Here is a 56,516-nt window from a genome sequence, read left to right as displayed (position 1 = left end):
AGGCGGGTGCCCGACCCGCCGGCCAAGATGATTCCGCGCATGGGTGGCTCCTACTGCCTTGATCGGCCCTAGTCGACGGCGTCGTCCTCGGTCAGTTCGGTGGCCGCCAGCGCCGAGGCCAGGCTGTCGTGCCGGAACACCGACGTGACCCGGTCGTGCACGACGCGGAACGCCGAGGCGGCCGTGCTGACGGCGCCCGGGTCGTCGGGGCTGGTGACCTTCTGTTCGACGACCACGACACCATCGTGCACGTACATCCGGCCGAGCTCCGCGGTTCCCCGACGGGCGGCGGCCCAGTTGCGCAGCGCCTCATGGCCTTGTGCGGCCCCGTGCGCGTCGCCGATCTCGATGTCGTCGCTGGACAGGGCGATCAGGGTGTCCAGGTCCGACGCGTTGAGCGCGTCGTGCCAGGCCAGAACGGTGGCGATCTCCGATGTGGTCATGGTGTGCAAGTTACCGTGTGGTCGCGCGGCTAGAGAGGCGTACGGTCCAACCAGCGCTGCCACACGGCGTCGTCGCCGAACAGTTCGGCGCCGGTGTCGGCCAGTGGGCGGCGGCGCAGGATCGCCAGCAGCAGATCGGTTGCGCCACCGCGCAGCGCGACGCTGCCCTTGCCGTGCTCGTGCGACCAGGCGATGCGGCCCTGCTCGACCGCGACGGTCCACTCGCCGGCCTCGCCGAGGCCGGGATCGGTGGCGTGCAGGTGCAGGATGTCGGCGTTGTCGAGCGGCAGCGGCGCGCCCTGGCCGCCCGCCTGAACCGCGACCCGCTCCAGCCATTCGGTGATCGCATCGGCCGCCAGCTCGGGCCGCAGGGTGAACTCGCGGCCCAGGGCGATGGCCGCGTCGGCGCGATGTACGGCTGTCTCGTGCAGCCGGCGCCGGACCCACCAATTGGCCGGGCGCGGCCCGAGGAACGTCCAGACCGGCGTTTGGACGCCGGTCAGCTCGACGGCGTCGACCAGCCGCTGCGCCCCGCCGTGCAGCCAGGAGATCGCGTCGGCGGGATCGGGCGGCGGCTTGCCGCCCTCGACCATCCGCGGGTCGAGGTAGCTGTCGAGCCTGTCGCGCACGATCTGCGCCGCCCAGCGGTCACCCCGGCCGACGTGGCGGAACAGTTGCCGCAGGGTCCAGTCCGGGCAGGTGGGCACCGGCGTCGACTCGTCGGCATCCCGGAAAAGCTCCGCGAACCCGCGGTTTTCGTCGAGGAACGCTCCCGCATAGTCCACGCCGGTCAGGCTACGCTCCCGTTCGGCGCCGAGCGTCACGCCAGCGTGGCGCTCGCGGGCCGGCGCCACGCTGGCGTGACGCTCGGCCGGCGCGCTCAGGGTCGCGGCGCGCCCAGGCGGTAGACCCGCCAGCCGGCCCGCTGCCAGCGGGTGACGTCCAGGCAGTTGCGGCCGTCGACGACGACGCGGGCCCGGACCCGGTCGGCCAGGTCGTCGGGGTCCATCTCGACGAACTGGCGCCACTCGGTGAGCACCAACACCGCGTCCGCGCGCTCGCAGGCCTCCTCGACCGAGACGGCGTAGTTCAGCGTGGGGAACAGCCGCTGCGCGTTGTCCAGGGCCTTCGGGTCGTACACGTTGACCGCGGCGCCGTTGAGCTGCAGCTGGCCGGCGACATTGAGCGCCGGCGAGTCGCGCACGTCGTCGGATTCGGGCTTGAACGCCGCCCCGAGCACCGCGACGTTGGCGCCCAGCAGCGAGCCGCCGCAGGCCGCGCTGGCCAGTTCCACCATCCGGGTGCGGCGGCGCATGTTGATGCTGTCCACCTCGCGCAGGAACGTCAGCGCCTGATCGGCGCCCAGCTCGCCGGCGCGCGCCATGAACGCCCGGATGTCCTTGGGCAGGCAGCCCCCGCCGAAACCCAAACCGGCGTTGAGGAATTGGCGCCCGATCCGCGGGTCGTAGCCCAGCGCATCGGCCAGCAGGCTGACGTCGGCGCCGGCGGCCTCGCACACCTCGGAGATCGCGTTGATGAACGAAATCTTGGTCGCCAGAAAGGCATTGGCGGACACCTTGACCAACTCCGCGGTCTGCAGATCCGTCACCAGGAACGGCACCCCGGCGTCCAACAGCGGCCCGTACAGCTCCCGGACGGCGGCCTCGGCGCGCGGTGAATCCTGTTTGATGCCAAGCACAATCCGGTCCGGCCGCAGGGTGTCCTGCACGGCATAGCCCTCGCGCAGAAACTCCGGGTTCCACGCGATTTCGACGTCGACGCCGCGCGGCGCCAGCGCCGCCGCCCGCTGGTTCAGCTCGGCCGCGGTGCCCACCGGGACGGTCGATTTGCCGACCAGCACCGCCGACGTCGTCAACCGGGGCACCAATTCGTCGATGACGGCGTACACGTGGCGCAGATCGGCGCCGTATTCGCCCTTCTTCTGCGGGGTGCCCACACCCAGGAAGTGCACGTCGGCGAAGCCGGCCGCCATGTCGTAGTCGGTGGTGAAGCGCAGCCGGCCCGCGGCCAGGTTCTCGTTCAACAGCTTTCGCAGGCCGGGCTCGTAGAAGGGGATGTCACCCCCGGCGAGCTTGGCCACCTTGCCCGGGTCGATGTCGACCCCGAGCACGTCGTGTCCCAGCTCCGCCATTCCCACCGCGTGGGTGGCGCCCAGGTAACCCGTGCCGAACACGGTGCATCGCATACAACCGGTGTAGGTGGCCCCGATGAGCTGATTGCATCGCTGGGCTAAGCGTCAGGCAAACGGCGGATGACAGCTGGCCGATGCCGCCGACACTGCCCGGTACTAGTGGTGGGCCCGGTACTAGTGGTGGCCGAAGCCGCCGTGACCGCCGCCGAAGCCCGGGAAGCCGCCACCGCCGTGGCCGCCGCCGCCCGGGAAGCCGGGGAAGCCACCGCCGCCGTGCCCGCCGCCGTCACCGCCGCCGTGGCCGGGCGGTCCGCCGAATCCGGGACCACCCAGGCCGGGATCGGCAACGGGATCGGCACCGGGATGGGCGCGACCGCCGGCGGCGGGGTGGCGGGCCGCCGGAGCCGGCGCGGGTGCCTCCGGACGGGCACGGCGCCACCTGAACAGGGGCCGGGCCGGGCCGCCGGGCGGGTGCCGGGCCTCCGGCGCGGCGCGGGGCCTGAGGCGCGGCAGCGGCGCGGACGCGGCGCCTCGGGGCGGCGCCGGGCCGGAGCCGCCGGCGCGGGTCGGGTGGGTGCGACGACGACGTTCTGGTTCGGGCTGGGCCGCACGTTGGCCGTCGGCCGGATGGCGATCGCCAGCGAGACCACCAGGGCCACCACACCGATGACAAAGATCGCCGCCACCGCGCTGCCCACCAGCTTGAACGAGCTGCGGTCCGCGTAGTCGGCGTCGACCAGCTCGGTGGCCGCGGCCTGGGTGCCGGTGAAGAACTCGTCCGGGTCGTCGGGGACCGCGCTGTAGGCCAGGCCGTCGGCGCCGGCGTCGGCGGGGGTCTCGAAGTAGCCGGGCGCCACCGCGAGCGGATTGATGGCACCGGTGCCCGGGTCTTGGGCGTAGGCCAGCGCCGCGGTGGACGACGCGAACAGCGGAGCGTGCGCCGAGGCCAGGGCCGCGCCACGGGCCAGCGCGGTGTCCGGCTCCTCGGGCGCGGTCAGCGGAAGCGTGGTCGCCGCCTCCAGGGCCGGCTTGATCAGCGGGATGTCGATGCCCGAGCCGACGACGAACACGGCGTCGGGGCGGGTCTCCAGGTTCTCGGCGTTGGAGACCATCGAGGCCAGCTCGGCCACCGCCGCCTCGTCGTCTTCGGGGAGGGGCTGGCGCCGCACGTCGGCGATGGAGCCGTCCGCGCTGTCGACGACCGCCAGCGTCGCGGTGTCGGGCTCGATGTACAGCAGCGCGGTGTGCGCGTAGTTGGTCCGGTGGCCGACCGCTTGGGCCAGCGCGGCCGCGGCCAGGAAGGCCGAGACCAGCATCACATTTTCGACCTTGTGGGCGGCCAGCTTGTCGCGCAGCGCGGCGGCCTCGACCGGGTCGGTGAACGTCACGCCGGTCGAGGCGAGCTGGTAGCCGCCTTCGGCCGCCCCCTGCCGCGTTCCCAGGATCGCCGAAAGCACCTGGTCGGAGGCGGTGACAGTTGCTGCATCCTCGCTTGTGGCGACGTCGAAGTTGTCTTCGTCGACGGTGGCGCCATCGCCGTTCTCGCCTTCGACCAGCACCATTCGGACTGCCGTCGGCGCCATCGACACGCCCAGTACGGTGTCCAAAGCTCCTCCAATAGTCGGTTGCTAGTCCTTCGCGGTGAGGGCGTGCTCGTCGCACGACATGATGGCGCAAGACATCGCTGAGTCCCCACCCGATATTCCCCTAATGCCCCGATTTTACGCGCCATCGATGGCCGGGGGGGCCGGCACCGGTCCGCAGGGCCGGTCTAGGGGACCGGGACTCCCGGGCCCAGGTGGCGATGCAGCCAGTCGTCCCAGTGCTCGTGGTCGCCGGAGTGCGGCGAGGGGGCCGGAGACACCGGAGCGTGGGGCGGGGGCGCCGCCGGTACGGGCGCTGCCGGTGGCGGCGGTGGGGCGGCGCTGGGCGGCGGCGGGTTGTCGGGGGCGACGACCTGGGTGCCCACCTCGGGGCGCTGGTCGGCGTGTGGCCGGATGAACGCCAGCGCCCACGCCAGGGCGACGATGCCGCCGACGAAGATCACCGCCACCGCGGCGATCGTGGCCACCGACTTGGGGCTGCGCCCTTCACGGGTGGGCTCGGACGCCGGATCGTCGTGCGTGTCGGCGCTGTAGGCGAGTTCGGCCGCCGGCGGCGCGGTCGCGGTCGACGAGAGGTGCGTCGGCACCATCTCGACCGTCCGCGGCGCGCCCAACCGCGCGTTGGCCGCGGCCAGCGAGGCACCCCGGGCCAGGGCCATCTCCGGTTCCTCGGGCGTCGTCACCGATAACGACGTCGCGGCCTCGAGGGTGGGCTTGATCGCCGGGATGTCCACATCCGACCCGACCAAAAAGAGCCCGTCGGGTCGCGATCGCATCGATTCGGCACCCGACACCATCGCGGTGAGCTTTGCCAGCGCGGCGTCGTCATGGCCCGGCAGCGGGTGGCGGTGCACGTCGGTGACCGTTCCGTTGCGGGTGTCGACGACGGCCAGGGTCGCGCTGGTCGGCTCGACGAGCAGGAGTGCGGTGCGGGCCCAGTTGGTGGCGCTGCCCATGGCCTGGGCCAGGGCCGCGGCGGCCATGACCGCCGAGACCAGCATCACGTTCTCGATCTTGCGGGCCGCCAACGCGTCGCGGAGTGCGGCCGCCTTGACCGGGTCGGTCCAGCTCACCCCGCTCGATTTGAGCCGGTAACCGCCCTGGGTCGCGCTGTCCCGGGTTTCCAGGATGGCCGCGACGACGTGGTGGGCGGCGGCCGCGGGGGTTGCGTCGGCGGTGACGTCGAAGCCGGCCTGATCGACGGTCAGCCCGCCGGCCGATTCCCCTTCGACGAGCACCATGCGGACTGTCTCAGGCGCCATCGACACGCCGAGTACGACGTCCACCGCTCCTCCAAATCGTCCGAAAGTCGGTTGCTGTGCCGGGTGGCTGCGTAGCCGCGTCGGGGCTCGCGATTTGAGGGTCAGCCGGGACTTGCTGAGAGTTCTGGCCGCGGCCATACCCTAGTCCGCCACCCTAGCGCGCCGGGTCAGACACGCAGGCGAGCCGGAATCCGCGCTACCGGTGGCCGTGGCCGCCACCGAACCCGTGGCCGCCACCGAACCCGTGCCCGCCGCCGAACCCGTGGCCGCCGCCGAAGGGACCATGCCCGCCGAACGGGCCGTGACCCCCGCCGAAGGGACCGTGACCCCCGCCGAAGGGACCGTGCCGCCGAAGGGACCGTGGCCCCCACCGAACGGGCCGTGGCCGCCGAAGGGGCCGTGACCGGGCGCGGGTGGGCGGGCGAGCGGCACGCGCGGCGGCGGAACGAACACCGGGGGCGGAAGGACGGGAACGGGGACGGCGATGGGCGGCGGGGCCGGGGGCGGTGGTGCGATCGGGTGCGGCGCGGCCAGCGGCCGCGGCGGCGTGATCTTCGGCTGCGCCTGGACCGGCGGCGCGGGCGGGGGCGGCGCCGGAGCGGGGGCGATGATGTTCTCGTTGGGGCTGGGCCGCAACGCGACGGTGGGCCGGATGCTGATCGCCAGGGCGATCTCCAGCGCCACCACGGCGGCGATGAAAATCACCGCCAGGGTGCTGCTGACCAGCAGCAGCGACTTGCGCCGCCGGGCGCGTTCGTCGAGGTCGATCAGTGTCTTGGCCTCGGCGTCATCGTCGGGCACCGCGCTGTAGGCGACGTTGGCCTTGCCCTCGCCGGCATCGGCGGCCTGCGCCGCGATGCGGCTGTGGTACTCGGGCTGATAGCCGGGCAGCAGGCCAGGGGACTGCCCGGCCAGGGCGAGCGGGTCGACCTCTCCGGTGCCGGGATCCAGCGCGTAAGCCAGCGCGGCGGTGGACGACGCGAACAGCGGCGCGTTCGCCGACGCCAGTGCGGCGCCCCTGGCCAGGGCCATCTCCGGCTCGTCCGGCACCGACAGCTCCAGCGACGTCGCGGCTTCCAGCGCCGGCTTGATCAGCGGGACGTCGACGCCGGAGCCGACCAGGACCAGGCCCTCCGGACGGGTTGGCAGCGACTCGGCGCTGGCGGCCATGTCGACGAGTTCGGCCACCGCCTGGTCCTCGTCCTCCGGCAGGGGCCGACGGCGGACCTCCGAGACCGAACCGTCGGCGGTGTCGACCACCGCCATCGTCGCGCTGTAGGGCTCGACGAACAGCATCGCGGTCCGCGCGTAGTTGGTGGCGTCGCCGACGGCCTGGGTCAGTGCTGCGGCGGCCATGAAGGCCGAGACCAGCATGACGTTTTCCACCTTGTGCGCGATCAAGGCGTCGCGCAGCATAGCCGCCTCGACGTGATCGGTCCAGGTAACGCCGGTCGACAGCAGCTGGTAGCCGCTGTCGGCGGCACCCTCCCGGGTGCCCAGGATCGCCGAAATGACCTGGTCGGGGGCGGTGCCGGGGAGGGCGGTTCGTCGGGTGTCGACGTCGAAGTCGTCCTCGTCGACAGTGACGCCGTCGGCGCTTTCGCCTTCGACCAGAACCATGCGCACCTTGGTCGGCGTCATCGCGACGCCAAGCACGATGCCCGCCACTGCTTCTAGCCCCCTGCCCCATTTGCTGCGCTGCCCGACACGCCCTCCGGGCAACATCCCTATTGCGCGTGCGCCACGAATTTCCTTGCCGTAGCTGAGCCCGGCTCACAACCCAAGCCGTTTGCCGGGTTGATGAAATTCTGGCGGACGAGGCGGCGTCTTTTCGCCAGCCTCAATACCGCAACCCTACTCGTGTGAGCTCGACCGGCGTCGTGGCGCGGGTCGACGGAGTGGTCGGCGCGGGGCTATTTGTGCCCGCCGCCGAGTCCGCCCAGGCCGCCGCCGCTGTGACCGCCGCCGAAGCCACCCAGGCCACCGCCGGGCGCCGGAGCGTGGCCCCGCCGAACCCGCCAGGCCGCCCCGGCGCCGGGCGTGGCCACCCCGAACCGCCAAGCCGCCCGGCGCCGGGCGTGGCCACCGCCCAAGCCACCGCCGGGCGCCGGGCGTGGCCACCGCCGAACCCCCCAAGCCGCCGCCGGGCGTACCGGCACCTGGAGTGGGAAGGTGACCGCCACCCGAGCCGCCCGGAGTGCTGCCCGCGCCCGGGATGGGAAGGTGACCGCCACCGGAGCCGCCCGGGGTACCGGCCCCGGGCGTCGGAACGTGCCCGCCACCCGATCCACCGGTGCCGCCCGGGCCACCGGCACCGGGCGTGGGAACGTGCCCGCCACCGGAACCCGCGGTGCCGCCCGAGCCGGGGGTGGGAACGTGACCGCCGCCTGAGCCACCCGAACCACCGGCGCCGGGGGTGGGCGCGTGACCGCCGCCGTAGTTGCCGGGGCCGTCCGGCTTGGGCGGCGTGCCTTCGCCGGGCGGGGTCTGGTGCTGCGGCGGTGACTGCGGAACAGTGCCGCCGACCTGCGGAGGCGACGGCGGCTGCGGGACGCGCACCGGCGGTTGCACCGGTTGCGGAACCGACAGCCGCGGCGGCGCCAGCAGCTGCGGCGGGCTCACCGGATCGGGCACCGGGATGCGCACCGGCACCGGAACCGGGACCGGCGGGACCACCACCGGGACCGGCACCACCGGCGGGCCGCGGGGATCGGCGGCGCCTCCGGAAGCGGCGGCGCAGCCGGCGGCGGGCGGCCGGCAACGGCGCGGCGACCGGCGGGCTCAACGGCTTGGGCGCCGCCACCGGCTCGGGCACGCTGATCTTGGGCTGCGGTGCCGACGCCTGCACCGGCGGCGGTGCCGGCGCCTGCTCGGTGGGAACGATCAGATGTTGATTCGGGGTAGGTTGCAACGCCACGGTTCCGGTGGTGCGGATGCCGATTGCCAGCGCGATCTCCAGCGCCAGCACCGCGCTGATGCCGACCACCGCCAGCCCGCTGCCCACCAGCAGGACCGGCCGTCGACGCGGCTCACTGTCCTCGGGAAGGAACAGCTTCTCGATGACGACGGTCGGCGACTCGGCGTCCTCGTCCCCCACCGCGCTGTAGGCGAGTTCGTCGTCGCCGGGCTCGGGACCGACGGGGACATAGAGGTAGTCGGGCAGCGAGTACTGGTCGACAGCGCCGGTGCCGGGGTCTTGTGCGTAGGCCAGCGCCGCCGTCGACGACGCGAACAGCGGCGCGTTCGCCGCGGCCAGCGCGGCCCCGCGGGCCAGCGCGGTCTCCGGCTCCTCGGCCACACTCACGTCGAGGAAGGTCGTGGTCTGCAGCACCTGCTTGAGCGGAGCGACGTCGACGCCCGAGCCGACGAGCAACAGCCCGCCCGGCAGGGACTCCAGCTTCTCCAGCCCGGCGACCATCGCGCTGAGCTGCCCGGCCGCGTCGCCGTAGGACTCGGCGCGAATCTGCTGCTTGTAGACATCGGGGATGGAGCCGTCGGAGGTCTCGACGACCGCCAGGGTCGCGGTATCGGGTTCCACCAGCAGCACCGCGGTGCGCTCGTAACCCATTGCGCCGCCGACGTTTTGCGCCAGCGCCGCAGCCGCCAGAAACGCCGAGACCAGCATGACATTGTCGATCCGGCGAGCCGCCAACGCGTCGCGCAGGGCCGCGGCTTCGAGTTGATCGGTCCACGTCACCCCGATGGAGGAGAGCTGCAGGCCGGCGTCGGCGGCGCCCTCCCGGGTGCCCAGAATGGCCGAGATCACCCGATCCGGGGCGCTCGCGGTGGCCGCGTCATCGGCGCCGGTGACATCGATCGCGTCCTCTTCCACCGTCGCGCCATCGGCGTATTCGCCTTCCAGAACGACCATTTGGATCGAAGACGGTGCCATCGACACCCCGAGCACGATATTCAAGACAAACCCCTCCAAAGGTGTTGCGCGATCGCCACGGCCAGGCGGAGGAAAAAACCACGGCTAACTAAGTATCGCGCAGAACGGTGGCGTGAGAGCCCCGCAGAACCTATGTAGACGTTATGAAGTTCTGGTACGAGCGCGACGGTGTCGGTCCTCGCTGGCCCTGGTACTTCGAACCTACGCGAGTGCTGCCGTACGGGTGTTCGGCCGGACTGGTCAACCGCAGAATGCACAGCTGACCGATCTTCATGCCCGGCCACAGCGTGATCGGCAGGTTGGCGACGTTGGACAGCTCGAGCGTGATGTGGCCGCTGAAGCCGGGATCGATGAAGCCGGCGGTCGAGTGCGTCAGCAGCCCCAGGCGGCCCAGGGACGATTTGCCCTCCAAACGTCCGGCGAGGTCGTCGGGCAGGGTGATGAGCTCGAGCGTCGAGCCGAGCACGAACTCGCCGGGGTGCAGCACGAACGGCTCACCGTCTTGCGGTTCGACCAGCGAGGTGAGCTCGTCCTGCTGCTTGGCCGGGTCGATGTGGGTGTAGCGAGTGTTGTTGAAAACCCGGAACATGCAGTCGAGGCGGACGTCGATGCTGGACGGCTGCACCAGCGCGTCATCGAACGGCTCGATGCCCAACCGCCCGGCGGTGATTTCGGCCCTGAGGTCGCGATCGGAGAGCAGCACCAAGCGAGCCTAACTGCTGCGCAGCGCGTTCAGCGGAGATAGACCTCGTCGCCGGTGGGGTATCCGCCGCCGATGGTCGTGACGTGGACGTGGTCGTAGTGGCCGAGCCGGCTCGTTTGGGCGCCGTTGGGGGTGTAGTAGACGCCGCGCCAGATCGCGTCCTGGATTCCGAACCGGTCGGCGTTCTGCAGCACGTAGGCCACGATCGCGTTCCCCAGCGCGATGCCCTGGGCGCTTTCCGGGTCGGGAATCATCACGTCGATCGCCATGCCGAGGGGGTGCCAGGGCAGCGGATCCGGTCGCACTCCCCCGATCTCGTGGATCTGGGGGAACTCGGCGCTGATGCTGCGGGCGGTCAGGATGGTGCGCACCTGCAGGCCCCGTTCCGGCGCGACGCCGGCGGGCAGGAAGCGGGAGCGGGTGTGATAGCGCGAGGCAGCGACGGGCTGGCCGTCGCCGAATCCTTTACTGAGCCGCGTCGATGGCAAGGTCACGATTTCCGCGCAACACGGAGCGGGCTCGTTGATAACGGGTTTGGCCGTCTCGCGCGCCGCGAATGGATGAACATCGGCCGAGACCGCGAAGAAGACGGCGGCGGGCGCGAGCACCGCAGCCAGGGTCGCCGACGGTTTGCGTCGGTTGCTGGCTAATGCGTGTCGACCCACGCCCAGCACATTACGGCGCAATCACGAAATAATAAACACGGGCATTTCGCCGACCGGCGGATATTGTGCATGCGTGGTTTAAGGCGTAATGCGACGGGCGATTGGCGGCCGGCCGCGACGGCCCAGGCAGGTGAGCGTCCGCGGCGCCGGATGCTAGCCTTCTGACGCGACCGCGCCGATGTAGTTCAATGGCAGAACATCAGCTTCCCAAGCTGATTTACGCCGTCCGGACGGGTATGCAGCGGATTGCGAAAGTCCTGTGACCTGCGGAATGCGATCCATGTAAGTTCATAGCAGTCCGCATCAGTCGTTCTGAGTTGTGACATCGTCGTGACATCGAAGCCCGTGTCCCACTGTTTGCTAGCGCCGAATCATCGAATCGGGCACTCATAAGGGCAGCGCAGGGCCAGGCCCGGCCTTCCCACACCTGTGATGTCCTGGCGGTGTCACTTTTGGTACACTTTTCGGTGCGTACTTCGGTACGGCAAGTCGGGGTCAAGTAGGTTAGGTGAGCTAGGTATGTATCCCAACCGGGAGGTCTTCCCCAACGCGCCCCTGGCACTCGTCGTGACCGAGATTAGGTTTACCGACTCACCTCGTCTGCGGCAGCAAGAAACGCTCGATGCGGTGGCCATCGCGCTGGAAGAGCGGTTCCCGGTCAGCACGCCGCAGACAAATGTCACGTTCAACATTGCGAACCTTGGCCCTGGTGTTCTCCCCCAGGTGGCACAGGAGCGCCGGACCGTGTTAATGAACACGGCCAAAACCGAATCGGTCACAATCACGCCGTCTTCGTTCATATACGAGACAACCGCGTATCGGGAATTCGATGATCTCCGCACGGGTGTGACCGCTGTGTGTGAAGCACTCATTGATGCCAACGTCTGTCCCGCACTGGTGCGTGTGGGTCTTCGTTACGTCGACGAAGTACGGGTGCCAGAGCCGATAACCAACGTGCGTGCATGGGATAAGTGGATTGACGCCAGTGTGATAAGCCCTTTGGCCATAGGTCCCAACGACGTCAACGTCAGCAATGCGCAAGGACTCGTGACCTTCGACCTCGGCGAAGGGAAGGGCCTCACCTTCCAGTACGCGGCACTGAATCAACCCCCCGTCGTCCAACCGCAGCTTCTGAGGCGGCAGAAGTTCGAACCTGGCCCGTTTTTCGTCCTAGACTTCGACGGATTCCGTGATTTCAATGGGGAGGATGTGGTTCGGCTGAATGCGGTTGAAGTGACGTCGGTCCTTAACGATGTACATGGCCCAGTGGGTGCAGCGTTCCAGCGTGCGATTACGGAAGATGCCCGAAACCTCTTTCGAGGAGCGATTGTATGACGACGCCAGCGATTACGCCCTCCACCGGCACTGGTACCGGCACAAGCACGGGCGATGTCAAAGACTACAAAGTGGTCCCGTTCGGAACTCGCGCACTGTCAATGGAAGTCGGTGAAATTCGGACAGAGACCGACTTATACGTTGGGCGCGCACACGACCTGCACGACAGGCTCCGTGCGCTGACCCTGGACCAGTGGACTCTCAATAAGAGCAGGCATGATGTCCCCACCCTTCTTGACGAGCTAGCGTATCAGCGCGGCATGGCGTGGACGCATATCGCCGAGATTGCTGACGTAAGTGTTTCGGCAGTTCGCAAGTGGCGCAAGGGTAATGACGCATCGCCGGAAAGCCGAAGCCGACTCGCAAAGTTCGCAGCCCTTCTCGACATGCTCGAACAGGAAGCGGGCGTTGAAGACCCGGCGACTTGGATGGAGATGGAGCTTCCGTTGGCCGCCGGTTACCATATCCGGCCACTGGACCTGTATCTCGACGGAAAAGACATGGCACTCCTCGATATTGCCGAGCAGCGCGGGCATGTCGAGCACATTCTCGACGAGATGCGGCCGGGCTGGCGTGCTAGCCGGAGCGAGTTCGAGGTGTTCGACGATACGGACGGGATGCGCTCAATTCGCTTACGCGGTGAGTAACGACGAGCATGGAATCCATTGACCCAGAACACCTTTACGACGAGCGAGGTGAAGTAGCCCGAAGTCGCCCCCTCTTTCAGGGCGATGTGTTCAAAGATGTCGTGCTGCCGGGCTTCGGGGATGAACCGCGTCTCGTCCAGGTGGTAGCGCACCCGTGCTCGATGCGCGACCGCGAGGGACTGCTTTGCCAACGCGTCAGCGTCGCACCAGTGGAGGAACACCAGCGGGTCAGTGGACGCACCGGGTGGAACGGGAACCTGAGGATAATGCCGCTTGCCGACCTCGTGGGCGGTAAGCATTATGCCGCCCACCTCATTGATGCGACGGCTGCACCCTCTGAACTTTTGCATCTCGACGCCCGCATTGCGACGCTCAGCGACCGGGGCATCTACATCCTGCAACAGCGGATTGTGAAGCATTACACCAGGGTTGAGGTTGACATCCCCACCCTGGCTAAGGAGACCGCGCCCGTCGCCTGGGAGATGCATCAGCAACGGGACTGGGTCGAAACGGTGCTTGATGACGAAGCAGATTGGACCACAGAAAATCTCAGAGCCGAAGAGATCGAATTCCAGGCTTGGCTTAGTGGAGGCACCCCCTCCCGCCGCACGCAGTTAAAGGACGACCACACCCACACGGACCTGAGGCGAGAGGCGCGCAAAGCAGCACTGGCAAGGCGGGACCAAGCTGCCCAGTCGCGGTCTTGAGCCGCTGCCCCGCCCGTAGGCGAGTCGCACGTCACGGGATGGTTCCGGCCGCTGCCAGCGTTGCACGTAGTGGCGGCTCCGCACCGCCAGGAAAGGCAGGACAGATGCTCTACTACGCCAATGGCGGGCCTGGTCCGGCGAGCAAGCTGTTTCGTGTCGACGCACCGGACTGTGGCACGTCGGCCGACTGGCTGCGGGCACCGTCTGCCCGGTGGGAGCCGACGCGTGGCTGGTTTGAATACAACGCGCAGCCGGAGATACTCGGCAGCGGCGAATTCTTCCTGGTGGACGCATCACAGGTCGAGCGGGTGCAGAAAGAGATCACCGCGCAGTACGAGAGAGCGCAGCGGCGGTTCAGTCAATTCGGCTGAGCGGCAACGAAAACGACCCTCGGCTTCGGCCGGGGGTCTTTCGTCTGTCACGGGGCAGGATACGAGCAGGTGATCCAAATGGATCAGGCTGCCAGAACCGCCGGACCCCTCGGCCGGTGCCCCTTACTCTCGGACGGTCTGAAAAGTCGCTCAGCGTTGATCTGGGACCGATTCCGGCGGCACTCCGGCCCACGCCGTGATCTCCTCGGCCGTCAGGTCAAGGGCTTCGGGACCGCCCAACCCCTTCGCCGCCGCCTCGGCGCGGGTCCGCGACACCACCGGCCTCGGCACCGGACGCGACGGCTGAAGCGCCTCGTTCTGCACGCAATTCGGCTCAGCCTCATCATGTGAGCGGGCGAACATGGGGGCGTGTGTAGGCCGCTCATCAGTGACCGGCTGCGCGGGACCGCCACCACTCAGAGCGATGGAGTTTTGCTTGCCTGTCGTGATGTTACTGAGACTCATTGCGCCGCAGCCTTTCTCGCGAACCAATCATGCATGATCAACCCCGAACGCTTTGGCCAGGTCGAACTTGGCCCGAAAGTAACCGTGGTCACAGCCCGAGAAATGCCGCGCCCGCTCGTAGGTGGAGCGGGCCTTACTGAACGCCTCCGAGGCGTCCACCGTGTCGTCGGACCACACCGTCACATACCTCGGCGCGGGGTCGTGGCCCAGCTTGTCCAGCGGCTCCGGCAACCCTGTCGGCAGGTCATACCACCACGCCACGACGGGATTGCCTGCGCGCTGCTCGGCCAGCTGGTCGGCCTCGGCCTGGGCGGCAGTCTCCCACGCCCCCAGCGCATCGTCGGGCACCACACCCCGGCGGTCCTTCACTTCGCGCAAACACACCACGGCCAAAACCTCGCGGTGCAGACCTGGGACGCGGGGCCGCTGATCGACGGGTTTGGCGGCGGTCGATTTCCTTCTAGCCAATTCCGGCCTCCCGCTGCATGTTCCGCGCCCGCCACCTGGTGTTGGCGGCCTTCTGCTTGACCGGGTTCTTCGAGCCTTCCTCCATGTTGATCTGCGACAGCAGCCGTGCCAGCACGACGCGCTGCCCCCGTATTTCCGCGAGCAGCGGATGCGGGCGTGGCGGGCCGCCCTTCGCCGCTGGCGCGAAGACCAGGCCGTCAGCATCGAGGCGCTGCTGCGCGGCGGCGATGATGTCGGCCGTCTCGCGAACCTGCGCAAGCAGCCCCGCCTCGCGGGCGTCGGGTTCCAGACCGTTGCTGTCCAGCTCGGCCCGTATCGCGGCCACCAGCTTGTCACCAGGCGTCAAATGGAAGTCCATGAGCGCCGCGATGCCCTCGGGGGTGATGCTAGTCACGGGTGCCGCCCGAGTCATACCGCCACTGACCTGTGACGAAACAGTCTGCGGCCGTGCCGCTTTCGGCCGGTTAGCCACGAACCGATTCGCCGAGACACGGCCAATCGCCGCCATGTCACGGCTGACCGTCCGCTGACTCACGCCAAGCCGTCTGGCGATGGCCCACTGGCTCAGCGAGGGGTCGTCGTCCAACATCGCCTTGACGGCCTGTTTGCGCTCATCCGGCGTCATGCCGCCGCCCTCCTGTCGGTGCGTGAAAGCTGTTGTTCCCCAACATCGTACGACGCCAGACGTGAAACATGCTGGGAACGGTCGTAATCCGGCGTTGCGCGAAGCTCGCCAATAGCCCAAAAGAGGCGTGCCCGTCAGAGCGCCTGACCGGCCCGGCCGGTGTAATGACCAGCCGGAGCGCCGATTCGTCCGCGAGCGTGGACGCTGGGGGCCAGGAATCCACCACACAGGGCCGCGCTGACACCTACCAACGGGTTTGCTGCCCTGCCGAGCCGGTTTGCTGCCGCTGCCAAGGCCGGATCGCCCCTGCATTGCAGCCATCCTAATCTCGTGTTATCGGCCATGCTGGCGAGGCGGGGGTGGGAGGGTCCCTCCCCGGTGGGGTGTCTGACCTGCGGCGATGCGACCGCGTTGGGTGGTGGCGTGGGAGTGGTCGTGTTCGGTTGACCGGATGGACATTTGCTGTAGGCCGTGGCCTGTTTGCTGTAGGTGGAGCGGGAGCGACCGCAAGGCGAGTGCGCAAAATTACGCACCTGAGAGTGTGGCGGCATGATGCTCGATTGCGCCGGAGTTCTCTTGTGCCGCAGACCGGATGGTGAGCAGTCCTCGGATGGTAGTGGAGCCGGTTGATCAGCAAGCCCGCGCTCAGTTGTTCGGATGGTGACCGCCCACGCATCGAATCGGTAGGCCCCGCAGGATGGTTGGCCTTGGCCGCATGGCGATAGCCGCGAGCGATGCCGCGAAGCCGCGATGATTGAACGACCGAACCGCGCTCGATTGACCGTCGATGGCCCTGGGTACTGGGGCATCCAATAGTGCAGTACCTCCGTGGCTTTCGACCATGGCCGGGCGCGCTGGCCGATCCGGTCTGGCTCGCCGCATTCATGCGTCACCGCCCATTGCTCTAGCTCGTGCCCTGTGCCCCAGCGTGATTCGGTGCGCCGGTCACAGGCGGCCCCAAGTAGACCCTCCCGGTGTAGTGCCTGGCCCGCAGCCACGGTCATCGCGAGGCATAGACCACCTCGCGCTGCAGGAAGACTCCGGCGTGCTTTGCCGACACCAGTACCCAGCCCCGCGCAGTAACCGGCCAGAACGCGGGCCGAGGTCAGCGCCAGGATCAGGGCCAACGCCATCACCTCCCGAATTCGCTTGGGAGGTAGCCTGTTTCGACCGGCGCGCCAATCGGCCTGCGCCGCTGGTTGGCTCGTAGCTACGTTGACCGGGTCGCGTCACCGCACCAGTGCGTCGACACCTACACCGAGGCCGAGGTACAGAAGCTACTGCGCGCTCTCTCCGGTGACCGGCTGGGCCACGCCTGGGAGCTTGCACTGTCGGGTCTGCGGCGCGGCGAGATCGCAGGTCTGCGGTGGGCTGATGTCGACCTGGACGCCAAGACACTGACCATCGTCAACAACCGCGTGGCGGCGGGCAGCAAGACGGTCGAGGGCGACCCCAAGAGCGAGACTTCGCGCCGGACGCTGCCGCTGCCTACCCGCCTGGTGGCGGTCCTGAAGGCGGCACGCAAGCGCCAGGCCGAGGAACGGCTGGCGTTGGGCGGCGCGGGCGGGCCGTGGGAGTACGTCGTGTGCAACGAGGCCGGACAGCCCTACAGCCCCGGCGTGCTTTCCCGCTACTGGCGTGAGGCCGTCGAGGCGGCGGGGCTGCGGCATATCAAGCTGCACGCCGCACGCCACACCTGCGCGACCCTGATGCACTTGCAGGGCGTGCCGGTGGCGGTGATCGCGGCGTGGATCGGGCACAAGGACGCCAGCCTGACCATGCGGCTGTATGCTCACTCGCAGTTTGCCGCGCTACAGGACGCCGGAGCGAGTTTGGATCGAGTTGTGACATTATGTGACACTGAGGCCCGACCGGAGGCACGCTGATCAGCGTTCCCGCAGGTCAGACCCACCATGCCGATGTAGTTCAATGGCAGAACATCAGCTTCCCAAGCTGAGAACGCGGGTTCGATTCCCGTCATCGGCTCCACGACCCCATGCTCCGGGCAACGGCCCAAGTTCTCGGCATCGCCAACGGCGACGCCGGCCTGCATCACAACCCGCGCACGGGTTTCCGCGTCACCGGCGCGTCACCAATCAGGGTGAGTTGTACGGCGTCGCAACCTTGGCTTAGGTGTCAAAAAGCGGTGAAAGGAGGCTGCGGTGGCTGGCCATCTGACGATGCAGTTGGAGGCGATGGCGTCGGCCGCACACATCCTGACAAATCAAGCCGACGGCTTGAGCAGCGAACTCGACAGCATCGCCGACGACTGGCGCAATCTGTCATCGACGTGGCAAGGCGCCGCCGCATCTGATTTCCAGCCCGCATGGAATGAGTGGCACCAAGGCGCAAAGCCGTCGCAACGCTGCTATCGGAACACTCCCAGCTGTTGCTCCGCTCACTGGACCTCATGCTCGACCACGAGACGATTGCCGCGAGAGCCTTCGCCGCCCTGTCCCCAACGGATCCGGAATCATGAGCCGCCGTTACACGGTCGATCTTGAGGCACTGTCGCATTTTGCCGACCGACTGGCGAAATTCACTGCCAGCGCGGAACAAATTGCCGCGGCCGTCGACCAATGCATCGCCGAACTCCACGGTTCCTGGCTGGGCCGCGGCGCAGACGCCGAGCGCGAGTACCACCAAAGATGGGTAGCAGCCGACAAACAAATGCGAGAAGCGCTCACCGAATTGCGCACCAATGTGGAGAGGGCGCACCGCAACTATGACGGTGTGGCCCAACACAATACGGCCATGTGGCCCTGAATCGGGCCGCAACTACAGTCGCTACGCATCTGGATCCGGCCGCCAGACGACTTCCAGGTCATCTCCGGAAAGCGTGACCAGCGCCTGGGTTACGCCGTCGGCATCTGAAAACTCCACCTCGTACGCGGACGGGAGAGTGCTATCCGAATCCTTCGTGTAATCCACGACGATAGTCCCGCGTGAACCGGCAGGCAGGTTGTGTTCCGGCAGCGGCCGCAGCAGCCTGATCACGTCATACTCTCGAGGTCTCAACGCTTTACGTTCTCTCATTTGCTCGTAGGGATCGCCGTCACCAAGCGCACCCACACCGTCGTTTCCGCGTATCCAGGCGAAGGGCACATCTATGACCCTTCCGTTCGCTCCGGCGATCGAGATCACTTGGTTGTACTTTATGCCGTACTGGGTGACACCCGTTTCGTTCGAACCACTTCGCCTTCGGTCCCCAGTTACGTGGTCGGGATTGAGCAAGTACCTTTCAAGCTTGTCCAGATCGCTTTCCTGTGAAAGCTTGGCCGCCTGCGCCACATCAATGCCGGCACCACCGCTTGCCGCCGTCTCGGCTGCGAAGATTCTTGCGTTCGCGGCGAGGAGCGGCAGCTGAAAAGTCACTCTCCAACCCCTCGCGCTGACGCGCTAAACCGCTGACACCGAAACGTGACCGATGCGTGGCCAAATATCAACGCGCCCTTGCGCTTCCGCAGGTCATCGCACATTTACGATCCCTATTGCAACTATGTCAGTTAAAAGGAATTGGGGCCATGCGGACGGGTGTTCGGTGTGTTCTTGCGACGGTCGGCGTCGCTGCGTGTGTGGTGGTGACGCCGGCCGGCGTCAGCCTGGCCGCGGCGAGCCAGTCGCACGCGTTCGCGATCGCGTCGGTGCTGCCCAGCAGCGGCGAGGTGGTCGGCGTGGCGCACCCCGTGGTCGTGACGTTCCGCGCGCCCATCACCGATCCGGCCAAGCGACACGCGGCCGAACAGACCATTGACGTCAAATCGACACCCGCGATGAGCGGCAAGTTCGAATGGCTCGACAACCGTGTCGTGCAATGGGTTCCGGACCGGTACTGGCCCGCGCACAGCACGATTGCGCTGACCGTCGGCGGGGTTTCCACCGAGATCAAGACGGGTCCCGCCGTCATCGGGGTGGCCAGCATCTCCGAACACACCTTCACCGTGAGCATCGACGGCGTCGAAGCCGGTCCGCCGACCTCGCTGCCGGCGCCGCACCACCGGCCCCACTTCGGTGAGCAGGGGGTGATGCCGGCCTCGATGGGCAGGCCGGAATTCCCGACGCCGGTGGGCTCGTACACCGTCCTGTCGAAAGAGCGTGCGGTGACGATGGATTCGAGCAGCGTCGGCATTCCCGTCGACGATCCCGACGGATACCTGCTGACCGTCAACTACGCCGTCCGCATCACCAACCGCGGCCTGTTCGTGCATTCCGCGCCGTGGGCGGTCCGCTCACTGGGGCTGGAAAACGTCAGCCACGGGTGCATCAGCCTTAGTCCCGACGACGCCGAGTGGTACTACGACCACGTCAACGTCGGCGACCCAGTGATCGTCCAAGACTAACGACGTCCGGCCGTAACCAACCGCAGCACAACGTAATTCGCGGGGCACACCGCGTCACCCAGGCGGCGTCCCGGCACCTGGAAAAGGAAATACCCACTCCCACAACGAAAGCGGGCCCACCGGCATGCAAACCGGCGGGCCCGCTGTAAGCGAACGAAGCGTCAGCTGGCGCCCGAGGGGCCGGGCCGCACCGGCTGACCGGGCACCGGACCGCCGGTGGGCGCCGGGCCGGTCGGCGCGTCCTTCACACCCGACATGTCGATGATGGGAGCGGCCGCCTCCACCGGGGCGCCGGCCGCGGCCGGCCCGCCGAGCGCGATCAGCGGCGCGCCGGCCGGCACCACCGGCACCGGGGGCGCGAGTGGCACGGGGGCACCCAGCGGCAACGGAGCGCCCAGCGGCACCGGCACCGGAGCGCCCAGCGGCACCGGCCCGGGCACGGCCATCGGCACGCCGGACATGTCGGTGAGGGGGGCCGCGCACATGTCCGTCGCACCCGCGGCCACCGCACCACCGGCCGCGGGCGCACCACCGGCGACCGGACCACCGGCGGCGGGCGCCACCTCGCCCGACTGCCCCTGAATGCACGCGTGGCCGCCCGTTATCAGCGGGGCGGCCGCCGCATCGGGGCTCAACGCTATGGCCGCTCCGCACAACCCAGCGCTCGCAACCACTTTCATGTTGAACCGATCGACGATCGCCATCAGCGTCAACTTCCCTTCATCCACGCTCTGCTAGTTCGGCAATGTTTTGGTGCAGCAGACCCGCTTCGCCGTACCCGGCCTTTTCACGACCGGGCTAATTGTCGGTAGCCGGCGCGCGACACGAGCCGCGCCGCACCGCGCCGTTTCCAAATGGTGACGTCACAACGGTGTCACGGAACCACCCGGCGCCGGCGCACCCCAGCCGGGCGACTTCGAATCGCAGGGAATCCATTTTTCCGCAGGCCATTCACAGGAAATTTTTGGTGAACAATGGCCGGTTTCGAGGTTACATAGAAGTGAACACCGTGATCGGAACGGTTGACAGGAAGAGGGGAAGGGATTATGTCACCAGGTCGTCTAGCTGGCGGTTTGATCGGCTCAGCGCTGCTCGGTGGCCCGCTTCTCGCCGCGGTCGTCTGGGCCGGCCCGGCACAGGCCGATGCGGCCGGCTTCCTCAACGACATGCACCGGGACGGCATCCATGCCGTGACCGGCGGCGACGCGGCGCTGCTGCAGGCGGGCCTGAACATCTGCCAGCAAATATCGTGGGGCGCCCCGCCCGCGCAGCTCGAGGGTCTGGCGCTGCAGCGTTCCGACGACCGGCAGGGGCCCGGCGGGCTCACCCCCCAGCAGGCCGACGACCTCGTCGGTTACGCCATGCGCGATCTGTGCCCCAGCTAGCACCGCCTAGCCCCGCTAGGTAGGCCCGAGTGGACGGTCGCCGCGTGCCGCGACCGCCCACTCCTCTTCGCCGACTGTTCATCCTCCGGATGTGTTTGCGCAGCGGTTTTTCGCACTTCTGTGTCAAAGTGCATCATCCGCATCGGGCACAGACGAAGGAGAAGGTTGGATGGCGGCACGCAGGCTGGTTGGCCGGGTAACGGGCGCGGCGCTGACGGCGGGCCCACTGGTGCTGGCGGGGATGCTGACGGCGACCGTGACGGCCGGCCCGGCCCGGGCGGACCAGGCCGCCTTCCTCAACGACCTGCACAACGCCGGGATCCATGCCGTCAACGGCGGCGACGACGCGCTCCTGCAAATGGGCGCGGATTTGTGCCAACAGCTGTCCTGGGGGGCGTCTCCCCAGCAGCTGGAGGGGCTCGCGCTGCAGCGCTCCGACGCCGACCAGGGCACCGGCGGCATCAACGGCCGGCAGGCCGCGGACGTGGTGATCTTCGCGTTGCGCGATCTGTGCCCCAACGCCTAGCACCGGCCCGGTCGCTACCCAGGCGTCCGGTCCAGGCTAGGGTGACAGTCGAGTGAAGCTGAACGCACATAACCTGACCGGTCTCAAAATCCCCGTCCCGACCTATGACCGTAGCCAAATCGGCATCGGCATAGCGCATTTCGGCGTCGGGGGTTTTCATCGTGCCCACCAGGCCATGTACCTGGACCGCTTGCTGAACGACGGCCTCGCCCGGGACTGGGGCATCTGCGGTATCGGCGTGCTGCCCGACGACCGGCGCATGCGCGACGCGCTGCGCAGCCAGGACTACCTCTACACGCTGATCCTGGAACATCCCGACGGCACCCAGGAGCCGCGCGTCATCGGATCCATCGTCGACTTCCGTTACGCGCCTGAGGATCCCGGTTCCGTCGTCGATCTGCTGGCCGATCCCGCCACCCGGATCATCTCGCTCACCATCACCGAGGGCGGCTACCAGCCGCCGCTCAGCGCGGCGTTCGAGTTGGTGGCCGAGGCGCTGAATCGGCGACGGGAGCGTGGCCTGCCCTCTCCGACGATCGTCTCCTGCGACAACATCATCAAAAACGGAGACGTGGCCCGGCGCGCCTTCACCGCCCACGCCGAGCAGGTCAATCCCGAACTCGCGCAATGGATGCGGGAGAACACCACCTTCCCCAACTCGATGGTCGACCGGATCACCCCGACGCCCACACCGGACCTCGTCGACCGGTTGGCCGCCGAGTTCGGCGTGCAGGACGCCGAGCCGGTGGTGGCCGAGCCGTTCGCCATGTGGGTGCTCGAGGACGACTTCGCCGACGGGCGGCCCCCGCTGGACAAGGCCGGCGTGCGGCTGGTCGACGACGTGGCGCCCTACGAGGCGATCAAGCTGCGGCTGCTCAACGCCGGCCATCAGGGCCTGTGCTATTTCGCCTACCTGGCCGGATACCGCGAGGTGCACGAGGCCGCCCAGGATCCGGTGATCGCGGAATTCCTTGCCCGCTACATGGATTCGGAGGCGATGCCGACGCTGCCGCGGATGCCCGGCCTGGAAGACTTCCGCGACGGCCTCATCCCCCGCTTCGCCAACGCCTATGTGGGCGACCAGGTGGCCCGGCTGTGCGCGGACTCCTCCGACCACATCCCGAAGTGGCTCTTGCCGGTGGTGCACGACAACCTGCGCTCCGGCGGCCCGGTGCAGCTGTCCGCGGCGATCGTCGCGAGCTGGGCTCGCTACGCCGAGGGCGTCGACGAACAGGGCCGCCCGATCGAGGTGGTGGACCGGCTCGCCGACACCCTGGTGCCGCTCGCCCGCTCGCAGCGCGAGAATCCGGACGCGTTTCTGGCCAACCGTGCGGTGTTCGGCGACCTGATCGACGCACCGCGCTTCCGCGAGGCCTACCGGTGGGCCCTGGACTCGCTGCACCGGCGCGGCGCGCGCGCGACGTTGCGGGCGCTGATCGGGGCCGACGGGTCGTGAGCCTGGTCGCGGGCATCGACCCGGGCACGGACCCCGCGGCCTGACCTAGGCTGGGCGGGGAACAGCCAAAGACATGGACGCACAGGGCTATTGCGCGCGGTGGCGGCAGAACGCCGATCGCCGAGGCGTGGCCGCGCGGGTGGTCGACGAGATCGTCCGGCGCCACGGCATCACCCCGGCGCGCTTCGCGGTGCTCGAGACCCTGACCGAGTTCCGGGACCCGCTCGGCAAATCGTATTTCCTGCTGCGCCCGGACACCCCCGGCGAGCACGCCCGGGAGGCGGTGCTGATGACCTACATCCTCAATGCCGGCACCGATTACGGGATTGGCAAGGCGCCCACCGACTTTCCGCCCACCCCCTACAGCGCCGCGGAGGCGGTGCGCATCATCGCCCGCCAGCACGCCAACGACTGGAGCTATCGCCGCGACGTCCGGTTCGTGCACCGCAACGGAGCTCGCCTGGTCACCACCCCCAACGGCATGCTGATGGGATTGGGCGGCAACGGGATTCAACGGCTGTTCAGCGCGCGGGGCGGTACCACCTGGGGCGACATCTTCATGGTCAACCTGGGCCGGCTGGCCGACCCGGTCGACCAGCTGCACCGGATCATCCGCTCCGGACGCGCCTGGGGCCGGGACGCGCACGGCGTCCCGCGCGCCGCCCACCTCGACCTGGACCGCTTGTTGCACCACGAGGAACGGCACGCCGCGCAGTGGGCGGCCCGCGGTTATTTCGGCATGCTCACCGGCTACGGCCGGGAGTTGTTCCGCGAGTTGGTTTTTCGGGTGGTCAACCGATTCGAGGAAGACGCGGGATTGTGCGACGGGGGCTACAGGGCGTCGATCCCGTGGTAAAGCACCATCGCGCCGATCACCACCAGGACCGCCGCGAGCAGGGCGGCGTTGTTGCGGTCCATCCAGTCCCTGAGCCGGGCCAGCGCGTCGTCGAGGCGGCTGCCGGCCGCCAGATAGGCCAGTATCGGGATCGCGACGCTGGACGCCGCGACCGCGACGAAGAACAGCGCGGCCATCCAGTCGCCGATCGGGCCGAGTCCGCTGCTGCCGATGGCCAATCCGGCCGGGACGCAGATGAGCGCCACATCCGGGCGCACCACCGCGAGCACCGCCCCGGTGATGCCGGCGCGGGCCGGGGTGATGCTGGCGAATGACCGCATCCAGGCCGGCGACTCGCTGTGCCGGTGCCGGGTCTGCCAGCGGAAAATGCCGTAGCCGATCAGCCCCGCCCCCAACACCACCCGCAGCCACGACGACCACCGCGGCGGCGACCTGTCCAGGCCGCCGAGCAGGTGCGAGGCCGCGACGGCGAGCGCGGTCAGCGCGGCCAGGCTCAGCAGCCAGCCGCCCAGGAACGCCAGGCTGCTCGGCCGCGGCCGCGGTGCCTGCAGCACCAGCACCGCCGGGATGACGGTGAGCGGCGACAAGGAGATGACCAGCCCCAGCGGCACCAGCCCGGTCAGCACGGTGCCCCAGCTTCCTGCCATGAGCGGCAATCCTGCCACCGCGACGCCGATGTGACGCCTAAACGCGCCGGGTCAGCCGGGTCAGGCCAGCGCGCGAATCCCGTTGTAGAGCACGATCAACCCGATCAGCAGCAGGATGACGGCCAGCATCGCGTCGTGGTTGGCTTCCATCCACGCTTTGAGGCGCTCCAGCGCATCGTCGAAGCGGTCCCCGGCACCGACGTAGACCAGGATCGGGACGGCCACCGTCGACGCGGCCAGCACGACGAAGATCGCGGCGGCGACCAGCTGGGCGCCCGCGCTCAGGCTGCTGTTGCCGACGGCCAAACCGGCTGCCGCACACAGGATGAGCACCTCGGGCCGCAGCGGCACCAGCACCGCCCCCACCACCCCGGCCCGCACCGGCGACAGCGCGGCGAACGAGCGCATCCAGCGCGGCATGCTGCGCTGCCGGTGCCGGGTGAACCAGTGGTAGGCGGCCAACGCGAGGAGCGCGACCCCGAAGACCAGCCGCACCCAGGACGCCCATTTCGGCGGGGTCGCGTGCAAGCCGCTGAGCAGCTCCGAACCACCGACGAACGCGGTGGTGAGCCCGACCAGGCCCAGCACCCAGCCGCCGAGGAAGGCGAGGCTGGCCGGGCGCGGGCGGGGCGCGTGCAACACCAGCACCGCGGGAATGACCGTGATCGGCGAGAGCGCGATGACCGCCGCCAGCGCCACCAGCTTGCTCAGCACCGATGCCCAACTTGGTTCCACGGGCAGCCATCATCGCATCGGCGCGACACCGGCGCATGGCTGCGCCGTCAGCCCTTGCGGCGCAGCGTCCAGGCCGGCACCCAGTGCGTCACGGTCCGGCATTTGGCGCCGTAGGCCACCGGATAGGTGACCAGGCCCCACCAGTCGCCCTGCTCGCACAGCGCCCAGCAACTCAGCCGCCCCTCCACCACCTTGTGCAGTTGCAGACCGTTGGGCTGATACCGCCCCGAGCGGTGCGGCTGGCGCGGGAACAACACGGTCAGATCGACCAGCACGGCGATCGGCGGGCGCACCACCCGAAACGGGCTGCGCACCGGTTGGCCGTTGTATCCGATCGACGCGAGCGGATCCATCGATCGATCATACGTTCGAATCCTGAGGTGTCCGAGTCCGCCGGGTGGCCCGACGGGCGTCTGGCAACATGGCGGTGTGTCCAGCCCGACCCGTCCGGCGGTACCGGCCGCGCTGGACCCGTGGATCGTCGCGGCGCTGGCCGCCGCGGTGAGCCTGGCCGGGGCCGCGCGGCCGTCCTTCTGGTACGACGAGGCCGCGACCATCTCGGCCTCCTACAGCCGGTCGCTGACCCAGATGTGGCACATGCTGGGCAATGTCGACGCCGTGCACGGCCTGTACTACCTGCTCATGCACGGCTGGTTCCGGCTCGTCCCGCCCACCGAGTTCTGGTCCCGCGCCCCCAGCGGGCTGGCGGTGGGGGCCGCCGCGGCCGGCGTCGTCGTGCTGGGCAGGCAGTTCTCGTCGCGCACGGTCGCGGTGGCCTCCGGTGTTTTCTGCGCGGTGTTGCCGCGCACCACCTGGGCCGGCGTCGAGGCCCGGCCGTATGCCCTGTCGATGATGGCCGCGGTGTGGCTGAGCGTGCTGCTGGTTTTCGCCGCCCGCCGCCAATCCCGTTGGCCGTGGCTGTGTTTCGGCCTCGCCCTGGTGTGCTCGGTGCTGCTCGACGCGTACATCGCGCTGCTGCTCGCGGCGTACGCCGTCTTCGTCGGCGTCTGCTGTCGCACCCGAACGGTGTTGTGGCGCTTCGGCATCAGCTCGGTGGTGGCGGTGGGGGTGCTGCTGCCGTTCCTGCTGACGGTGGCCGGGCAGGCGCACCAGATCAGCTGGGTGGCGCCGATCGGGCACCGCACCATCGAAGACGTGGTGATGCAGCAGTATTTCGAACGCAGCCCGCCGTTCGCCGTGCTGTCGGCGCTGCTGATCTGCGCGGCAATCGCGTTGTGGCTCAGCCGGTCCGCGCCGCTGGGGCCCTCGGAGCGGCAACTGCTGGTGCTGGCGACGTGCTGGGTCGGGATACCGACCGCGGCGATCGTGGCCTACTCGGCGCTGGTGCATCCGATCTACACGCCCCGCTACCTGTGCTTCACCGCGCCGGCGATGGCGCTGATCCTGGGCATCTGCAGCGCCGCGATAGCCGCCAAGCCCTGGGTGACCACCGCCGTGGTCGGTGTTTTCGCTATCGCTGCGGCACCGAATTATATTCGGGCACAGCGCAATCCGTATGCCAAGTATGGGATGGACTACAGCCAGGTTGCCGATCTGATCACCGCGAAGGCCGCACCCGGCGATTGCCTGCTGGTCAACGACACGGTGACTTTCATGCCCGCCCCGATGCGCCCGCTGCTGGCGGCGCGCCCGGACGCGTATCGCAAGCTGATCGATCTCACGCTGTGGCAGCGGGCCGTCGACCGCAACGACGTCTTCGACACCAACCTGATCCCCGAGGTGGTGGCCGGGCCGTTGAGCCACTGCGCCGTGCTGTGGATCATCACCCAGGCCGACCCCTCCGAGCCGGCGCACCAGCAGGGCCCGGCGCTGCCGCCGGGCCCGGTCTACGGGGCGACGCCCGCCTTCGCGGTGCCGCACGACCTGGGCTTCCGGCTGGTCGAGCGCTGGCAGTTCAACCTGGTTCAGGTGTTCGAGGCCACGAAGTGAGCGCTACCAGATGCGGATGTAGTCGATCAGCATCGACGACGGGAACACGCCCGCCGCGGGGTCACCGGCGCCCACCCCGCCGACGGCGAGGGTGAACATCGGCGTCATCCAGTAGCCGGGGTTGTTGAACGGCCAGCGGAAGTCGTCGGGCGCGCCGCCGGCGACGTGGATGGGTTTGTTGGGCACCTTGAAGTACTCGGCCCCGTCCCGGGAGAACTCGAATCCCTCTTCGCCCCAATGCATTCGCCAGGTGTGCCAGTTGCCGTCGACCAGACCGGGAATCGATTTGCCTTCCCACGTCTTGCCGTTGGAGGCGGCGTGCACGGTGGTGCCCGGGGGCCACTGGCCGTTGCCGTACCACTCGAAGATGTCCACCTCGCCGTCGGGCAGCGGGTCCTCGTTGACTCCCCAGAACGACGGCCACAGCCCGGGGAACAGGCAGTCCAGCTTGATCCGCGCCTCCCAGGTCTGGTTGATCATGCTGCGGAAGTTGCCGCGCAGCTTGCCGCTGTAGTAGGTGCCCATCTCCTGGGTGGCGCACAGCACCAGGTTGGAATTGCCGTCCTGGAACACGTTTCGGCGGTCGTCGCGGTAGATCCCGGCCACCGGCGGGAACACGTCGTCCTGCCAGGTCTGGATGGTCCACTTGCCCGGGTCGGGCGGCGAGCCGGCGGGACCGTCGAACTCGTCGGCGAAGATGTAGGGCCCGCCCCCGGCCGACGGCGGCGCTTCGGGCGCCGGCGGGGTGGCCCAGGCGCCGGGCAGGCGCATCGCAGCTCCCAGCATGCCGATTCCCGACATCAACATCATGCTGCGACGATCCATCTAGTAACCACCAATCGTTCGATGCCGGCCCGTCATGCGCGGCGCGATCTCCCCAAGCAACTCTCCCAAACGGTGTTATGAAACCACGCGCCGGGGTTGGGCCGCATCCCGCGCCCGCTCAGCCGGCGCCGGGTTCGCTGAGCTTAACCAGCGTCTTGCCGATGTTGACGCCGGTGAACAGCCCGTTGAGGGCGTCGACGCAGGATTCGATGCCCTCAAAGATGGTCTGCCGGTGGTGAAGTCGGCCCTCGGCCTCCCACTTCCGCAGCGCGGCGAACGCCTCGTCGAAGCGGCCCCACTGGTCGAGCGCGTTGAACCCCTGCATCAGCGCGGTCTTGGACAGCAGGTTCACGTAGTTGGCCGGGCCGGGATGGTCCCCGGTCAGGTAGCTGGAGATGACGCCGCACAGCACCACCCGGGCGCGGGGGGCCAGCCGGCCCAGCACGGCGTCCAGGATGGGCCCGCCCACGTTGTCGAAGTAGACGTCGACGCGGCGCGGGCAGTGCTGTTTGAGCGCCGCCGCGACGTCGTCGTTCTTGTAGTCGATGCACGCGTCGAACCCGAAGTCCGCCACCACCGCACGGCATTTCTCCGGTCCCCCGGCGATGCCCACCACCCGGGCGCCGGCGATCTTGGCGATCTGCCCGGCGATCGACCCGGTGGCGCCCGCGGCCGCCGACACCACCACCGTCTCGCCGGGCTGCGGGCGGCCGATGTCGGTCATCCCGAAATAGGCGGTGGCGCCGGTCGGTCCGTACACCGACATGATCGCCAGCTGGTCGTCCTCGCCGGGAATCGGCGTGCTGAACAGGTCGTCGCGGATGATCGCGTACTCCTGGAATCCGGTCAGCGTGGTGACCACGTCGCCGACGGCGAACGCGTCACAGCGCGAGGCCACCACCTCGCCGATCCCGGCCGCGCGAATGACCTCACCCAACTGCACCGGCGGCAGGTAGCTGGGCTGGTCGTCGAGCCAGGTGCGCGCCGCGGCGTCGATGCCGACGTAGGTGGTCCGCAGCAGCGCCTCCCCCTCGGCGGGTTCCGGCGCGGGGGTGGTGACCAGTTCGGTGTCGTCCGGCCGGACCAGTCCGGAGGGGCGGCGACGCAGCAGGATCTGGCGGTTCGGCAAATCGGGCACGGTCCTAAAAACTACCGAACGGGCCGAAACCGCAGAAGGGAATGGCATATTCAATCCATGGCAGCAAACGACGACCCGGAGGAGCGGATCCGGGAACTCGAGCGTCCGCTCGCCGACTCGGCGCGGGCCTCCGAGCAGGGCAGCGCGCCGCCCACCGGCCCGGGCTACCCTCCTGCGCCGGCGCCGTGGTCCTACGGCGGGCCCGTTCCCGGCCCGCCCGGGCAACGCCCGTCGGGCAACCGGGTGTGGTGGGTGGTGGGCACCCTCATCGCCCTCGGCGTGCTGGCCCTGGCCGGCGGCATCGCAGCCTTTGCGGCACACCAGCTTTCGGGGGTGAAGTCGATCATCAACTCGCCGCCCACCATATCCAGGACGTTCGGCCCGCCGCCGGGCATCTCGACGACGCCGGCCCCCTCGACGTCCCGCCGGACGCCGACGTCACCGGCCGCGCCGCCGGGCACCGAGCTCGGCGTCGCCGGGATCAACGAGAACCGCACGCTGGCCTGTGACGACAACCCGGTCAGCGTCAGCGGCGTGTCCAACACCGTGGTGATCACCGGGCATTGCACCAGCCTGTCGGTGTCGGGCGTGCAGAACACGGTCACCGTCGAGGCGGTCGAGCGCATCGACGCCTCGGGCTTCAACAACAAGGTTACCTACCACTCGGGCACACCGAGCATCAGCAACTCGGGTGGCTCGAACGTGGTCGGCCGGGGCTGACGGTCAGCCGGGCCGTTCGGGATCGTCGTCGAGGACGCTGACCGCGATGCCGTACGGCAGGAAGCGCACCTTGCGTTTGGGGTCGACGTTGTCCTTGTTGGCCCGCAGCGCGTCGAGCTCGGTGGCGAAGACCTGTTCGACGTGCGCGCCGCCGCCGGCGTCCACGGTGTAGATGGCCCACACCCCGTCGCCGGCTTCCCCGGCGGTCTCCGGCGCGGGGCGACCCCGCCGCGACAGGTCCTCGAAAAGGGAGGACCAGCCGGTCCGGGCGCCCGGAGCGGCGACGAACTTGCTGACCCGCTCGAACACCTCGCGCAGCCCTTCGCTGCCCTCACGGATCATCCGATCGAACTCGTCGGGGTCGAATCCGAACCCACCCTGCTCGCCCACGCGACCTCCTTGCCGCTCGTGCCGTACCTGCCAGTGTGCGCCCGGCCGGCCGGGTGTGCCAGGTGCTATGGGCCGGGCGGCGGCGCCGGCGGGGTGATCGGGATCGGCACCGTGACGAACGGGAAGTGCAGGTACATCGTCACCGGTGGCTGGTGGGGCACCGGCGGGCGGCCGGCGGCGGCGCGGCGCCGGAGGTGGGCGGCCGGGGCGGCGCGGCGGCGCGCGGCGCCGGCTGCTCGACGGCCGCGGCTGGTACTGCGGTGTGGGCCGGCCGGGCGCGGTAGACCGGCGCCGGGGCGCGGTGGTGACCGGGTCTGCGGCGCCGCCTGCTGGACGGCTCCGGCGCCGGGCGGCCACCTCGGTGGGGTCGGGCGGGGCGGCGTGCTCGGCGCGGCGGCTGCGCCGCGGCGGGTTGCTCGGCGGCGGCGCCGGCAGCTGGATCCCCGGGTGGCGACGCTGACGCCCTGGTTGTGCCGGGTGTTCGTGCTGTGACCGTCCGAGGTCAGCGTCACCAGCACCACGCCGCCGATCACCGCGGCGATGCCGGCCAGCGCGCCGCCGGCCAGCAGCATCGACCACGGCCGGCGCGGGGCCGGCTCCTCCTCGTCGGGGACGGCGCTGTAGGCGCGCACGCCGGTGCCCGCACCGGTGTCGCCCCACACATCCAGATAGGTGGGGTTGAACGCGGGTGGATCCATCTCCCCGGTGCCCGGGTCCAGCGCGTAGGCCAGCGCCGCCGTCGACGACGCGAACAGCGGCGCGTTCGCCGAGGCCAGGGCCGCGCCGCGGGCCAGCGCCATGTCCGGCTCCTCGGGGCCGGTGACCGGAACGGGGCTGGCCGCCTCCAGCGCCGGTTTCACCGCGACGATGTCGGTTCCGCAGCCGACCACGAACACGCCGTCGGCGCGGGTGTCGCGCGCATCCAGGCCGGCGACCATCGCCGCCAGCTCGGCCGCCACCGGCGCGCCGGGGCCGTGCGGGATCTGGTGGCGGTGCAGATCGACGATCGAACCGTCGCTCACGTCGACGACCGCCAGCGTCGCGCTGCGCGGCTCGACGAACAGCATCCCGATGTGCCCGTAGCCGAGCGCATACCCGACCGTCTGCGCCAGCGCGGCCGCGGCCAGCAGCGGCGAGACCAACATCACGTTGCCCAGCTCGTGGGAGGCGATCGCATCCCGCAACGCCGCGGCCCCGGTGGGGTCGGTCCAGGTAACCCCCGTCGAGGTCAGCCGGTGGCCGCCCTCGAAAACTCCCTCGCGGGTGCCGATGATCGCGTCGATCACCTGGTCGGCCGCCGAATTCGCCGAATTCCCAGCGGCTCCGACCGCGAACTCTTCCTGTTCGACGGTCACGCCGTCGGCATTCTGTCCTTCGATCGCTACCAGGCGGACCGTCCCGGGAGCCATCGACACCCCAAGCACGATGTCCACGTAACGCCTCCAAGGTCTTGCACTGCCCCGCGCGACCCAGACCGGGCCGGGCGAGGGCATGGCGGGTAAACCCCGCATGAACTTGGTGACACCACGCTACCCGCGCGCGACTCGGCGCGCAGATGGACTGCCTGAGCAGGATGGACGCTAATACCCCGGGCCGTAGTAGGGGTTTTGGGAGTTCCCCGGGTATTGCGGATATTCGTTGCCCGGATATTGCGGGTACTGCGGATACTCGTTCGACGGATACTGCGGCGTCGCGGGAGCCTGCTTCTGCGGCACCGGCACCGGGATCGGAACCGGCAGCAGCGGAACGTGGATCCACTCGGTGGTCATCGGCACCGTGGTGGTGGTGCTGGTGGTGGTCGGCTCCTGCGTCGTCGTCGGTGGCGGCGGTGTGGTGGTGGGCGTCGGACTCGGCGTCGGCGCCGTGGTGGTGAGCGCCGGCGGGGCCGTGGTCGTCGGCGGCGCGGTGTGCCGCGGCGTGTAGGTCGGCGCCGGCGGTGCCGTGGTCACCACGACCGGAGGCGGCGGCGCCGGCGGTGGCGACGGTGGCGGCGGGGGCGGCTGCGGCGGTGGCGGCGCCGGGCTGGGACCGGTTGCGCGCTGGGCGGTGGCGGCGGGGCACCGCGGTGGGCGGCGCGACGGCCGACGGCGGCACCACCCGGCTGACCGGCGGCAGCGGGGCGACGGACGGCGCCGGCGGGCCTGGCGGTTTTCGATCCCGGTCAGCGTGTAGGCCACCCCGCCGATCGCGGTCATGGCGACCGCGGCGGACATCCCGATGATCAACTGGGAGAAGCGAAGTCGCCGCCAGGGCCGCCGCGGTTTGGGCGGGTCGATGACGTTGAGCCGCATCGACCAGCCGGCCGGGCCGTCCTCGTCATAAGTTTCGCCGCCGAACCGCATCCGCAGGTCACCGGGGTATTCGGTTTGCGACCAAGCTAATTCGCGGTCGGTCAGCGCCTCGTCGTCGATCACCAGCACATCGCCGGCGCCCAGGTCGACGACGTCGCCGGCGGCGTCGGCCGCCGCCAGCAGGCCGATCGAGGTGCGCGTGCGCATGTCCAGTTCGCCGCCGCGCGAGGCCAGCAGCAGCGCACCGGCCGCGGCCGCGAACGCCGGCTGCGACGGTGTCAGGATCGGTGTCCGGCCGTGCATCGAAAGTCGTTCCGTGACAAGCGGAATGCGTGCACCGCCACCGACGGTCACCACCGCCGCCAGGTCCGACCAGCTCTTGCGGTAGCGCACCAGCAGGTCGTCGAAGGCATAGATGAAGCCGGTCAGCCGGTCCTGCATCAGCTCTTCGAGATCGTCCTGCGTCAACGTCAGGCTGCAACTGCGCCCGCCGAGTTCGGCGGTGATCTCGGTGACGACGTCGGTGGAAAGCCGTTCCTTGGCGGCGCGGCACTGCTCCCGCAGCGCCGCGAGCTGTCCCACCCCGGCGGTGCTGGCCGGGTCGAGGCCGCTGCCGTGCCCGAGCTCCTCGAACGCCCGCAGCTGCAGCTCCTGGTCGATCTCGTCGCCGGACAGCGCGGTGTATCGCATTGTGGCGCTGACGAGTTCGAAGTCGCCGGCGACGTTCACCAGGGTGGCCGAGGTGCCGCTGCCGCCGAAGTCGAGCAGCCCGACCACGCCCTCGTCGGGCAGACCCAGTTCGGACTTCACCGCAGTCAGCGCGGCGATGGCGTCGCTGACCAGCCGCGGCGCCATGCCGCTGCGGACGAAGCCCAGGTGGGTGCGCAGCGCGTCGCGCAGCGCCTGCACGGTGCCGGGTTTCCAGTGCGCCGGGACCGCGATGGAAATCTCCGAAGACGCCGCATCCGCACCGGCGGCGAGCACCATCGCGTCCAGCGCCTCCACCGTCAACAGCTCCGGATCGTGCGCGGAACCGTCCGGCGACACCAGCGCGACCGAATCGCCGATGCGCTCCACAAAGCCCTTCATCGGCACGCCAGGCTCAGCCAGAAGCGGATTCTCTTCGGGCGCACCGATTTTCGGTGCGCAGTGCGGGTAAAGGGTCAGCACACAGCGGCGACTAACCGGTGGGCTTCCATTACGCGCAGCGACCAGGTTGGTGGTCCCGATCGACAACCCGAGCGGGTCGTACATAGAGCGAAAACCTTCGTCTATAGGGGTCGGTGGCCAGCGTCAACCATATCCGTGGACACGCCCAAAGCCGATGGGTTGCAACGTCATCGGTATATGGTCGATGCGGTTGTGTCACCGAAGTGGTACCGCGGACCCCTTGACAAACTCCCGTTGGACTCAGACCACGGTGAGGGGCAGCGATCGTCTCGGCTCGAATTGGAAGGTGGAACCGCCGCTGACCTTGGTCACCGAAACCTCCGGCAGCTCATCGGCGTCGGTGTCGGTTTCGACGAATTCGGCGGTCCAGTCGGTGTCGGTGCCGCTGACCCGCACGCCGATCCGCGGATTCACCGCGGTGGCGATCGCCTGCAGCGGTTGCACCGAACCCGGCGAGCACAGGGATATCCAGGCGGCGTCGTCGTGCGCCGGTGACCGGTGCACCAGCAGCCGGTTGCCGGCGATTTCGGAGACGACGTAGCCGGCGGGGTTGAGCAGCGGATGCAATTCGAGCACGCGCAGCACCGCGTCGATCCCGCCACCGGATCCGACGGCGCGATGGATTCGCTCGGCGGCCAGCCCGGCGACGCCGGTCAGGCCGCGGGTGCACACGGACACCGCCTCGGCATCATCGGCAGCGCGCTTTCGCACCGCGATGGCGAAAGACAGGTACAGCAAGTGCATTTGCAAACAGACCTCGTCGGCGATGCGCACCAGCGCCGAGTGCGAGAACGCGCCGAAGTCCAGGTCGGACAGCAGCGGCCCGGAATAGTCGGCCATGCCCTCGTCCGACGCATCGATCGGGTCGAGTTCCCAACCGGCAGCGCGGGTTTGGCGCACGATGTGCAGCGCCGGGATGGGCTGGGCCTCCGGATAGGACTCGTCGATGATCACGGTCCACGCGCAGTGCGGATGCCGGTCCGCGGGTTCGCGGGGCGGGCGGTGGATGGGCCGCACCTGGGCGCGCGGATTGGTGGCCACCGCGGTGGCGTCGAAGGTCGGGTCCTCGATGGTGTGGCACATCCCGAACACGTAGTCCGGGCCCATCGGTTCGACGTCGAGCAGCGCCCCGCAATGGTCGAGCTGAAACTCGCCGTGCCAGCGGTCGTGCACGGTGTAGCGGAAATCCATGAATTGCGGCGGCGCGCCGATGTCGAGCTGCAGCCCCTTGAAGATCGTGATGACGTCGTCGCCCTCGTAGCCCAGCGCCCGCTGCATGCGCCGGGTGTAGATCGGGCTCGCGCCGGCCCACTCCTCGATGGCGATCTGCACCATCTCGTCGCGGCCGAAGGAGCTGATGCACCAGGCCATGCCGGAGCGGTCCATCATCTGGCCGATCAGCAGCAGTTCGGGGACCAGGACGGCCAGCTCGGACCGGGACAGGCGGGCATACGGAGATTGGGCCACGGCCCAAAAATAGACTCGGCTATGTTATAAAGTCAACAATGTCCATTGCCGCAGGCCAGCAGTCCGGTCGCCCCGCGGGGCCCACCAGACGAACGACCGCGCCGCGCAAGCGCGGCGACGACACGCGGGCCAGGATCATCGACGAGACGGTCCGCTGCATCATCGAGGAGGGGTTCGCCGCCGCCACCGCCAAGCACGTGGCCGAGCGGGCGGGAGTGACCTGGGGCGTCATCCAGTACCACTTCGGCGACCGCAACGGCCTGCTGATGGCCGTGGTGGACGACGGGGTGGCCCGGCTGGTGGAAAGCCTGTCGTCGGCCGACGTCAGCGAGTTGCCGCTGCGGCAGCGCGTCGAGGTCGTCATCGACACCGCGTGGAGCTGCTACAGCAGCCCCACGTCGATGGCGGCGTTCGAGATCCTGCACGCCACCCGGGGCGCGCTGGGAGACTCGTCGCGCCGCCACCTGCTGGACATGAACGCCGCGATCGGCCAGCTCGGCCGACTGATCACCACGGATCCGGCGAATGCCGGTGTGGCCGAGGTGATTTGGGCGACGCTGCGCGGGGTTGTGCTGGCGCAGATGGTGATCGGGACGACCGTCGATTGGAGCCTGGAACGGCGTGCCCTGATCGACATGGTCACCCGTGTGCTGCAATGATCCGATGACCCTCGACGACCTGGCCGACATCGAAGCCATCAAGCAAGTCAAATACCGCTATCTGCGCGCGCTGGACACCAAGCACTGGGACGATTTCGCCGACACCCTCGCCGAGGACATCACGGCCGACTACGGCCCCTCGATCGGCAACGAACTGCACTTCACCAACCGCGCCGAGCTGGTCGAGTACATGCGAACCTCGCTGCCCGCGAACGTCATCACCGAACACCGGGTCACCCATCCCGACATCGTCGTCGACGGCGACACCGCCACGGGCAGTTGGTATCTGCAGGACCGGGTGATGGTCGCCGAGCTCAATTTCATGCTGATCGGCGCGGCCTTCTACCGCGACACCTACCGGCGCACCGAGCGGGGGTGGAAGATCAGCGGCACCGGCTACGACCGCACCTATGACGCCACCATGTCATTGGAGGGGCTGAATTTCACGCTCAAGCCGGGCCGGGCCATCGCCGGGGCGGACTGAGCGTCACTTGGTGATCGCAATGACCGCGCCGGGCCGCAGCCATTTCATGATCGACACCAGCTGAGCGTCGTCGACCGCCACGCAACCCTCGGTGGGTTTGCCGTCGGTGGTGTGAAAGAAGAACGCGGCGCCGCCGCCGGGGGTCTTGTTCTTGTTGACGCCCATCACCACCGCGTGCTTGTACTGCGGGATCTGCAGGTTCTCGCTTTCGGCGGTGTTGAACGGGCACTGGGCTTTCGGGCACACCTGCATGGAGTTGAAGGTGGGGCTGTGGTCGTCGCCGCTCCACCAGTAGTTGGGCCCAACGATCTGGGTGTAGGGCAGCCCGGTGCCGGGGTTGGGCGCGGTGCCGAAGGCGGAGTCCAGGCTGTAGACCCCCATCGGGGTGGCCGGAACGCCGCTCTTGGCCTGCGGCGCCATCCCGGCCGAGCCGACGTGGGTGGGCACGCCGGAGCGCAGCGACTGCCAGCCGGTGCCGGTGCGCTGGAAGATCTCCATGGTGGCGTTCGAGCCGCCGGTGCTGACCACCGAAACCACTTGTGTCGCATTGCCAACCGCGTTGGCGAACCAGGGAGCGCCGGCCGCGGCACTGATCGGCGAGAGCACCACCGAGGCGACGATCACGCACGCCGCAGCGCACAGTGACGTGAGCAGTCGGTGCATGCACTCCATCGTCGGACCGGCCCGTCCCGAGGGTCAAGTAAAGCTTTAGACCCGGTTAGGTCACCGCGCCGTGACCAAAAGCCCGCCGCCGCACGGCTTTAGCCCGAGCGGTCCGGAGCCGAAGGCCGAAACACCAAGAGACACAACAGGAAATACAGATAGCCCAGCGACCAGCCGGCCAGCACGTCGGACGGGTAGTGCACGTTCAGCATCACCCGGGACAGCCCGACCGCCGGCAGCGCCACCGCGACCGCGGCGACGAGGAGGCCGCGCAGCACCCGGTTCAGCATCGGCAGCGCGAACAACGTCATGGCCAACAGACCGGCCGTCGCCTCGAGCGCGTGTCCGGACGGAAACGACGTCGAGGCCGCGCCGACCAGCGCGGTCGGCGGCCGCGGCCGGTCGACCAGCGCCTTGGCCCCCGCGGTGACCAGCTCGTTGCACGGCGCGCAGGCCAGCGCCAGCACCAGCGCGGCCCGCAGCCGGCGCAGCACCACCGCGCACAGCGTCACCGCGATGCCCAGCACTGCCAGCGTGCCCGGGCCCAGCACCACCGACACCACCTCGGCCGCGCGCAGCCAGCCCGGGTGTTTGACCGCGAGGTCACGCGTGCCGTTCAGCAACGACCAGTCCATCCGCGCCAGCCAGCCCCAGCCGTGCCGGTAGCCGATCCACATCACCGCGTACACCGCCGTGGCCAGCAGGGCGATCGTCGCGGCGGGCGCGGGCCTCGGTCGCATCATTGCCCCATCGATACCAGCACGGACGCGCGACGGCGCGCGCGCCGTCATACTGGGCAGCATGGCCGTGTTTGTCCGTAGGTTGTTCGGCATCGGCAAGCTGCCCGACGACCTGCATGCCCAGGTCGAGGCGGAAGGCCTTATCTACCTTGCCGATTACGTCGCGGTGACCCGGCGATTCAGCGGCACCATCCCGGGCGTGCGGCTGCCGCACAGCGTCGCCAGCTACACGGGGTCGCTGGTGTTCACCTCCGAGCGGGTGCTGGCGACGCTGTCCATGCTGCCCCGGCTGGCCGGCCCGACCGTCAACGTTGCCTGGGACGCGCCGCAGACCGGGGCGGCCCAGGTGGAGATCTCCTCGACGGGATTGCAGGTGGACGTCGACGTCTCGCGGGTCGACGAGAAATTCAGCGGCGAGTTGTCACTGCACTACAAGGTCGCCATTCCCGCCGATGTGCTCAGCGGCCTGCCGCGCCACTCGCTGGCCTTCGACATGCCGCCGGAGTACGTGTTCCGCGCGGTCGGCGTTACCTATAGTCCCTGATCGTGATCCGCGGCCAGGGCGGCTGGCGCAGCACCGCCAGGCTGCCGATCACCGCCGCCAGCAGGCCGGTGATCACCCCGATCAGCGCCACCCGGCCGGTGTCCACGGCCGGCGTCCAGCGGGCCTGGCCGTCACGGATGGTGAAGACCCCCGGCGGTTTGCCGACCACGATGACGGTGGTGCCGTCCGGGGTCTGGTAGGGCTCGCCGTAGCCGCGGTCGGCGCCGCGGTCGGCGGCCAGTTGCTCGAGGACGTCGGAAGGCTTCACGGGCCACTCCCTTCAAGACACGATCCACGCTAGCCCGGATTTCCTACGATGGCTGCGTGACCGGTCCGGCTTTCAGTCCGCAGGAGCGACGGGCGGTCTATCGCGTCATCGCCGAACGGCGCGACATGCGCCGCTTCGTTGCGGGCGCGGTGGTGGACGAGCAGGTGCTGGCGCGGCTGCTGGCCGCCGCGCACGCCGCGCCCAGCGTGGGGCTGATGCAGCCGTGGCGCTTCATCCGGATCACCGACGCTGCGCTGCGCCGGCGCATTCACGCCCTCGTCGAGCAGGAACGGCCGCGCACCGCCGCCGCCCTGGGCGAGCGGGCGCAGGAGTTCCTGGCGCTCAAGGTGGAGGGCATCCTGGAGTGCGCCGAGCTTCTCGTGGTGGCCCTGGGCGACGACCGCGACAAGCACGTCTTCGGCCGGCGGACGTTGCCGCAGATGGACCTGGCGTCGGTGTCGTGCGCCATCCAGAATCTGTGGCTGGCGGCCCGGGCCGAAGGCCTGGGCATGGGCTGGGTGTCGCTGTTCGAGCCGCGGCCGCTGGCGGAGCTGCTCGGGTTGCCGGACGGCGCCGAACCGGTGGCCATCCTGTGCCTGGGACCGGTGCCCGAATTCCCCGATCGCCCGGCGCTGGAGCTGGACGGCTGGGCCACGCCGCGGCCGCTGGCGGAGTTCGTCTGCGAAAACCGGTGGGCGCAACCGCAGCTGCCCTGACCGGTCGGCGCGGCGGGAGTCGTCGCGGCATGTTGCGGTATCGTCGCCGGTCGCAAGGCAATGTGAGAGGTGACGCAATTGACGCCGGGCGACGCTGGCGACCGCAACGACGCGGGCCGCAAGGACAACGTGCTGATCGTGCACTGGCACGACCTGGGGCGCTACCTGGGCGCCTACGGCCACCGGGACGTGTCCAGCCCGCGCCTGGACCGCCTTGCCGCCGAGGGCATCCTGTTCACCCGGGCGCACGCCACCGCGCCGCTGTGCTCGCCGTCGCGGGGATCGCTGTTCACCGGCCGCTATCCGCAGACCAACGGACTGATCGGGCTGGCCCATCACGGCTGGGAATACCGCAGCGGGATTCGCACCCTGCCCCAGATACTGTCCGAAGCGGGTTGGTACTCGGCGCTTTTCGGCATGCAACACGAGACCTCCTATCCGAAGCGGTTGGGGTTCGACGAGTTCGACGTGTCGAATTCCTATTGTGACTACGTGGCGCAGCGGGCCGACGAGTGGCTGCGGCAGAGCGCTGAAGGTGTTGTGGGGCAACCGTTTCTGCTGACCGCCGGCTTCTTCGAGACGCACCGGCCATATCCGGAGGACCGGTACCCGCCGGCGGACAGCGCCGAGGTGCAACCGCCCGACTACCTCCCGGACACCCCGGAGGTGCGCGGCGACCTGGCCGCCTTCTACGGGGCCATCAGCACGGCCGACGCCGCGGTGGGCCGGCTGCTGGACACGCTGGCCGACACCGGTTTGGACGCCAGCACCTGGGTGGTGTTCTTCACCGATCACGGGCCGGCGTTCCCGCGGGCGAAATCCACGCTGTACGACGCCGGCACCGGCATCGGCATGATCGTCCGGCCGCCCACCGGCCGGGGACTGCCGCCCCGGGTGTACGACGAGTTGTTCAGCGCGGTCGATCTGGTGCCAACCCTGTTGGGGCTGTTGGGAATCAGCGTGCCGCCCGATGTCGACGGCGTGTCGCACGCGTCCGCGCTGCTGCGGCCGGATCCGGATGCTGCGCCGGTGCGCGAGCACGTGTACACGATGAAGACCTACCACGACTCGTTCGATCCGATTCGCGCGATTCGCACCAAGGATTACAGCTACATCGAAAATTACGCGTCGCGGCCGCTGCTGGAACTGCCCTGGGACATCGAGGAGAGCCCGTCCGGGATGGCGGTGGCGCCGTTGGTCACCGCGCCGCGGCCCGAGCGTGAACTCTACGATCTGCGCGCCGACCCCACCGAAATCACCAACCTGCTGGCCGGAGATGACGCCGACGCCGACGAGGTCGCCGCCAATCTTGCTGTGCTGCTGCATGATTGGCGTCAGCGCACCGGGGACGTGATTCCCTCGGAGTTCGCCGGCACCCGCATCGCGGCGCGCTACACCGAAACGTATCTGCAGATTCACCACGGCGCCCGGCCGACCGCCCGCTCGGCCATCGCCGCCGACCGGGGCATCGAGGAGGAGGGCAACCCCGCGCAGCGGTAGTTGCGGTCATCGTGACGCGAAGTCGCCGCCCGGGCCGCGCCCAGTGTGGGGCCTACGCACGTGTCCCGTTCGTTTTTCGTACCTGCCCCACACGCTCGGCGCGGTGCTCGGCGCGCGGGGCCGGCGCGGTGCTCTGCGCGCGGGGCCGACGCGGTGTGGGCGGCGGGAGCTAGGCGGCCGGACGGCCGGAGCCGACCTCGGCGACGATGAAGACCCGCCGGAACGGGAAGATCGTCGTCCCGTCGGCGCGCGGCGGGTAGGCGTCGCGCAGCAGCGGGATCAGCTCCTCGCGGAACTGCTCCCAGGCGTCGTCGTCGAGCCGCTCGCGCACCGGGACCAGCGCAGTGCCGGTGATCCACTCCAGCACCGGATGCTCGCCGGTCAGCTGGTGCAGATAGGTGGTCTCCCAGACGTCGACCTTGCAGCCCGCGTCCAGCAGCATGTTGGCGTAGTGGGTCGGCGGCTGAACCACCGCGCCCACCCGAAAAGGTATGTCGCGCAACAACTTCGCGTACGGCTCCCGACGGGCCAGGGCGCGCACCGCGGCGTAGGACGGGGACTCGAAGTTGCCCGGCATCTGCACCCCGATCCACGACCCGGGCGCCAGCTGCCCGGCCCAGCGCAGCAGCAAGTCGGAGTGTTCGGGCACCCAATGCAGGGCGGCGTTGCTGACCACCACGTCGGTGTCGGGTTTGGGTTTCCAGTTGCGCAGATCGCCGGTGACGGCGTCGATGCCGCGCTCCTTGGCCGCGGCGACCATCTCCGGGGAACTGTCCATCGCCTCGATGACCGCGTCCGGCCAGCGCCGGCCCAGGTACTTGGTCAGGTGGCCCGGCCCGCACCCGAGATCGACGACGCGGCGCGCCCGCTCGGCGCCCACCCGCGACAGCAGATCGTAGAAGGGACGGGCCCGATGGTCGGCAAAGGCCAGGTAGACGTCCGGATCCCACATGTCGGTCCTCCTGATCAACGCGCCGTCGCTAGCCGGCCGATGCACACCGTAGTACCCCAATGGTGCGCCTCGACACCGCCCCTGCGTGGGCCCGAGATGACATCACGGCGAAGCGAAACGGGCCGAACGCTGTAGGAAGCGCGCGACGGCCGGGCTAGCATCGGCGTTCGTGGCGCCCGACTTGGATCCGTTCGACCCGCCCATCCCCGTTCCAGATGTTCCCGGCGCCGATGTACCGCCCGGCGCCGGCGGATTACCCCCCACTTCGGCGTTGTCGCCTCGTCAGCGAATGGTAGTCGAGGCCTCGGCCCTGGGCGATCTGGCCCTGCGCACCTGGGTGGCCTCGCTGCTGTCCACCACGGTGGCGCCGTTCGTGGTCGCCAACGCGCTGCGGCACGCCGACGCCGCCACCGAACGCGCCAACCTCGAGTTCTACGCTGAGCTGGGCGCGGCGGCCGACCCCGACCGGTCCTTTCCGCCGCCCACCGAACCGCCCCGGGTCACCTCCCGACGGGCCAGCCCGTTGGCCGAATGGGTGGCCCGCGGCACGGTGGACAACCTCGCGTTCGACAGCAGCTTCACCGCGGTCAACCCGGCCATGCGGGCGCGCTGGAGCAGGTGGGGCCGCAACAACGTAGTGCGCGCGCAGCATTGGCGCCACGACGACGGGCCGCGGCCCACGCTGTGCGTCATCCACGGTTTCCTGGGGTCGTCGTATCTGGCCAATGGGCGGTTCTTTTCGTTGCCCTGGTACTACCGGGCCGGCTACGACGTGTTGATGTACACCTTGCCTTTTCACGGCAAGCGGGCCGAAAGGTTCTCGCCCTTCAGCGGTTTCGGCTATTTCGCCGGTGGACTCAGCGGCTTCGCCGAGGCGATGGCCCAGGCCGTGCACGACTTTCGTTCGCTCATCGACTATCTGCGCCACACCGGTGTCGAGCGCATCGCGCTCACCGGCATCTCGCTGGGCGGCTACACCTCGGCCCTGGTGGCCTCGGTGGACGATCGGCTCGAGGCCGTCATCCCCAACTGTCCCGTCGTCACCCCGGCGACGCTGTTCGACGAATGGTTCCCGGCCAACAAGCTGGTCGGGCTGGGCCTGCGATCGTCCGACATCAGCCGCGCGCAGTTGGCCGCCGGGTTGGCTTACCACTGCCCGCTCACCTACCGGCCGGTGCTGGCCAAAGACCGGCGGATGATCATCACCGGCCTCGGTGACCGGATGGCCCCGCCCGAGCACGCCGTCAAGCTATGGCAGCACTGGGATCGTTGTGCGCTGCACTGGTTTCCGGGCAGCCACGTGCTGCACATCAGCCAGCTGGACTACCTGCGCCGGATGACCGCGTTCCTGCAGCAGGTCATGTTCTAGCGGCGGCGACGGTGTCGGCGTCACCGGCCGGCGCACCCTGGGTGGGCCAGTGCAGCCGGTCGAGCAGGTCCGCGGGCGCCGCGGTGTGCCCGTCCAGCCGCCCGGTCGACAACAGGTCCAGGGCGGTCAGCGCGGGCAGATGGTTGCCGCGTTGCGGGATCAGCCCGGCCAGCGGCGCCCCGCGGTCCGGGGCGGTGTCGGTCTGGAACGCGCATGCCACGGCGATCGTCGGCGCCGCCTTGTCCCCGGCGATCTCCAGCGCGACGCAGCTTTCGCGCGCCGGGTACGAGCGGATCGCCTCCAACGTCTCCGGCAGCGACTCGTCCACCGGGATCTGGTATGCGGCAAGGTAATCCGACGGGCCGCGCTGCACCCCGCGCCATCTCTCGCGCGGGTTGGACGTCAACAGGCGGGGGACGTCGTCGGGCGGGACAACACCGGCCTCCCAGCCGGTCTCCCGCAGGTGGTCGGCCAGCCGGCGGGCGGCGACCTGCGCGGTCTCGGCCAACGGGATGCGCGGCGAGCGCGCCTGCAGTGCCGCGAGGTTGTCCGGCGCCGACACGGTGAGCCCGATCCAGGTTTGGCGCCGGGACTCGTCGGAGGCGTTGTCGCGGCTGGTGATTCGGACCTTGTCCGCACGGATGCCGTAGCGGTCCAGGTAGCCGGCGATCAGCGGCAGCGGCAGCGCGTCGGAGCCGTCGGCGGGCGCACCGACGCGGATCAGGACGGTGGTGGCCGGGTCGGGACGCTGCGGGCGCACCGCATTGTGCCGCCCGATGATCGCCAGCCGGCGGCGCAGCAGGGTGGTGAAGTACAGCCCGCCCCACCAACCGAACAGCACGATCAGCACCACGGCCGCGATGCCTAGCAGCCAGTAGTCGCGCGGCGAGTGCCACGGGTAGGCCATCGCCGCGGGCACAACGGCCAACAGCGCCAACGTGATTCGCCCGCTTCCGGGCGTCGGTATCCGATGCTTGCTCACGCGCTGGGGTCCTTTCGTCGGCGTGCCGCGAGGGCGGTGACCGCGCCGGCCACCGCGACCAGCACGGCCAGGGCGGCGGTGCCGGCCACCGCCACGGTGCGGGGTGTGGTGTCCGGGGGCGCCGGCGCGGGCGGCACGGCGATCGGCTTGGCCGCCGGGCCCGGCTGATCGCCGGCGGGCAGTTGCCAGGTCAGCGCCGCCACCGGGTCCACGCTGCCCGCGCCCACCACGTTGGACGGGTCGCGGGCGCCGTTGTGCGCGGTTGCGGTGATCCGATGCACCACCGCGGTGGCGGACAGGTCGGGGTACTTGCTGCGCACCAGCGCGGCGACGCCCGCGACGTAACCGGCCGCGTAGCCGGTGCCGTTGAGGGCGGCCAGCTGCTGGTGTTCGTCGGGCAGGCCGTTGGTCAGGCCGGCGCCGTCGCCGTTGCCGATCGACACGATGCGTTCGCCGGGCGCCGCAACCCCCACCCACGGGCCGGCCACGGTGAACTTCGACGGTTGACCGTCCGGGGTCAGCGAGGCCACCGACAGCACGTAGGGCTGCCACCACGACGGGATGGACAGCGAGGTGACGCCGGCCCAATTGCGTGGATCGCTCGGGCGGCTCAGGTCGGTGAGCGGATTGGACTCACACGACGTTCCGCCGGCGAACGATCCGGTCGGCCCGCTGTCGCCGGCGGCGGCGACGATCACCGCGTCCTTGTCCACGGCCGCATAGCGCACGGCGGCGCCCAGGGCGGCCTGGTCGACGGGGCGGTCCACCGGCAGGCAGGTGGCCGAGCCGACGTCGATCACCCGGGCGCCCAGGTCGGCCGCGTGCACGATCGCGCGGGCGAGCGTGCCGACCTCCGCGGCCGCCCGCGCCAGCAGCGGATCGCCGCCCGGGGTGCGCGGCGAGAACTTGGCCGAGGTGGTCCTGATCGACACCACGCGCGCCGCGGGGGCGACGCCGGCGAACCCGTCGTCGGGCGACGGCTGGCCCGCGACGAGGCCGGCCAGCAGCGTCCCGTGCCCGTCGCAGTCGGTCAGGCCGTCGGTGGTCTCGACGAAATCGCCGCCCGGTTCGACGTTGGGTAGCCGCGGGCCGGGCCGCACCCCGGTGTCCAGCACCGCGACCAGCTGACCGTCACCGCGGGAAAACCGCCATGCCGCAGGAAGATTCAGCGCCGACTGGCTGGGTGTGACGGCGGCCGGCTCGCTGCCCGGGATCACCCCGGAGGTGGTACAAGGTGCGCGCTGCTCCATCGGCTGCCCCGGGCCGGGCGCCCCGCTCGGTGGCGGGACCCCCGGATCGACCGTCGGCGGGCTGATCGCGAGGGCCGGCGGACTCGCCCACGTCGCGGTGGCGGGCAACAACGCCAACACCGCCGCGAGGCAGGCCGATGCCGGCCGAATCATCGATCGAGCACCCAGCCGAACAGGCCGACCACGAACGCCATGACCGGGATCAGCGACGCATCGAGCCCGGTCGCGACGAAGCCGACCAACCGGCGCACCGGCAGCGAATAGCTTTCCGGTGCGGCGATACCCGGGTTCAGGGCCACCACGATCCACACCGCCACCAGCGCCAGCAGCACCAGCACCGCACCGAGGGCGCCCGCATACCGGCCGGTCGCGGTGTAGAGCACCAGCAGCACACCGGCGGCCAGGTACGGCTGGGCGAGCAGCCACGCCTTGCACGCGGCCGAGTCCCACACCCGGGCGCGCAGCACCGACGTCGCCGCCGTCGCCCCCACCACGTACCAGCCTGCGGCACTGAGTGTTTCGGGCCGCAGCGCGATCGCCACCGAGCCCAGCACGCTGAGCAGCACCGCGGCGGCGATGAACCCGCTCTGGTGGGCGTCGCCGATCCGCACGCGCCGCGGCAGGTCCTCGAGCACCGGCAACGGCGGCGCCGACGGCGTGGGGTCGCCCGGCGCCGGAATGACCGGCAGCGGGAAGCGGGCCCACAGCGCGGACAGCGGCGCGGCTTCCACGGTGACCAGAAGCGCGGCCACGATCAGGCCGCAGCCGAGCGCGACGGGCGTGATGTGCCAGAGCAATTCGGCGCCCGCGGCCAGCAGCACCGCGGCGCCCAGCACCGCCGTCGCGGTGAAGAAGCCGGCGAGGCGTTCCCGCTCGGCGCTGGGCGCCATCAGGGCGATCAGCGACCAGGCGGTGACACCCGCCGCGGCCAGCATCACCTGCGCGGGACCGAACCGGCCCGGCACCGCCAGCGCCAGCGCCGCGCCGATGGGCACCAGCGCCGCGATCGAGAGCGCCATCCCGGTGCGCGGCGAGCGGGCGGTGGCCAGCAGGCCGACTATCGCGGTCAGTGCCGCCACCGCGCTGACCGCGACCAGCCCGGCCAGCGCCCCGGTGGCGACCCGGTAGCTGACCGACAGTCCGGTCGCCAGTAGGGCCACCGCGATCACCGCGGCCAGCGCGAAACGCTGGATATGCGTTGTGCCCCAAGGCCGTAGTCGCGAGGTGGAGAAGATCATGGCCGCGTCGGCGATGTCCTCCACGATGCCGGGCGCGGCCGGGCCGGCCGGCACCGGTTGCAGGGCCAGCAGGTCACCGTCGACGACGCCGACGGTGTCCAGGCTGGCGTCCAGGCTGAACGGCGCCCCGCCGATGGGCGCCAGGCTCAGTTGCACCGCCCCGCCGACCTCTGCGGCGCCCCGCGACGGGGCGCCGTCCTCCGAGTCGCCGTTGGCGGCGGCCGGAACCACCAAACGCTGTACGGCGGGCAGGATCTCGCGTAGCGGCAGCTCGGCGGGCAGGGCCATCTCCGTCAGCCTGCTGTCCGCCAGTATTGCCACCCGGACGATCGGCATGACGGTTCCGGACGTCACCGGACCCTCGCAGAATGTTGCGGCCGTTCCTGGAACATCGTGCTCTCTTCTCTATTTCTCTTCAGTGTTGGACAGAAAAATCTCGGGCCAGCCGGTGGCCGGCGAACCATCCGTCGCCCGGCAGCAGCGCGGTCAGGTGTTCGATCGCGACGGCGATCGCGAACGGGGTGCCCGGGCTGAACGTCGACACCCATTCGCCGTCGAACGCGCGGGACGGGCTGACCAACACCCGCCCCTCGCGGGCGTCGACGATGCTCATCCCCACCTCGGTGGTGGAGTGCCGGCCGTCGCGGTGGCAGCCGGCGACGATCTCGACGTAGCTGCGCGGGCCGTTGAACACCGACTCCACCACCGGACGCGCCGACTGCGGAATACCAAGGTAGTCAAGGACTTCGGAAAGCGGAGCACCCGCACGCAGCCGCTCGTCGGCCCGGGCGCCGACCCGGGTGGGCATGCTGAACTCGTCGAAGGAGGCCGGTGCTCGCTGCGCGAGGCCCACGGTGAGCACCGGGACCAGCGCGCGCGGATCGTCGATGTCCATGGCGGTGAACGTGATCAGCTGCGCGCTGCGCAACGCGACCACCGTGATCGACCGGCCGCCCGCGCCGTCGCGCTGCGCGACGATGCCGCGCAGCAGCTCGCTGCCGCCGCCTTCACCGGTGTCCTTGGCGGGGCCGACGTAGCGCAGGTCCAGCCAGCGCTGCGGGAAGCACACCACCTTGATCCACTCGGCGACCGCGGGGTTGATCAGCCCGGCGTCGGACACCAGGCCCATCTCGCTCAGCTCCGCGCGCTGACGGTCGAGGAACGCGTTGCGTTCCGCCGCATCGCGGTACGGGCAGGTGATCGCCAACACCCAGGGAAAGCTTCCTGCCCCAGTGGTTTCCGCGATGAACCAGGCGTGATCGACCGTCAGCTCGACGGCGTTGGGTGCTGGGTCCATCAGGTCAGTTCAGCCACGAACTAGCCGCCCCATTTGGCGGCTTCGGCCTGGTCGCGGGCCAACATGGACATGGTGTTGGCCTCGTGGGTGCTGGCCATCGACTGGTAGGCGCGCACCAGGCTCTCCATGGCCTCGTTCCACTGCGCCTGCCACACCTGGTAGGTCATCCCGGTGTCACCCTGCCAGGCGTTGGACAGGGTGGCCTGCTCGCTGGCGATGTCGGCGCCCAGGCCCTGCATCGTGCCGGCATAGCCCGACATGTCGGCGGCGTGGCTCAGCATCGCCGGGTAGTTGTACATGATCTGTGACATCACAAGTCCTTTCGCTGTCGGCGTCTCGAAAACGGCTGGGTCAGAACGCGGTGTAGCCGGACGCGGCCGCGGCGTCGGCGGCCACGTAGGTGCCGGCGGCGTCGCCGAGGTTGGCCTGGGCGATGTCCAGCAGGGTGTTGACCCGGGCGGCGACTTCCACGAAGCGGGCGTGCGCGGCCTGGAATGCCGCCGAGGACTCGCCCTGGTGGAACGCCTGGGCCGAGACCGCTTCCTGCTCGGCCTGGCTGATCGTGCTGCGCATCAGCGCCGCCTTGGCGCTGAACGCCGATTGTGCGGCTACCAACTGCGGAATGTGAGCGTCCAACATACTCATGGTGCTTCCTTTCTGTTGCGTCCGTTGGGGTTTCGGTGATTCACCTGCATCTGGCTGACTGCCTTACCCCCCTTTCCCCGGCTCGGTCGGATGAGCTCCGTTCTGTGTGTCCTGCTCCCAGGTGCCGGGCACCATGGGCATCCGTGGGCTGCCGCCGAAGTCGTCGTCGGCCAGCTTGGTCAGTCCGGCCGCTTGAAAGGCCTTGCGCCGCTGCTGGGTTCCGGCGAACCCGAGCGTCCCGGCGCCCTGCCCGGAGGCCACCGCCGCGGCCAGCTCCTCCTCGGCGCCGTAATCCGGGGGGACACCGAAACCGGAGTCCATGTCCAGGAATTCGTCGCTGTAGTCGTGCAGCGCGGCCCGCCGCCGGCGTCGCGCTCGTGCCTCGGCGCGGGCCGGCGCGGCCGCACCGGCCGCGGGGATGGTCGCCGCCGGGGCCTTGGCCCCGCCGCGCCCGCTCAGGGTGGGGCCCACTCCGGTGTCCGGGTCGCCGCCGAAGGCGACCAGATAGGCGAAGTTCCCCGCCGCGGCGGCGGCGCGGGGGCGGCCGCCGCCGGAGCCGCGGCGACCGTGCTGGCCGGGCTCCGGCGGGGTGGCGACGCTCGGGGCCAGCGCCACCGCCGCCGGCAACGTGGGCGGCTTGTTCGACGCCAGCACCGGGGTGATCGCGGCGGGGGCGGCGACGGGCGCGATCTCGGCGGGCGCGGCCAGCAGCGAGCTCAGGCCGATGCCCAGCAGCAGCGGCAGCAGGAACGGCGCGGTCAGGATCGCACCCCAGGTCGGCCAGCCCACCGCGTTGAAGAACACCTGGTAGGCGACGAAGAACAGCAGGGGTCCGTTGGCCGCCAGGAACGCCGGCAGATTCGCCCAGAAGTCCTGCAGCATCTTCTGGATGTTCTGGAAGAACTGGGACAGCTGCTGGATGAAGTTCTGCCACCAATCCCCGGAGCTGTTCTGGGCCGCGTTGGCCGCGAGGTTGTTGGCTTCCCCGCCGGGTTTGACGATGGACGGCGCCGGGGCGGTGCGCGGCGCCGCGGCCAGCGCCGAGCCGGCGACGGCCTGATAGGTGCCCATCGTGGTGGCCGCCTGCACCCACATCCGGGCGTAGTCGGCTTCGTTCACGGCGATCGGAATGGTGTTGATGCCAAAGAAATTCGTCGCCAGCAGCACCCCGTGGATGGTGTGGTTGGCGGCCAGTTCGGCCAGCGTCGGCATGGCCGCCAGCGCGGTCGTGTAGGCCGTCGCGGCGACCTCCTGTTGCGCCGCGGCCCCCGCGCTGTCGGCGCTGGCCTGCTGCAGCCACGCCAGATACGGCAGGTGGGCCGCCGCGTACTGCGCGGCACTCTCCCCTTCCCAGGACCCGGCCTGCGCCTCGCCCAGCAGTGCGCTGAGTTCGGCTGCCGCCGTGGCGTATTGGGCGCTCAGCGAGGTCCAGGCACCGGCGGCCGCCAGCAGCGGCCCCGGGCCCGGACCGGCGCTGAGCAACGCCGAATGCACCTCGGGCGGCGAAGCCATCCAGATCGGTCCGAACGGGGAGGTCATGTGTCAGGCGCCCGCGATCCCGAACGTCGCAGCGGCCGCCGTGTCGCCGGCGAGATAGCTCGCGCCGGCCTCGCCGACACCGACCCCGGCCCGGCCCAGCTCCTCCACGCCCTGGGCCGCCACGGCCGAGTGCTCCTGGCCCTGGGCGCTGAAACCCAGTGCGGTTTGCAGGGATACCGGGTCGGCCGCCGGCGGCACCACCGCCGTGATCGCCGGCGCCGCCGCCGCGTGCGCGGCCGCCAGCCGCGCCGTCAGCGCCTCCACCGCCGCACTGGTGGCGGCCAGGCCTTCGGGGACCACTCGCAGTGTCATCTCTACTCCTCCCGTTGCGCTTCACTTGCCATGACGGATTCCCCGGCCAGGGGGTTGACCAACTGCACGTATGTCGGAGCGTCGCTGTCGCCCAACAGGATTGCCCGTCCGGCGGGCAACCGGCCGAATCGCTGGCCCCGGATCTTGCCGCTGTCTTGCGGGTTGCCCGCCAGCATCAGCGTGGTCGCCTGCAGGTCGTTGAACCGGCGCAGCAGCGGGTTGGTCATCAGCGCGTGCCCCGAGCCGGTGGCGCGCGCGGTGACGATCACCCGCAACCCCAGATCGGCGGCCTGCGACAGCAATCCGATCAGCGGGGTCCACGGGCGCTGCCCGACGTAGGGCCCGCTCATCGCCGGTGAGTCCGGGATCTGGTCGACGTCGTCGATGATCAGGTAGTGGGTGTGGCCCGCGTAGGTCCAGCGGGACAGCTCCTGCGGCGACAGGCCGGCCGGTGGCCGGCGCGATTCGATCAGGTTGGCCAGCCCCAGCATCGCCGGGATGATGCGGTCGATGTTGGCGGTGTATTCGTTGTCGGCGAACAGCGGTTCGTCGACCAGGTGCAGCCGCCGGTCCAGCACGGTGAAGGCCACCTGGTCGGGCGAGGAGTGTTCGCGCACGGTGCGAATGAGGTGGCGCAGCAACGTGGTCTTGCCCGTCTTGCTGTCGCCGAACACCATCAGCAGCGGGTTGTCGGCGAAGTTGAGCACCACCGGCGCCAGGTCCTCCTCGCGCTGCCCGATGACCACCTGCTCCGGCCCGCGGTACAGCGCCCCGACGGCGTGCGGGGCCAGGTTGGTGGGCAGCAGCCGCACCGGCGGCGCGGCCATGCCCGGGTAGCGGTCGTTGATCGCGGCGATCTGGTCGAGTTCCGGGGCGGCGAACAGGAAATGCTCTGCGGCCATGGTCAATCCGCGACCGGGCTGGTCGTGCGGCACCGCCTCGGCGGGGCGGCGCAGGGCGCCGACCACCCGGACGTTGCTGTCCCGCGGGTCGTGCAACTTCAGTTCCAGCCGCAACCCGAGGCCGTCCCGCATGGCCAGCGGCACCTCCAGCCAGCTCGGGGTGGTGATCACGACGTGGATGCCGTACGCCAGGCCGATGTTGACCAGCTCACTGACCTTGGCCAGCAACGGGTTTCGCGTGTTGAACTGGTCGGTGTTGTCGCGGCCGAACGCGTACAGGTTGTCGATGACCAGGAACACCTCGCCGAACCCGTCGTCGGGCACCCCACCGCGGGAGTCCCGGAACGCCTCGCGGCGCTGCCGCGACAACAGCAGCTGCTCGAGCTCGCCGAAGGTGCGCCGGATGCGTTCGGGTTCCAGCGCCGAGGCCACGCTGCCAACGTGCGCCAGATCTTCGAGCGCACGCAGTTTCCCGCCGCCGTAGTCCAGGCAGTAGAAGGTGACCTCGCGCGGCGAGTGCAGGCTGGCCGCGGACAGGATGAAGGTCTGCAGCGCGGTCGACTTCCCCGACTTGGGGCCACCGTGGATGACCATGTTGCCGGCCGCGGACGCGGCGTCGAAGATCAGCGGGTCGCGGCGCATGTCGAAGGGCTTGTCGATCTCGCCGAGCGGCCACTGCCACTGCCGCGGCGGCACGCCGGCGCGGGCCAGCATGGCGCTCAATGGGATCGGCTCGTCCAGCGGCGGCAGCCACAGCTGCGGTGCGCGCGGACCGTAGCGGGCCAGCTGCTCGCCGATGGTGGCGATCAGCTTGCGCGGCGGCCCGGTCAGTTCGTCTTCCTCGGGCGCACTGATCACGGTGTCGTGATCGGGTTCGACCCGCCCGGCGGTGAACAGCTTGGGCTCTGGGATAGACGGCACCACAAAGGATTTGGCCTTCTGCGGCGGCTCGTAGATGCCGTCGACGTAGGTGCTGCGGAACTTGATCGGGGTGGCGCCGGGGGCGGGCACCAAAAAGCCCACGCCCTTGTGCTCCTTGCCGGATTCGATGTGGTAGGCGTCCTCCACGCCGATGATCTGCCGGGACACGCTGGGGCTGGCCACCTTCAGCCCGATGCGGTAGGAGGTGTTCTTGTCGATGTCCTTGATCTTGCCGACGTCCAGGGTCTGGGACGCGAACAGGATGTGGATGCGGAACGAGCGGCCCTTGCGCGCGACGTAGTCGAACAGCTCCGCGTACTCGGGGTGGTCGGCCAGCATCAGGGTGAATTCGTCGGCCACCACGAACAGCGTGGGGATCGGCGGCAGGTCGTGTCCCGCAGCGATGGCGGCCTCGTACTCGACCACCGAGTTGAACGCGCTGCCCTGCACCCGGCGGCCGGCTTCGCGCAGCAGGTTCTCCCGCCGGGCCACCTCGCCGCGCAGCGTGTCGGCGAACCGGTCGGCCAGCGACTTCTTCTCGGCCATGTTGGAGATGACGGCGACCACCTGCGGGAAGTTGCGGAAGCTGTCCGCGCCGGCCTCGCCCTTGAAGTCGGCGTAGATGACGATCAGCCGGTCGGCCGAGTGAGTTGTCAACAGCGACAAAAGGATCGACATCAGGGTCTGCGACTTGCCCGAACCGGTCATGCCGATCATCAGCCCGTGCGGGCCCATGCCGCCCTCGGCTTCGTCCTTGAGGTCGAAGATCAGCGGCTCACCGGTGGCGGTGACGCCGATCGGGACGCGCAACTCGTCCTCGCGGCGGCGCGGCGCCCACAGCGTGGGCACATCCAGCTGGGAGGCATCCGGGATGCCCAGCAGGGTGGTGAAGGTGGCGCCGCGGGTGGCCGCCGAGCGCAGCCCGGTGTGCGTCGGGTTGGAGTCCCAGCGCGACAGCTGGCGCGCCAGGTGGGCGGCCTCGTCGGTGCCCAGCTGGTCGGCGTGGTCGATGTAGGGCTGCCAGCCGCCGGTCTGCCAGCGTTGGATGGCGCCCTGCGCCACGCGCAGGATCGGCTTCTCTGGATCCGAATACTGTTCGCGGTGCGGCGCTGTCGCGCTGCGGTGCACCACGGTGACACCGGCCCGGCCGACCGCCAGCGCCGAGGCGTTCAGGTCGTAGTCCGGGTCGTCGACGACGATCAGCAGGTGCCGCAGCGCGTCGGCCGCCTCGCCGGTGAAGGCCGGCCGGTCCAGCAGCGCCGGGCCGAGCTTCGCGACCAGTTCGTCGACGTTGCCGGCCATGAAACGAGCCGGCCCCACCCCGTCGAGCTCACCGGGAATGTCGATGTGCGGCAACCACTTCAGCCAGGACCACTCCGGGCCTTCCAGATCGGGTGTCGCCAGGGCGATCCCGAGCACCGTCGGGTCGTGCCAGGTGACCGCCTGAGCGATCCAGGCCCGCATCGCGGCGCGCGCCTCGTCTTGCGAACCCAGCACCGTGATCCGGGAGACCTTGGCCAGATCGATTCCGGTCGGCACGTCGCGCACCGTGCGATGGGTGTCGAGCAGGCTGCGTAATGCGCTGTGCGACACCGGTTCCAGATCGATCTCGTCGGCGATGTCGTTGACCCGCAGCGTGGTGGCCAGCGGCACGTGGTGGCGGCCCGCGCGCAGCACCAGGAAGTCCGGGTCGTGCGGGTCGCGCTCCCACTGGCGGCGCGATCCGGGCACCGTGGCCAGTGCGCTGGGCTCGGGATGCGACCACTGCGCGGCGGCGCGCTGGGCGGCGGCCTGGGTGCGGATGTTGTCCCGGACCACCGACAGGTAACGCAGGTAATCGGCGCGTTCGGCGTCGACCTCCTCGGTGCGCGTCTTGTTGTCATTGCCGCGGTACATCGCGGTCGCGGCCAGCAACAGCACGAACGGGAAGAACAGCGTCTGCGGCGAGATCAGCCGCATCCCGGTGGCGAACAGCGCGACGATCATGCCGACGATCAGGATCACCAGCACGTAGGGCATCGCCCGGCGCAGGAACGACGGCGGGATCACCCGGGGCAGCTCGGGCGGCGGCTCGATGACGATGGTGCCCTTGCGGGCGACCGGGGGCGCCAGCCGGCGGCGCGCTTCGAAGATCAGTCGGCTCATCGGGGGGCTCCCTCGGCTTGCGGTGCGGCGGCAGCCACGCGGCCGGGCGCCTGGTCGGGCGGCAGCCCGTCGTGTGCCAGCAGCGCGTCGGCGCGCGACAACGTCGGACCCTTGGCGAACAACGACAGCACCGACCACGGGATGGGCAGCGGCGAGCCGCTAAGGCCAAGGGCCTCAACCGTTTTGCCGTGCCCGGCGGCCGAGTGCTCGGCCTCGTTGTCGATGCCGTAGCGGACCCCGGTGTCCGACACCCAGAACAGCGATCCGGCACCCGGCGAGCCCGCGCCGCCGCTGGCGGTCTGGGTGAAGTAGCCGGTGCCCGGCGGCAACGCGACCCGGGTGGCCACCGGCCCGTTCTGCGGGGAGCCGCCGCCCACCAGGTCGACGGGGCGAATCGATTCGGCGATCGGCAGCGCCGAGCCGGACAACAGGTTCAGCGAGCTGGTGGCCGCACCGGCGGGCTTGCTCCAATATGCGCATGTGACAGGCGATTTGGCGGTGTCCACCAGGCTGACGTGTTGGTCCGGGTAGCGCGCGGTGTCCAGCATCCGCGACACCGGCAGCTTGGCCACCGCGTCGGCGCCCAGCCGCGGCGGTTGGTCCAGCCCATAGGAATTGGTGTTGCGCAGGATCGCCGCCAGCACCGGTGAGATCTGCTGCAGGCCGTCGGGCAGCACCGCGTAGTAGCGCGGCGCCCCCGAGGAGCTTTGATCCAGGGTGTAGGAGACCACCACGGCCCCGATCGGGGCCGGCACCGCGAACGGCGCCGGGGCGCCGGCGTTCGGGATGCCCGGCGCGGACAACGACGGCGCCTCGGGTATCGCGTTGAACAGACCGAGCGCGATGGGCCGGGGCGCGGGCAGCTCGGAGTTGTTCTCGGTCAGGCCGAGCGCGTTGGTGACGGCGTGGTCGGCCAGGTTGATCTGCGAGCGCCGGCCGTTCCACAGCAGCCAGGTGCCGCCGTCCCGCTCGGCCAGGATCGCCTGCTGCGACGGCAGCGCGGCGGCGCGGGCGCCGCTGCTGTCCGGCCGGCCCGCGATCACGGTGACACCGGTGCTGTGCGCGCCGTGCCCGCCCGGGGCGGGCTCGCTGACCGAGTCGCACACCGTCCAGTTCGCGTCGGTGGACGGGTTTTGCACCATCCGCTCCGGGGCGCCGGGGATGCCGAGCAGGTTGCCGCGCGGAAACCGATCCAGCTCAGCGCTTTTCACGGTGGTGGGGTTGACCGGCTTGCCCACGATCAGCCGGGCGGAGGTCAGGTTGAGCACCGGGTGCAGGTCGTCGCCGACCCGGACGTACAGCGCAGCCGTGGACCGGTCGGCCAGCACGGCGTTGGTCCCGGCGGTGCCGTTGGGCCGGATCAGCGAGAACACGAAGCAGCCGGCCAGCCCGGTGACCAGCAGGACCGCGCCCATCGCGACGGCGCGCGACTGGGTGCGCAGCGGGTCGACCAGCATCCGGGTGTCGTGCAGCGCGATACCGGAAGCGATGCGGCGCATCACGAATCGCCAGCCGCTGACCTGGTGCCGGGTGACGAAGCCGCGCCGGTACTGCACCTGGTCGGGGTTGTCGTTGACCGGGGTGCGCGAGGTGAACGAACGCCGGTCGTCGGGATCGTTGTTGGCGGTCATGCCGGCACCGACAGGCCAAGGCCGCGCAGCAGCGGCTCAACCGACCGTGCGACGTCGTCGTCGGTGATCGTCATCAGCTCCTCGTCAGTGAATTCGCCGGTTCCGGCGTGCTCGGAATGGTCGAGCCGGAACTCCCGTTCCTCTTCGGCGCGCTCGACGATGTTCCGGACGAATCGGCCGTTACCGGCGATGTCCAGGTTGCGGCGCGAGATCCCGTTGGCGTCCGGGGTCGATTCGCGGGCCAGCTTGGTGAACAACTCCTCCATGTGGTCCAGCGCGGCCTGTTCGAAGACGCTGTCGCGTTGTTCGGCCATCTTGGTGGCGATCTCGACCAGCTCCGACGGCGCGTACGACGGGAAGTCGATGTTGCGGGTGAACCGGGAACGCAAGCCCTCGTTGGTGTCCAGGAACTTGTCCAGGTCGGCCCGGTACCCGGCGATGATGACCACCAGGCGGTCGCGGTCGTTCTCCATCCTGGCCAGCAGGGTGTCGATGGCGACCAGCCCGAAGTCGTTCTTGGCGCC

General features: G+C 69.7%; 56 protein-coding genes, 1 tRNA gene and 3 pseudogenes (1 of these 60 running past the window's edge). 21 read left to right on the top strand and 39 right to left on the bottom strand.

Annotation, left to right across the window (positions count from 1 at the left end):
• The 10 genes and pseudogenes from rfbA to NF20_RS24415 form a co-directional block, all read right to left on the bottom strand.
• On the bottom strand, positions 1–41 hold the start of the coding sequence (gene rfbA / locus NF20_RS24460; protein WP_003879222.1) for a glucose-1-phosphate thymidylyltransferase RfbA. It extends 835 nt beyond the left edge of the window; 41 of the gene's 876 nt are visible here — the first part of the coding sequence; it begins with the start codon at positions 39–41; the stop codon falls past the left edge of the window.
• A 27-nt stretch (positions 42–68) separates the two neighbouring features.
• Positions 69–443: a nuclear transport factor 2 family protein gene (locus tag NF20_RS24455; protein WP_009979496.1), complete on the bottom strand. Its 375-nt coding sequence runs from the start codon at positions 441–443 to the stop codon at positions 69–71.
• A gap of 29 nt (positions 444–472) precedes the next feature.
• Complete coding sequence (locus tag NF20_RS24450) at positions 473–1,228, bottom strand: maleylpyruvate isomerase family mycothiol-dependent enzyme (protein ID WP_024637549.1); 756 nt, start codon at positions 1,226–1,228, stop codon at positions 473–475.
• A gap of 95 nt (positions 1,229–1,323) precedes the next feature.
• A complete protein-coding gene (locus NF20_RS24445; protein ID WP_023866914.1) occupies positions 1,324–2,649 on the bottom strand; it encodes a UDP-glucose dehydrogenase family protein in 1,326 nt (441 codons plus the stop codon).
• Positions 2,650–2,693: 44 nt separating this feature from the next.
• Entirely contained in the window at positions 2,694–4,202 is a 1,509-nt protein-coding gene (locus NF20_RS24440; protein WP_255343508.1) for a hypothetical protein, read from the bottom strand.
• Positions 4,203–4,366: 164 nt separating this feature from the next.
• Positions 4,367–5,485, bottom strand: a complete 1,119-nt coding sequence (locus NF20_RS24435) for a hypothetical protein (RefSeq protein WP_033710929.1) — start codon at positions 5,483–5,485, stop codon at positions 4,367–4,369.
• Positions 5,486–5,657: 172 nt separating this feature from the next.
• Positions 5,658–7,129 (bottom strand): annotated as a pseudogene (locus tag NF20_RS24430) (hypothetical protein).
• Positions 7,130–7,301: 172 nt separating this feature from the next.
• Complete coding sequence (locus tag NF20_RS24425) at positions 7,302–9,353, bottom strand: hypothetical protein (protein ID WP_255343507.1); 2,052 nt, start codon at positions 9,351–9,353, stop codon at positions 7,302–7,304.
• Positions 9,354–9,483: 130 nt separating this feature from the next.
• Positions 9,484–10,056, bottom strand: coding sequence for a dCTP deaminase (gene dcd / locus NF20_RS24420; RefSeq protein ID WP_003873894.1), 573 nt, complete (start codon positions 10,054–10,056; stop codon positions 9,484–9,486).
• Between the two features lie 29 nt (positions 10,057–10,085).
• On the bottom strand, positions 10,086–10,721 hold the full coding sequence (locus NF20_RS24415) for a hypothetical protein (protein WP_050485477.1): 636 nt from the start codon (positions 10,719–10,721) through the stop codon (positions 10,086–10,088).
• Positions 10,722–11,240: 519 nt separating this feature from the next.
• On the opposite strand from NF20_RS24415, the gene NF20_RS24410 reads away from it, so the two are divergent.
• The 4 genes from NF20_RS24410 to NF20_RS24395 all read left to right on the top strand — a co-directional run bounded on the left by NF20_RS24410 (position 11,241) and on the right by NF20_RS24395 (position 13,781).
• Entirely contained in the window at positions 11,241–12,056 is an 816-nt protein-coding gene (locus NF20_RS24410; protein ID WP_019732774.1) for a TIGR04255 family protein, read from the top strand.
• Complete coding sequence (locus tag NF20_RS24405; protein ID WP_132160032.1) at positions 12,053–12,703, top strand: hypothetical protein; 651 nt, start codon at positions 12,053–12,055, stop codon at positions 12,701–12,703. The genes NF20_RS24410 and NF20_RS24405 overlap by 4 nt, the downstream gene beginning before the upstream one ends.
• 8 nt (positions 12,704–12,711) lie before the next feature.
• Entirely contained in the window at positions 12,712–13,410 is a 699-nt protein-coding gene (locus NF20_RS24400) for a hypothetical protein (protein WP_132160030.1), read from the top strand.
• Positions 13,411–13,514: 104 nt separating this feature from the next.
• Positions 13,515–13,781, top strand: coding sequence for a hypothetical protein (locus tag NF20_RS24395; protein ID WP_019732771.1), 267 nt, complete (start codon positions 13,515–13,517; stop codon positions 13,779–13,781).
• A 150-nt stretch (positions 13,782–13,931) separates the two neighbouring features.
• Here NF20_RS24395 and NF20_RS27480 read toward each other — a convergent pair whose 3' ends face one another.
• The 3 genes from NF20_RS27480 to NF20_RS27475 all read right to left on the bottom strand — a co-directional run bounded on the left by NF20_RS27480 (position 13,932) and on the right by NF20_RS27475 (position 15,339).
• Complete coding sequence (locus tag NF20_RS27480; protein WP_132160027.1) at positions 13,932–14,144, bottom strand: hypothetical protein; 213 nt, start codon at positions 14,142–14,144, stop codon at positions 13,932–13,934.
• 129 nt (positions 14,145–14,273) lie between these two features.
• The gene (locus NF20_RS24390) at positions 14,274–14,633 is read right to left on the bottom strand and encodes a hypothetical protein (protein WP_138017743.1); all 360 of its coding nucleotides are present in this window, start codon (positions 14,631–14,633) and stop codon (positions 14,274–14,276) included.
• Positions 14,634–14,706: 73 nt separating this feature from the next.
• Entirely contained in the window at positions 14,707–15,339 is a 633-nt protein-coding gene (locus NF20_RS27475; RefSeq protein ID WP_019733551.1) for an HTH domain-containing protein, read from the bottom strand.
• A 1,199-nt stretch (positions 15,340–16,538) separates the two neighbouring features.
• Here NF20_RS27475 and NF20_RS24380 point away from each other — a divergent pair.
• From NF20_RS24380 to NF20_RS24370, 4 genes are all read left to right on the top strand, one after another.
• Positions 16,539–17,225: a site-specific integrase gene (locus tag NF20_RS24380; protein WP_019733550.1), complete on the top strand. Its 687-nt coding sequence runs from the start codon at positions 16,539–16,541 to the stop codon at positions 17,223–17,225.
• Positions 17,226–17,254: 29 nt separating this feature from the next.
• Positions 17,255–17,328 (top strand) — tRNA-Gly (locus NF20_RS24375).
• Between the two features lie 191 nt (positions 17,329–17,519).
• The gene (locus NF20_RS26960; protein ID WP_224111812.1) at positions 17,520–17,843 is read left to right on the top strand and encodes a WXG100 family type VII secretion target; all 324 of its coding nucleotides are present in this window, start codon (positions 17,520–17,522) and stop codon (positions 17,841–17,843) included.
• Entirely contained in the window at positions 17,815–18,105 is a 291-nt protein-coding gene (locus tag NF20_RS24370; RefSeq protein ID WP_019733549.1) for a WXG100 family type VII secretion target, read from the top strand. The genes NF20_RS26960 and NF20_RS24370 overlap by 29 nt, the downstream gene beginning before the upstream one ends.
• Before the next feature lie 21 nt (positions 18,106–18,126).
• Here NF20_RS24370 and NF20_RS28595 read toward each other — a convergent pair whose 3' ends face one another.
• Entirely contained in the window at positions 18,127–18,714 is a 588-nt protein-coding gene (locus tag NF20_RS28595) for a DUF4926 domain-containing protein (RefSeq protein WP_224189061.1), read from the bottom strand.
• Positions 18,715–18,863: 149 nt separating this feature from the next.
• On the opposite strand from NF20_RS28595, the gene NF20_RS24360 reads away from it, so the two are divergent.
• Positions 18,864–19,679, top strand: a complete 816-nt coding sequence (locus tag NF20_RS24360) for a L,D-transpeptidase (protein ID WP_009979517.1) — start codon at positions 18,864–18,866, stop codon at positions 19,677–19,679.
• Positions 19,680–19,840: 161 nt separating this feature from the next.
• On the opposite strand, the gene NF20_RS24355 is transcribed toward NF20_RS24360, so the two are convergent.
• Positions 19,841–20,392 carry a hypothetical protein gene (locus NF20_RS24355; RefSeq protein ID WP_038430555.1) on the bottom strand — a complete coding sequence of 184 codons (552 nt, stop codon included), beginning with the start codon at positions 20,390–20,392 and terminating at the stop codon, positions 19,841–19,843.
• 333 nt (positions 20,393–20,725) lie between these two features.
• Here NF20_RS24355 and NF20_RS24350 point away from each other — a divergent pair, with 333 nt between their 5' ends.
• From NF20_RS24350 to NF20_RS24335, 4 genes are all read left to right on the top strand, one after another.
• On the top strand, positions 20,726–21,064 hold the full coding sequence (locus NF20_RS24350) for a DUF732 domain-containing protein (RefSeq protein WP_011726280.1): 339 nt from the start codon (positions 20,726–20,728) through the stop codon (positions 21,062–21,064).
• Positions 21,065–21,233: 169 nt separating this feature from the next.
• Positions 21,234–21,590: a DUF732 domain-containing protein gene (locus tag NF20_RS24345; RefSeq protein ID WP_003873909.1), complete on the top strand. Its 357-nt coding sequence runs from the start codon at positions 21,234–21,236 to the stop codon at positions 21,588–21,590.
• Between the two features lie 52 nt (positions 21,591–21,642).
• Complete coding sequence (locus tag NF20_RS24340; RefSeq protein WP_011726281.1) at positions 21,643–23,046, top strand: mannitol dehydrogenase family protein; 1,404 nt, start codon at positions 21,643–21,645, stop codon at positions 23,044–23,046.
• 73 nt (positions 23,047–23,119) lie between these two features.
• Positions 23,120–23,902, top strand: coding sequence for a hypothetical protein (locus tag NF20_RS24335; RefSeq protein WP_003873911.1), 783 nt, complete (start codon positions 23,120–23,122; stop codon positions 23,900–23,902).
• Here the strand turns inward: NF20_RS24335 and NF20_RS24330 are convergent.
• From NF20_RS24330 to NF20_RS24320, 3 genes are all read right to left on the bottom strand, one after another.
• Complete coding sequence (locus NF20_RS24330; protein WP_011726283.1) at positions 23,878–24,549, bottom strand: GAP family protein; 672 nt, start codon at positions 24,547–24,549, stop codon at positions 23,878–23,880. The genes NF20_RS24335 and NF20_RS24330 overlap by 25 nt on opposite strands.
• 60 nt (positions 24,550–24,609) lie before the next feature.
• Positions 24,610–25,263 (bottom strand): GAP family protein, encoded by a 654-nt coding sequence (locus tag NF20_RS24325; protein WP_009979524.1) that lies wholly within the window; start codon positions 25,261–25,263, stop codon positions 24,610–24,612.
• Between the two features lie 68 nt (positions 25,264–25,331).
• A complete protein-coding gene (locus NF20_RS24320; RefSeq protein ID WP_003873914.1) occupies positions 25,332–25,637 on the bottom strand; it encodes a hypothetical protein in 306 nt (101 codons plus the stop codon).
• Positions 25,638–25,713: 76 nt separating this feature from the next.
• On the opposite strand from NF20_RS24320, the gene NF20_RS24315 reads away from it, so the two are divergent.
• On the top strand, positions 25,714–27,234 hold the full coding sequence (locus NF20_RS24315; RefSeq protein ID WP_033710922.1) for a glycosyltransferase family 39 protein: 1,521 nt from the start codon (positions 25,714–25,716) through the stop codon (positions 27,232–27,234).
• Between the two features lie 3 nt (positions 27,235–27,237).
• Here the strand turns inward: NF20_RS24315 and NF20_RS24310 are convergent, their stop codons facing one another.
• Together NF20_RS24310 and NF20_RS24305 are read right to left on the bottom strand one after the other, a co-directional pair.
• Positions 27,238–28,059 (bottom strand): family 16 glycosylhydrolase, encoded by an 822-nt coding sequence (locus NF20_RS24310; protein ID WP_003879204.1) that lies wholly within the window; start codon positions 28,057–28,059, stop codon positions 27,238–27,240.
• Positions 28,060–28,177: 118 nt separating this feature from the next.
• On the bottom strand, positions 28,178–29,197 hold the full coding sequence (locus NF20_RS24305; protein ID WP_009979529.1) for an NADP-dependent oxidoreductase: 1,020 nt from the start codon (positions 29,195–29,197) through the stop codon (positions 28,178–28,180).
• 57 nt (positions 29,198–29,254) lie between these two features.
• Here NF20_RS24305 and NF20_RS24300 point away from each other — a divergent pair, with 57 nt between their 5' ends.
• Positions 29,255–29,917, top strand: a complete 663-nt coding sequence (locus NF20_RS24300; RefSeq protein ID WP_033710920.1) for a DUF3060 domain-containing protein — start codon at positions 29,255–29,257, stop codon at positions 29,915–29,917.
• A gap of 3 nt (positions 29,918–29,920) precedes the next feature.
• On the opposite strand, the gene NF20_RS24295 is transcribed toward NF20_RS24300, so the two are convergent.
• The 4 genes and pseudogenes from NF20_RS24295 to NF20_RS24280 all read right to left on the bottom strand — a co-directional run bounded on the left by NF20_RS24295 (position 29,921) and on the right by NF20_RS24280 (position 35,235).
• Positions 29,921–30,307, bottom strand: coding sequence for a hypothetical protein (locus tag NF20_RS24295; protein ID WP_033710919.1), 387 nt, complete (start codon positions 30,305–30,307; stop codon positions 29,921–29,923).
• A gap of 65 nt (positions 30,308–30,372) precedes the next feature.
• Positions 30,373–31,740 (bottom strand): hypothetical protein, encoded by a 1,368-nt coding sequence (locus NF20_RS25745; protein WP_255343506.1) that lies wholly within the window; start codon positions 31,738–31,740, stop codon positions 30,373–30,375.
• Positions 31,741–31,887: 147 nt separating this feature from the next.
• A pseudogene (locus tag NF20_RS24285) lies at positions 31,888–33,852 on the bottom strand (Hsp70 family protein).
• A gap of 156 nt (positions 33,853–34,008) precedes the next feature.
• A complete protein-coding gene (locus NF20_RS24280) occupies positions 34,009–35,235 on the bottom strand; it encodes a hypothetical protein (RefSeq protein WP_003873922.1) in 1,227 nt (408 codons plus the stop codon).
• Between the two features lie 38 nt (positions 35,236–35,273).
• Between NF20_RS24280 and NF20_RS24275 the strand changes: the two genes are divergently transcribed.
• Together NF20_RS24275 and NF20_RS24270 are read left to right on the top strand one after the other, a co-directional pair.
• Positions 35,274–35,894: a TetR/AcrR family transcriptional regulator gene (locus NF20_RS24275; protein ID WP_023871574.1), complete on the top strand. Its 621-nt coding sequence runs from the start codon at positions 35,274–35,276 to the stop codon at positions 35,892–35,894.
• A gap of 4 nt (positions 35,895–35,898) precedes the next feature.
• Complete coding sequence (locus NF20_RS24270) at positions 35,899–36,378, top strand: nuclear transport factor 2 family protein (protein ID WP_003873924.1); 480 nt, start codon at positions 35,899–35,901, stop codon at positions 36,376–36,378.
• A 3-nt stretch (positions 36,379–36,381) separates the two neighbouring features.
• Here NF20_RS24270 and NF20_RS24265 read toward each other — a convergent pair whose 3' ends face one another.
• Complete coding sequence (locus NF20_RS24265; RefSeq protein WP_003879195.1) at positions 36,382–37,041, bottom strand: L,D-transpeptidase family protein; 660 nt, start codon at positions 37,039–37,041, stop codon at positions 36,382–36,384.
• Positions 37,042–37,139: 98 nt separating this feature from the next.
• Positions 37,140–37,784 (bottom strand): phosphatase PAP2 family protein, encoded by a 645-nt coding sequence (locus NF20_RS24260; RefSeq protein WP_033711181.1) that lies wholly within the window; start codon positions 37,782–37,784, stop codon positions 37,140–37,142.
• 58 nt (positions 37,785–37,842) lie between these two features.
• Between NF20_RS24260 and NF20_RS24255 the strand changes: the two genes are divergently transcribed.
• Entirely contained in the window at positions 37,843–38,325 is a 483-nt protein-coding gene (locus tag NF20_RS24255) for a hypothetical protein (RefSeq protein ID WP_003873927.1), read from the top strand.
• On the opposite strand, the gene NF20_RS24250 is transcribed toward NF20_RS24255, so the two are convergent.
• Positions 38,309–38,593: a hypothetical protein gene (locus NF20_RS24250; protein ID WP_003873928.1), complete on the bottom strand. Its 285-nt coding sequence runs from the start codon at positions 38,591–38,593 to the stop codon at positions 38,309–38,311. The two genes, NF20_RS24255 and NF20_RS24250, sit on opposite strands and share 17 nt — an antisense overlap.
• A 56-nt stretch (positions 38,594–38,649) precedes the next feature.
• Here NF20_RS24250 and bluB point away from each other — a divergent pair, with 56 nt between their 5' ends.
• Positions 38,650–39,309, top strand: a complete 660-nt coding sequence (bluB, locus tag NF20_RS24245) for a 5,6-dimethylbenzimidazole synthase (protein WP_019733757.1) — start codon at positions 38,650–38,652, stop codon at positions 39,307–39,309.
• Between the two features lie 69 nt (positions 39,310–39,378).
• Positions 39,379–40,809: a sulfatase gene (locus NF20_RS24240; protein WP_003879192.1), complete on the top strand. Its 1,431-nt coding sequence runs from the start codon at positions 39,379–39,381 to the stop codon at positions 40,807–40,809.
• Positions 40,810–40,978: 169 nt separating this feature from the next.
• On the opposite strand, the gene NF20_RS24235 is transcribed toward NF20_RS24240, so the two are convergent.
• Positions 40,979–41,761, bottom strand: coding sequence for a trans-aconitate 2-methyltransferase (locus tag NF20_RS24235; RefSeq protein ID WP_011726292.1), 783 nt, complete (start codon positions 41,759–41,761; stop codon positions 40,979–40,981).
• Positions 41,762–41,930: 169 nt separating this feature from the next.
• On the opposite strand from NF20_RS24235, the gene NF20_RS24230 reads away from it, so the two are divergent.
• Positions 41,931–43,130, top strand: a complete 1,200-nt coding sequence (locus NF20_RS24230; RefSeq protein ID WP_019733755.1) for an alpha/beta hydrolase family protein — start codon at positions 41,931–41,933, stop codon at positions 43,128–43,130.
• On the opposite strand, the gene eccE is transcribed toward NF20_RS24230, so the two are convergent.
• The 11 genes and pseudogenes from eccE to eccA3 all read right to left on the bottom strand — a co-directional run.
• The gene (gene eccE / locus NF20_RS24225) at positions 43,120–44,112 is read right to left on the bottom strand and encodes a type VII secretion protein EccE (RefSeq protein ID WP_019733754.1); all 993 of its coding nucleotides are present in this window, start codon (positions 44,110–44,112) and stop codon (positions 43,120–43,122) included. The two genes, NF20_RS24230 and eccE, sit on opposite strands and share 11 nt — an antisense overlap.
• Positions 44,109–45,515 carry a type VII secretion system ESX-3 serine protease mycosin MycP3 gene (gene mycP3, locus NF20_RS24220; protein ID WP_033711183.1) on the bottom strand — a complete coding sequence of 469 codons (1,407 nt, stop codon included), beginning with the start codon at positions 45,513–45,515 and terminating at the stop codon, positions 44,109–44,111. The genes eccE and mycP3 overlap by 4 nt, the downstream gene beginning before the upstream one ends.
• Positions 45,512–46,936 (bottom strand): type VII secretion integral membrane protein EccD, encoded by a 1,425-nt coding sequence (gene eccD / locus NF20_RS24215; protein ID WP_003879188.1) that lies wholly within the window; start codon positions 46,934–46,936, stop codon positions 45,512–45,514. The genes mycP3 and eccD overlap by 4 nt, the downstream gene beginning before the upstream one ends.
• A gap of 79 nt (positions 46,937–47,015) precedes the next feature.
• A complete protein-coding gene (locus NF20_RS24210; RefSeq protein ID WP_019734159.1) occupies positions 47,016–47,897 on the bottom strand; it encodes an ESX secretion-associated protein EspG in 882 nt (293 codons plus the stop codon).
• Positions 47,898–47,917: 20 nt separating this feature from the next.
• Complete coding sequence (locus NF20_RS24205; RefSeq protein WP_003879185.1) at positions 47,918–48,208, bottom strand: WXG100 family type VII secretion target; 291 nt, start codon at positions 48,206–48,208, stop codon at positions 47,918–47,920.
• A gap of 40 nt (positions 48,209–48,248) precedes the next feature.
• Positions 48,249–48,542 (bottom strand): WXG100 family type VII secretion target, encoded by a 294-nt coding sequence (locus NF20_RS24200; protein ID WP_003873939.1) that lies wholly within the window; start codon positions 48,540–48,542, stop codon positions 48,249–48,251.
• A gap of 63 nt (positions 48,543–48,605) precedes the next feature.
• Positions 48,606–50,081, bottom strand: coding sequence for a PPE family protein (locus NF20_RS24195; RefSeq protein ID WP_033717553.1), 1,476 nt, complete (start codon positions 50,079–50,081; stop codon positions 48,606–48,608).
• Between the two features lie 3 nt (positions 50,082–50,084).
• Positions 50,085–50,393 (bottom strand): PE family protein, encoded by a 309-nt coding sequence (locus NF20_RS24190; protein ID WP_011726300.1) that lies wholly within the window; start codon positions 50,391–50,393, stop codon positions 50,085–50,087.
• Positions 50,394–50,395: 2 nt separating this feature from the next.
• Positions 50,396–54,361, bottom strand: a complete 3,966-nt coding sequence (locus NF20_RS24185) for a type VII secretion protein EccC (RefSeq protein ID WP_023866890.1) — start codon at positions 54,359–54,361, stop codon at positions 50,396–50,398.
• Positions 54,358–55,992 carry a type VII secretion protein EccB gene (gene eccB / locus NF20_RS24180; protein WP_011726301.1) on the bottom strand — a complete coding sequence of 545 codons (1,635 nt, stop codon included), beginning with the start codon at positions 55,990–55,992 and terminating at the stop codon, positions 54,358–54,360. The genes NF20_RS24185 and eccB overlap by 4 nt, the downstream gene beginning before the upstream one ends.
• A pseudogene (gene eccA3, locus NF20_RS24175) lies at positions 55,989–56,516 on the bottom strand (type VII secretion system ESX-3 AAA family ATPase EccA3); the annotation flags it as partial. The pseudogene eccA3 and the gene eccB, both read right to left, overlap by 4 nt.

It is taken from the genome of Mycobacterium sp. MAC_080597_8934, from assembly GCF_000523975.1.
Classification (GTDB): Bacteria; Actinomycetota; Actinomycetes; order Mycobacteriales; family Mycobacteriaceae; genus Mycobacterium; species Mycobacterium avium.
The sequence above is the reverse complement of the archived record's forward strand: the minus strand, read 5'-3'. Positions and strand labels throughout refer to the sequence as shown.

Excerpts from the sequence above, each read along its gene's own strand:
- NF20_RS24455 (WP_009979496.1), bottom strand. The coding sequence starts at position 443 with ATGACCACATCGGAGATCGCCACCGTTCTGGCCTGGCACGACGCGCTC.
- NF20_RS24445 (WP_023866914.1), bottom strand. The coding sequence starts at position 2,649 with ATGCGATGCACCGTGTTCGGCACGGGTTACCTGGGCGCCACCCACGCG.
- NF20_RS24425 (WP_255343507.1), bottom strand. The coding sequence starts at position 9,353 with ATGGCACCGTCTTCGATCCAAATGGTCGTTCTGGAAGGCGAATACGCC.
- NF20_RS24410 (WP_019732774.1), top strand. The coding sequence starts at position 11,241 with ATGTATCCCAACCGGGAGGTCTTCCCCAACGCGCCCCTGGCACTCGTC.
- NF20_RS24405 (WP_132160032.1), top strand. The coding sequence starts at position 12,053 with ATGACGACGCCAGCGATTACGCCCTCCACCGGCACTGGTACCGGCACA.
- NF20_RS24400 (WP_132160030.1), top strand. The coding sequence starts at position 12,712 with ATGGAATCCATTGACCCAGAACACCTTTACGACGAGCGAGGTGAAGTA.
- NF20_RS24395 (WP_019732771.1), top strand. The coding sequence starts at position 13,515 with ATGCTCTACTACGCCAATGGCGGGCCTGGTCCGGCGAGCAAGCTGTTT.
- NF20_RS27480 (WP_132160027.1), bottom strand. The coding sequence starts at position 14,144 with ATGTTCGCCCGCTCACATGATGAGGCTGAGCCGAATTGCGTGCAGAAC.
- NF20_RS27475 (WP_019733551.1), bottom strand. The coding sequence starts at position 15,339 with ATGACGCCGGATGAGCGCAAACAGGCCGTCAAGGCGATGTTGGACGAC.
- NF20_RS26960 (WP_224111812.1), top strand. The coding sequence starts at position 17,520 with ATGCAGTTGGAGGCGATGGCGTCGGCCGCACACATCCTGACAAATCAA.
- NF20_RS24370 (WP_019733549.1), top strand. The coding sequence starts at position 17,815 with ATGAGCCGCCGTTACACGGTCGATCTTGAGGCACTGTCGCATTTTGCC.
- NF20_RS24360 (WP_009979517.1), top strand. The coding sequence starts at position 18,864 with ATGCGGACGGGTGTTCGGTGTGTTCTTGCGACGGTCGGCGTCGCTGCG.
- NF20_RS24350 (WP_011726280.1), top strand. The coding sequence starts at position 20,726 with ATGTCACCAGGTCGTCTAGCTGGCGGTTTGATCGGCTCAGCGCTGCTC.
- NF20_RS24345 (WP_003873909.1), top strand. The coding sequence starts at position 21,234 with ATGGCGGCACGCAGGCTGGTTGGCCGGGTAACGGGCGCGGCGCTGACG.
- NF20_RS24335 (WP_003873911.1), top strand. The coding sequence starts at position 23,120 with ATGGACGCACAGGGCTATTGCGCGCGGTGGCGGCAGAACGCCGATCGC.
- NF20_RS24330 (WP_011726283.1), bottom strand. The coding sequence starts at position 24,549 with ATGGCAGGAAGCTGGGGCACCGTGCTGACCGGGCTGGTGCCGCTGGGG.
- NF20_RS24320 (WP_003873914.1), bottom strand. The coding sequence starts at position 25,637 with ATGGATCCGCTCGCGTCGATCGGATACAACGGCCAACCGGTGCGCAGC.
- NF20_RS24310 (WP_003879204.1), bottom strand. The coding sequence starts at position 28,059 with ATGGATCGTCGCAGCATGATGTTGATGTCGGGAATCGGCATGCTGGGA.
- NF20_RS24300 (WP_033710920.1), top strand. The coding sequence starts at position 29,255 with ATGGCAGCAAACGACGACCCGGAGGAGCGGATCCGGGAACTCGAGCGT.
- NF20_RS24275 (WP_023871574.1), top strand. The coding sequence starts at position 35,274 with ATGTCCATTGCCGCAGGCCAGCAGTCCGGTCGCCCCGCGGGGCCCACC.
- NF20_RS24270 (WP_003873924.1), top strand. The coding sequence starts at position 35,899 with ATGACCCTCGACGACCTGGCCGACATCGAAGCCATCAAGCAAGTCAAA.
- NF20_RS24265 (WP_003879195.1), bottom strand. The coding sequence starts at position 37,041 with ATGCACCGACTGCTCACGTCACTGTGCGCTGCGGCGTGCGTGATCGTC.
- NF20_RS24260 (WP_033711181.1), bottom strand. The coding sequence starts at position 37,784 with ATGATGCGACCGAGGCCCGCGCCCGCCGCGACGATCGCCCTGCTGGCC.
- NF20_RS24255 (WP_003873927.1), top strand. The coding sequence starts at position 37,843 with ATGGCCGTGTTTGTCCGTAGGTTGTTCGGCATCGGCAAGCTGCCCGAC.
- NF20_RS24235 (WP_011726292.1), bottom strand. The coding sequence starts at position 41,761 with ATGTGGGATCCGGACGTCTACCTGGCCTTTGCCGACCATCGGGCCCGT.
- mycP3 (WP_033711183.1), bottom strand. The coding sequence starts at position 45,515 with ATGATTCGGCCGGCATCGGCCTGCCTCGCGGCGGTGTTGGCGTTGTTG.
- eccD (WP_003879188.1), bottom strand. The coding sequence starts at position 46,936 with ATGCCGATCGTCCGGGTGGCAATACTGGCGGACAGCAGGCTGACGGAG.
- NF20_RS24210 (WP_019734159.1), bottom strand. The coding sequence starts at position 47,897 with ATGGACCCAGCACCCAACGCCGTCGAGCTGACGGTCGATCACGCCTGG.
- NF20_RS24205 (WP_003879185.1), bottom strand. The coding sequence starts at position 48,208 with ATGTCACAGATCATGTACAACTACCCGGCGATGCTGAGCCACGCCGCC.
- NF20_RS24200 (WP_003873939.1), bottom strand. The coding sequence starts at position 48,542 with ATGAGTATGTTGGACGCTCACATTCCGCAGTTGGTAGCCGCACAATCG.
- NF20_RS24195 (WP_033717553.1), bottom strand. The coding sequence starts at position 50,081 with ATGACCTCCCCGTTCGGACCGATCTGGATGGCTTCGCCGCCCGAGGTG.
- NF20_RS24190 (WP_011726300.1), bottom strand. The coding sequence starts at position 50,393 with ATGACACTGCGAGTGGTCCCCGAAGGCCTGGCCGCCACCAGTGCGGCG.
- NF20_RS24185 (WP_023866890.1), bottom strand. The coding sequence starts at position 54,361 with ATGAGCCGACTGATCTTCGAAGCGCGCCGCCGGCTGGCGCCCCCGGTC.
- eccB (WP_011726301.1), bottom strand. The coding sequence starts at position 55,992 with ATGACCGCCAACAACGATCCCGACGACCGGCGTTCGTTCACCTCGCGC.